35 protein-coding genes and 1 pseudogene are annotated in these 49,205 nt (G+C 72.9%); 20 read left to right on the plus strand and 16 right to left on the minus strand.

Annotation, left to right across the window (positions count from 1 at the left end):
* Positions 1–115 precede the first annotated feature (115 nt).
* The 3 genes from ABZV06_RS17300 (at position 116) to ABZV06_RS17310 (ending at position 2,338) form a co-directional block, all read left to right on the plus strand.
* The gene (locus ABZV06_RS17300; protein ID WP_355240091.1) at positions 116–631 is read left to right on the plus strand and encodes a hypothetical protein; all 516 of its coding nucleotides are present in this window, start codon (positions 116–118) and stop codon (positions 629–631) included.
* A gap of 111 nt (positions 632–742) precedes the next feature.
* Positions 743–1,996 carry a DUF222 domain-containing protein gene (locus tag ABZV06_RS17305; RefSeq protein ID WP_355622486.1) on the plus strand — a complete coding sequence of 418 codons (1,254 nt, stop codon included), beginning with the start codon at positions 743–745 and terminating at the stop codon, positions 1,994–1,996.
* 3 nt (positions 1,997–1,999) lie between these two features.
* Positions 2,000–2,338 carry a GNAT family N-acetyltransferase gene (locus tag ABZV06_RS17310; protein ID WP_355622489.1) on the plus strand — a complete coding sequence of 113 codons (339 nt, stop codon included), beginning with the start codon at positions 2,000–2,002 and terminating at the stop codon, positions 2,336–2,338.
* Positions 2,339–2,352: 14 nt separating this feature from the next.
* Here the strand turns inward: ABZV06_RS17310 and ABZV06_RS17315 are convergent.
* Both ABZV06_RS17315 and ABZV06_RS17320 read right to left on the minus strand, forming a co-directional pair.
* Positions 2,353–3,052: pseudogene (locus ABZV06_RS17315) on the minus strand (IS5 family transposase).
* A gap of 39 nt (positions 3,053–3,091) precedes the next feature.
* The gene (locus tag ABZV06_RS17320; RefSeq protein ID WP_355622492.1) at positions 3,092–3,610 is read right to left on the minus strand and encodes a pyridoxamine 5'-phosphate oxidase family protein; all 519 of its coding nucleotides are present in this window, start codon (positions 3,608–3,610) and stop codon (positions 3,092–3,094) included.
* A 171-nt stretch (positions 3,611–3,781) separates the two neighbouring features.
* On the opposite strand from ABZV06_RS17320, the gene ABZV06_RS17325 reads away from it, so the two are divergent.
* Positions 3,782–5,686 carry an ABC transporter ATP-binding protein gene (locus tag ABZV06_RS17325; protein ID WP_355240298.1) on the plus strand — a complete coding sequence of 635 codons (1,905 nt, stop codon included), beginning with the start codon at positions 3,782–3,784 and terminating at the stop codon, positions 5,684–5,686.
* Between the two features lie 81 nt (positions 5,687–5,767).
* Here the strand turns inward: ABZV06_RS17325 and ABZV06_RS17330 are convergent, their stop codons facing one another.
* A complete protein-coding gene (locus ABZV06_RS17330; RefSeq protein WP_355240103.1) occupies positions 5,768–6,268 on the minus strand; it encodes a PepSY domain-containing protein in 501 nt (166 codons plus the stop codon).
* A gap of 97 nt (positions 6,269–6,365) precedes the next feature.
* Positions 6,366–6,845 (minus strand): GNAT family N-acetyltransferase, encoded by a 480-nt coding sequence (locus ABZV06_RS17335; protein ID WP_355622495.1) that lies wholly within the window; start codon positions 6,843–6,845, stop codon positions 6,366–6,368.
* Between the two features lie 70 nt (positions 6,846–6,915).
* On the opposite strand from ABZV06_RS17335, the gene ABZV06_RS17340 reads away from it, so the two are divergent.
* Positions 6,916–7,824, plus strand: coding sequence for a LysR substrate-binding domain-containing protein (locus tag ABZV06_RS17340; protein WP_355240109.1), 909 nt, complete (start codon positions 6,916–6,918; stop codon positions 7,822–7,824).
* On the opposite strand, the gene ABZV06_RS17345 is transcribed toward ABZV06_RS17340, so the two are convergent.
* Genes ABZV06_RS17345 through ABZV06_RS17355 form a run of 3 tightly spaced genes read right to left on the minus strand, consistent with a single transcriptional unit; the run spans position 7,808 to position 10,369 of the window.
* Positions 7,808–8,362, minus strand: coding sequence for a DUF5872 domain-containing protein (locus tag ABZV06_RS17345; protein ID WP_355240112.1), 555 nt, complete (start codon positions 8,360–8,362; stop codon positions 7,808–7,810). The genes ABZV06_RS17340 and ABZV06_RS17345 overlap by 17 nt on opposite strands.
* A 28-nt stretch (positions 8,363–8,390) precedes the next feature.
* On the minus strand, positions 8,391–9,677 hold the full coding sequence (locus ABZV06_RS17350) for a HAMP domain-containing sensor histidine kinase (RefSeq protein WP_355622498.1): 1,287 nt from the start codon (positions 9,675–9,677) through the stop codon (positions 8,391–8,393).
* On the minus strand, positions 9,674–10,369 hold the full coding sequence (locus tag ABZV06_RS17355; protein WP_355240117.1) for a response regulator transcription factor: 696 nt from the start codon (positions 10,367–10,369) through the stop codon (positions 9,674–9,676). The genes ABZV06_RS17350 and ABZV06_RS17355 overlap by 4 nt, the downstream gene beginning before the upstream one ends.
* A gap of 103 nt (positions 10,370–10,472) precedes the next feature.
* On the opposite strand from ABZV06_RS17355, the gene ABZV06_RS17360 reads away from it, so the two are divergent.
* The gene (locus ABZV06_RS17360; RefSeq protein WP_355622500.1) at positions 10,473–10,937 is read left to right on the plus strand and encodes a septum formation initiator; all 465 of its coding nucleotides are present in this window, start codon (positions 10,473–10,475) and stop codon (positions 10,935–10,937) included.
* A gap of 40 nt (positions 10,938–10,977) precedes the next feature.
* Entirely contained in the window at positions 10,978–11,394 is a 417-nt protein-coding gene (locus ABZV06_RS17365) for a hypothetical protein (RefSeq protein WP_355240123.1), read from the plus strand.
* Between the two features lie 49 nt (positions 11,395–11,443).
* On the opposite strand, the gene ABZV06_RS17370 is transcribed toward ABZV06_RS17365, so the two are convergent.
* Entirely contained in the window at positions 11,444–15,379 is a 3,936-nt protein-coding gene (locus ABZV06_RS17370) for a ThuA domain-containing protein (protein WP_355622503.1), read from the minus strand.
* 150 nt (positions 15,380–15,529) lie between these two features.
* Positions 15,530–16,123, minus strand: coding sequence for a hypothetical protein (locus ABZV06_RS17375; protein ID WP_355622506.1), 594 nt, complete (start codon positions 16,121–16,123; stop codon positions 15,530–15,532).
* Between the two features lie 124 nt (positions 16,124–16,247).
* Between ABZV06_RS17375 and ABZV06_RS17380 the strand changes: the two genes are divergently transcribed.
* The 12 genes from ABZV06_RS17380 to ABZV06_RS17435 all read left to right on the plus strand — a co-directional run bounded on the left by ABZV06_RS17380 (position 16,248) and on the right by ABZV06_RS17435 (position 33,973).
* Positions 16,248–16,853, plus strand: a complete 606-nt coding sequence (locus ABZV06_RS17380) for a class I SAM-dependent methyltransferase (RefSeq protein ID WP_355240131.1) — start codon at positions 16,248–16,250, stop codon at positions 16,851–16,853.
* A gap of 89 nt (positions 16,854–16,942) precedes the next feature.
* Positions 16,943–17,758, plus strand: coding sequence for an alpha/beta fold hydrolase (locus ABZV06_RS17385; protein ID WP_355240134.1), 816 nt, complete (start codon positions 16,943–16,945; stop codon positions 17,756–17,758).
* Positions 17,755–24,378: a condensation domain-containing protein gene (locus tag ABZV06_RS17390; protein WP_355622509.1), complete on the plus strand. Its 6,624-nt coding sequence runs from the start codon at positions 17,755–17,757 to the stop codon at positions 24,376–24,378. Before ABZV06_RS17385 ends, ABZV06_RS17390 begins: the two co-directional genes overlap by 4 nt.
* Positions 24,379–24,389: 11 nt before the next feature.
* Positions 24,390–25,778 carry an MFS transporter gene (locus ABZV06_RS17395; RefSeq protein WP_355240139.1) on the plus strand — a complete coding sequence of 463 codons (1,389 nt, stop codon included), beginning with the start codon at positions 24,390–24,392 and terminating at the stop codon, positions 25,776–25,778.
* Positions 25,775–26,005 carry an acyl carrier protein gene (locus ABZV06_RS17400; protein ID WP_355622512.1) on the plus strand — a complete coding sequence of 77 codons (231 nt, stop codon included), beginning with the start codon at positions 25,775–25,777 and terminating at the stop codon, positions 26,003–26,005. Before ABZV06_RS17395 ends, ABZV06_RS17400 begins: the two co-directional genes overlap by 4 nt.
* Positions 26,002–27,654 (plus strand): hypothetical protein, encoded by a 1,653-nt coding sequence (locus tag ABZV06_RS17405; protein WP_355622515.1) that lies wholly within the window; start codon positions 26,002–26,004, stop codon positions 27,652–27,654. Before ABZV06_RS17400 ends, ABZV06_RS17405 begins: the two co-directional genes overlap by 4 nt.
* Positions 27,651–28,679 (plus strand): 3-oxoacyl-[acyl-carrier-protein] synthase III C-terminal domain-containing protein, encoded by a 1,029-nt coding sequence (locus tag ABZV06_RS17410; RefSeq protein ID WP_355622518.1) that lies wholly within the window; start codon positions 27,651–27,653, stop codon positions 28,677–28,679. Before ABZV06_RS17405 ends, ABZV06_RS17410 begins: the two co-directional genes overlap by 4 nt.
* 36 nt (positions 28,680–28,715) lie before the next feature.
* Positions 28,716–30,596, plus strand: a complete 1,881-nt coding sequence (locus ABZV06_RS17415; RefSeq protein ID WP_355622521.1) for an HAD-IIIC family phosphatase — start codon at positions 28,716–28,718, stop codon at positions 30,594–30,596.
* Complete coding sequence (locus ABZV06_RS17420) at positions 30,589–30,837, plus strand: acyl carrier protein (protein WP_355240153.1); 249 nt, start codon at positions 30,589–30,591, stop codon at positions 30,835–30,837. The genes ABZV06_RS17415 and ABZV06_RS17420 overlap by 8 nt, the downstream gene beginning before the upstream one ends.
* A complete protein-coding gene (locus ABZV06_RS17425) occupies positions 30,834–31,772 on the plus strand; it encodes a thiamine pyrophosphate-dependent dehydrogenase E1 component subunit alpha (protein WP_355622524.1) in 939 nt (312 codons plus the stop codon). The genes ABZV06_RS17420 and ABZV06_RS17425 overlap by 4 nt, the downstream gene beginning before the upstream one ends.
* Entirely contained in the window at positions 31,765–32,778 is a 1,014-nt protein-coding gene (locus ABZV06_RS17430; protein ID WP_355240159.1) for a transketolase C-terminal domain-containing protein, read from the plus strand. Before ABZV06_RS17425 ends, ABZV06_RS17430 begins: the two co-directional genes overlap by 8 nt.
* Complete coding sequence (locus ABZV06_RS17435) at positions 32,768–33,973, plus strand: 2-oxo acid dehydrogenase subunit E2 (protein ID WP_355622527.1); 1,206 nt, start codon at positions 32,768–32,770, stop codon at positions 33,971–33,973. Before ABZV06_RS17430 ends, ABZV06_RS17435 begins: the two co-directional genes overlap by 11 nt.
* Before the next feature lie 20 nt (positions 33,974–33,993).
* Here the strand turns inward: ABZV06_RS17435 and ABZV06_RS17440 are convergent, their stop codons facing one another.
* From ABZV06_RS17440 to ABZV06_RS17465, 6 genes are all read right to left on the minus strand, one after another.
* Positions 33,994–35,220 (minus strand): MFS transporter, encoded by a 1,227-nt coding sequence (locus ABZV06_RS17440; RefSeq protein WP_355622530.1) that lies wholly within the window; start codon positions 35,218–35,220, stop codon positions 33,994–33,996.
* 75 nt (positions 35,221–35,295) lie between these two features.
* A complete protein-coding gene (locus ABZV06_RS17445; protein WP_355622533.1) occupies positions 35,296–35,775 on the minus strand; it encodes a hypothetical protein in 480 nt (159 codons plus the stop codon).
* 130 nt (positions 35,776–35,905) lie between these two features.
* Positions 35,906–36,097: an MbtH family NRPS accessory protein gene (locus tag ABZV06_RS17450; RefSeq protein ID WP_355622536.1), complete on the minus strand. Its 192-nt coding sequence runs from the start codon at positions 36,095–36,097 to the stop codon at positions 35,906–35,908.
* Positions 36,090–39,164 carry a type I polyketide synthase gene (locus tag ABZV06_RS17455; RefSeq protein WP_355622539.1) on the minus strand — a complete coding sequence of 1,025 codons (3,075 nt, stop codon included), beginning with the start codon at positions 39,162–39,164 and terminating at the stop codon, positions 36,090–36,092. The genes ABZV06_RS17450 and ABZV06_RS17455 overlap by 8 nt, the downstream gene beginning before the upstream one ends.
* Positions 39,161–42,448, minus strand: coding sequence for an amino acid adenylation domain-containing protein (locus tag ABZV06_RS17460; RefSeq protein ID WP_355622542.1), 3,288 nt, complete (start codon positions 42,446–42,448; stop codon positions 39,161–39,163). The genes ABZV06_RS17455 and ABZV06_RS17460 overlap by 4 nt, the downstream gene beginning before the upstream one ends.
* On the minus strand, positions 42,445–44,937 hold the full coding sequence (locus tag ABZV06_RS17465; RefSeq protein ID WP_355622545.1) for an amino acid adenylation domain-containing protein: 2,493 nt from the start codon (positions 44,935–44,937) through the stop codon (positions 42,445–42,447). Before ABZV06_RS17465 ends, ABZV06_RS17460 begins: the two co-directional genes overlap by 4 nt.
* Positions 44,938–45,235: 298 nt before the next feature.
* On the opposite strand from ABZV06_RS17465, the gene ABZV06_RS17470 reads away from it, so the two are divergent.
* A complete protein-coding gene (locus ABZV06_RS17470) occupies positions 45,236–47,545 on the plus strand; it encodes a BTAD domain-containing putative transcriptional regulator (RefSeq protein WP_355622548.1) in 2,310 nt (769 codons plus the stop codon).
* Between the two features lie 282 nt (positions 47,546–47,827).
* Here the strand turns inward: ABZV06_RS17470 and ABZV06_RS17475 are convergent, their stop codons facing one another.
* Positions 47,828–48,901, minus strand: a complete 1,074-nt coding sequence (locus ABZV06_RS17475) for a glycerophosphodiester phosphodiesterase family protein (protein ID WP_355240185.1) — start codon at positions 48,899–48,901, stop codon at positions 47,828–47,830.
* Between the last annotated feature and the right edge of the window lie 304 nt (positions 48,902–49,205).

Below are 49,205 nucleotides of genomic sequence, written 5' to 3' on the forward strand. Positions count from 1 at the left end.
GGCTGCCCCGATCGGGCATGCGGGTGGCGGCGCGGTCACCGTCGGCGTCGTCCGACGTTGACGATGACCGGCACATCGGTCGGCGTTCGTTGACGTCGTCGGTACGCTACGGCCTGTGTGGGGTGTCGTGGACGCGGTGGGGTCAGCGGCTGGCGCGCTGCTCGCGGCGATAGCGGGGTTCGTCGCATACCGGCTCTACAAGATCGAGTCCGAGCGTGATCGTCGTACCGAGATGCAGTGGGCGAGGCAGCAGGCAGCGTCGATCGGCGTGTGGATCCGCGACGACGTCGAGCCGCTCGACCTCGACGAGGATGAGCCGGAGCCCATATCGGAGCCCGAGCTGACCTTTGTGGTGACGAACATGTCGGCGCTTCCGATCTACCGACTCTCGGTGCACTTCGATCTGGGACAGGACATGGCGCTGCGCGTCGTCACGCAGCGAGACGTCCTGCTGCCGGGCGAGCGTTTCGAGACTCAGGTGCCCTCCGAGATCGAGGGTGCACGCCGCCGTCCGGTGTTGACCTTCAGGGACAACGCGGGCGCAGAGTGGTGGCGCGACTCGACGGGCCATCTCGGCCGAACAGGTCACGAGCGTCCCCTGGACGAGGACGAGGACGCCGACGACGAGTGAGGTGAGCTGGGCTCCACCGCCCCCCACCGCGATGTGGCAACCCGTGTCCGTCTGGATCGCCTATCGATCATGATGACCGAAAGTGTCGTACACCTGTCCTAGTGTCAGGTCATGGTCGAGGAGCTGGCGCAGGCGGACGACGCGGTCGCGGCCTGCGTCGACGCGGCGGCCTGGACCCTTGCGGAGCACGATCTGATCGCCGCGCTCGACGCCGCGCACCGCCTCACGCAACGCCTCGCCGCGATCGAGCTGACCCTCGTCCGCGAGCTCGACGGCCGGGGCACGGCCCGCGCCCAGGGCGCGTCCTGCACGACGGTCTGGTTGCGCGAGCGCCTGCGCCTCACCGTTCCCACCGCTCGTCGGCTCGTCGATCTCGCCGCCGCCCTCGACAACGGCCACAACGGCGGAGTCCGGCAGGCGTTGGCCGACGGGAACATCACCGCCGAGCAGGCCCGCGTCATCACCGACACCGTCACCACGGTGCACGACTCCGCCGGCACCGCAGCCGCCGACAAGGCCGTCGGCGTCCTCGTCGAATGGGCGGGGCAGTTCGACCCCACCCTGCTGCGCAAGGTGAGCAGCCGCATCCTCGACCACGTCGCCCCCGACGTCGCCGAGGCCGCCGCGAAGGCCGCGCTCGACGCCGACGCCCGCCGAGCCGACCGCGACCGGCATCTCACCCTGTCTGCGCAGACCGACGGCCGACTACGTCTCACCGGCATCCTCGACGCCGAAACCGCCGGCGTGCTGCGTGCCGCCATCGACCCACTCAGCGCACCCAGCGGCCCCGACGACCAACGCTTTCCAGGCCAACGCCGCCATGACGCCCTCGCCGACCTCTGCCGACTCACCCTGCGCACCGGCGATCTGCCCGAGCACGGTGGTGACCCCGCCCAGATCGTCATCACCACCAGCTACGACGCCCTCGCACGGGGACTGAGCGCCGGCACCCTCGACGCCGGCTTCACCGTGACCCCGCAGACGGTTCGCCGGCTGGCCTGCGACGCGGCCATCCTTCCCGCCGTCCTCGGCGGCACCAGCCAGACCCTCGACGTCGGTCGGCAACGGCGGCTCATCACCGGCCCCCTACGACGTGCGCTGGTCCTGCGCGACCGCGGCTGCGCCTTCCCCGGCTGCGACCGGCCACCCCGCTGGTGTGACGCCCACCACATCCGCCACTGGACCGACGGTGGCCCCACCAGCCTTGCCAATGCCGTGCTGCTCTGCGCCCATCACCACCGACACGTCCACCACAGCGAATGGACCGTCCACCTCGGAAACGACGGCCACCCCGAATTCACCCCACCGGCCTGGCTCGATCCCGACCAGATCCCCCGCCGGAACCACTACCACCGACGTAACTAGGCCATGGCGGCCGACGAGGCCGGGCGGGATGGCGTCCTCGTCACTGAGGGGCATGACGGCCAGGTAGTCGGAATGATCGAAGTGCTGCGGCATTCCGATCCGCCGGACCATCAGATCCTGCGTCCTAAACCGTCGGCCCAGGTCCACACGGTTGTACTGCCCGCTGCCAGAGGGCTCGGGGTGGGATCAGCGTTGCTCACGGCGGCCGAACAGTGGGCAAGCGACCGGGGGATCACGTGCCTGTCGGCTGGCATCCACCACCGCAACGCCGATGCAGTGCGCTTCTACAGCCGGCACGGCTACACCGACACCGGCCTGTCCCTAGGTAAGAGCGTGAAGTAGCGGCCGCAGTGCCGTCATCGGAGCCAGATGATGGCGGCGATGAGGACCAGGCTTGATCGGTAGAGGGATGCATGCCCGTTTGGCGTAGCGGGTGGCCAGGTCACGCCACTGCTTGAATCGGTTGAAGAAGCGTTCCACGACGTTGCGTATGCGGTGGACCTGCTTGACGAAGGCCGGCGGCCTGCCGCCGGGGCTGCCCTTGGCGTTGCGGCGGGCGACCTGGTCGGATCGCTCCGGGATGACGTGGCGGATCCCGCGCGGTCGCGGGGCTCGACGGGTGGAGTCGTGGGCGTAGCCCTTGTCCGCGATCAGCACCTCGGGACGTTTGCGGGGCCGCCCCGGTCCGGGCTCGTTGACCCGGATCGAGTCCAGCAGCGCCAAAGCTGCGGGTTTTCGCCGCCTGACCCGGGGTGAGCTGGATCGACAGCGGCCGGCCGCCTCCGTCGACCGCGAGGTGAATCTTCGTGCTCAACCCGCCGCGGGACCGGCCGATGGCCTCGCCATCTTGCGCGTGAGGGTGTCGCCGGACCTGTCGTGGAGCCCTTTTTTCGCAAGCGCCAGCGGCATGCTGGTGCGCCCGCACGATCGTCCCGTTGATGACCTGGCGGTGATCCCGCCACCGTCCCGCGCACCACCCGGCTCCGGCAGCAGCGGCGCGATCACCGCCCACGCCTCATCGGTCAACTCACCACCGGCACATCGTGAAACGACCAACAAGATCGACACGACACGCCCAAGGAAGTGTCCGGCCGATCATGTGACGAGCGGGCGCCAGACTTGGCGGGGTGCGAACCCTTCACGTCGCATCCAGTGCTCGGTATAGACGATCCGCTCCGGCGCGACGACCACAAGGGTGTCTTGGGGCGGCTCGGACAGCGACCGCCCCCGCTCGGCATGCTCGTTCTCCCATCGGAACGCCTCCCAGTAGTGCGCTCGGTCCGGATGCGCCGGGTCGAGCACCCGGGCAGTACCGAACAACTGAGCCCCACGGCTGCTGGCCAGCCCGACCAGCGGCGCGAAGATCCCGACGGACACGCGTCGATCGGCAGCGATGTTGCGCATCTTCGGCGAACGTGGCGCGGCCGTGAACAGCACCGTGAAGCCGAGCGGGTAGTACCGCACCGGGGTGGCCAGCGGGCCGTCCGGCCCCGTGGTCGCGAGCACGCACATGTTCTGCGACGACAGCAGGTTGAGGATGCGCTCTTCGAGCCGTTCACGATCGAGTCGCCCAGCCGGTGTGGGCCCGGCCAGCCACGGATTCGTCAACGGCATGCGGCGTCCCCGATCATGACGAGCACCCTACTCACACTGTCGTGCGGAGCAGTTCGGCCCCGCCCAACCACACCCACGACTTGACCTAAAGCTCGGGTGAGGTCCTAGCCTCCGGTATCGGAGGTACGCATGAGCATGGAAGTTACCGCGTGGACGTCACTGCGCCACGCGATGAACGCACGGGACGAGCGTCCGCTGTCCCGCGCCACCCTGAAGCGGATCGCGCGGTTCGCACGGCCGCACCGCGCACTGATCATCAGATTTCTCGTGTTGAGCGTCGTGACGGCCGTTCTCACGGTCGCGTCGCCGATTCTCGCCGGTCGGGTGGTCGACGCGATCGTGGACGGCGCCGACGGCGGTGTCGTGGTCCGGTTGGCCGTACTGATCGCGGTGATCGCCCTCGCCGAGGCCGGCCTCGGTCTGGTGACGCGATTCCTCTCCGCCAGCATCGGTGAGGGGCTGATCGTCCAACTGCGAACGGCTGTCTTCGACCACGTCCAACAGATGCCGGTGGCGTTCTTCACGCGGACCCGCACAGGTGCGCTGGTCAGCCGGCTGAACAACGACGTGATCGGCGCGCAGCGGGCCTTCAGCGACACCCTGTCGAGTGTGGTCGGTAACGCCGTCACGCTGGTGCTGACGTTGGCCGTGATGCTCAGCTTCTCGTGGCAGATCACGCTGCTGGCGCTCGTCCTGTTGCCGATCTTCGTCCTACCGGCCCGGCGCATCGGTTCGCGGCTGGCCCGGTTGCAGCGTGAGGCGGCCGAGCACAACGCGGCCATGAGCACACGCATGACGGAACGGTTCTCCGCACCGGGCGCCACCCTGGTGAAGTTGTACGGGCGGCCGGCCGAGGAGTCCGCCGAGTTCGCCGCGCGGGCACGGCGGGTACGGGACATCGGGGTCCGCACCGCCATGCTCCAGTGGGTCTTCATCACCGCCCTCACCGTGGTCGGCTCGCTGGCGCTGGCCCTGGTCTACGGGCTGGGTGGCCTGTACGCCCTGCGGGGCAGCCTCGACGCCGGAACAGTGGTCGCCCTCGCGCTGCTCCTGTCACGCCTCTACGCGCCGTTGACATCGCTGGCCAGCGCCCGGGTCGAGGTGATGAGCGCACTGGTGAGCTTCGAGCGGGTCTTCGAGGTCCTCGACCTCACACCGCTGATCCTCGACAAACCCGACGCACGGCCCCTTCCCGACGGGCCGGTCGCGGTCGAGTTCAACGGGGTGCGCTTCGGCTATCCGTCGGCGGACCGGGTGTCCCTCGCGTCCCTCGAGGACGTGGTCAAGCTCGATACGCGTGGCGGCGAGGAGGTGCTGCACGAGGTGTCGTTCCGCGCCGAGGCGGGGCAGATGGTCGCGCTCGTGGGTTCCTCCGGAGCGGGTAAGTCGACGATCGCACAGCTGGTGCCGCGCCTGTACGACGTCGACGACGGCGCCGTGAGACTCGGCGACGTCGACGTACGCGACCTGTCCGCCGAGTCGATCCGGACGGCGTTGGGTGTGGTGACCCAGGACGGGCACCTCTTCCACGAGAGCATTCGCGCCAACCTGGCGTTCGCCCGGCCGGGCGCCACCGAGGACGAGATGTGGGACGTGCTGCGGCGGGCCCGACTCGCCGACCTGATCCGCTCGCTTCCCGACGGGCTCGACACCGTCGTCGGAGAGCGGGGATACCGCCTGTCCGGTGGGGAACGGCAACGGCTCACCATCGCGCGACTGCTGCTGGCTCGGCCGCGCGTGGTCATCCTCGACGAGGCCACCGCGCACCTCGACTCCACCTCGGAGGCGGCGGTGCAGGACGCCCTGGCCGAGGCACTCACCGGTCGTACGAGCGTGGTCATCGCGCACCGGCTCTCCACCATCCGGGCAGCCGACCAGATCCTCGTCGTGGAGGACGGACGGATCGTCGAACGCGGACGACACGGCGACCTGCTCGCGGCCGGTGGCCGCTACCACGAGCTGTACCGCACGCAGTTCGCCCAGGACCAACCGACGGCCCAGGAGCAGCCGACGGTCCAGGAGCAGCCGACGGCCCAGGAGCAGCCGACGGTCCAGGAACAACGCGTGCCGATCTAGACCACCGTGCCGGGGCACCTGCTCCACGACGGCGCCGCCCGCCTCGGGTCGATCCCCGGGGCGGGCGGCGAGAGCCGACGGTCAGTCGTCGTCGTCCTTGTCGTCGGCGTCGTCGTCGGCGTCGACCGGCTCCTGCTCGGCCTTGACCACCGAGCCGTTCGCACGGTCGACGTCCACCTCGTGCTCGGTGTCGCCGGCGACGATCTCCACGCTCCAGACCGGGCGGCCGTGCTCCTGCTCGGCTTCGACCTCGACGATCTGGCCACCGCCAGCCTTGGTGAGCGCGATCTCTCCGGCTCGCTTCTCGTCGACGGCAGCGCCGGCCGGCGCGCCGCCCGGGGACGGGGTGTCGCCGGTCGACGGGGCACCGCTCGTCGGCGTACCCGATGGTGCGCCGGTCGACGACGGATCGCTGGTCGCCGGCGCGGCGGTAGTGCTGTCGGCCGTCGGCGCGACGGTCGCGGCGGCGAGCGTCGTGTCGGTGCGCGAGTCCTTCGCGGCGGTGACGCCGAACGCGGCCCCGGCCACCGCCAGCACCGCCGCCCCGCCGACCGACGCCAGGAGCAAATTGGTCCGCTTCATCGTGGTGTCCACCTTTCCTCGGTTGTCGACTACGAGGATCGGCTGAACCGGGATAGCAGCGCGCTGTGCGAACGCTAAGGCCGGGTTAAGCCTGCGGTCAGAGCGCCATGCGCATGAAGACGTCGGCGCGGGCGTACGGCGGCAGCGGGATCTGTTCGGCATCGACGTGCTGGAAGCCGGCCGTCTCGTAGAGGTGCACGGCGTTCGGGAGCTTGGTACTGCTGCCGAGGAACAGGGTGGTCGCGCCGAGCTGGCGGGCCCGCTCGATCGCCGCCTCGATGAGCTGGCGGCCGAGGCCCCTTCCGCGCGCCGCCGGGGCAACCGCCATCTTCGACAACTCGAAGACGTCCTCCGAGCTGCGCACCAGGGCGACACAGCCGATGACCTCCCCGCCGTCGCGGAGGACGAGCACGTCGCCGCCCGGTTCGACGATGGCAGCGAACGGGTCGCCGAGCGTCTTGCGGTCCGACTCCTCGATGGTGAAGGTGTGCGAGATCCACTGTTCGTTCAGCGTCCGGAAGGCCTCGGCCTCCTCGGCGATGGTCATCGACGTGACGGTCAGCGTGCTCGGGTTCATGACCCGATTCTCCGGTCGCCGCTATTCGAACGTCCAATATCTTGTTCGGACTGATTCGTATCCTCGACGTATGGATCCCGAGCTGCGCCACCTGCGGTACTTCGTCGCGGTCGCCGAGGAGCTGCACTTCGGCCGGGCCGCGGTACGGCTACGGATGGCCCAGCCGCCGCTGTCGCAGCAGATCCGCCAACTCGAGGCGATGATCGGTACGCCGCTGTTCGTCCGCACCTCCCGGTCGGTGGCGCTGACGCCGGCCGGCGAGGCGTACCTCGTCCGATGCCGGCGGGTGCTGGCCTCGGTAGCCGACGACGTGCACGAGGCGAGCCGCATCGGGCGCGGGGAACAGGGACGCTTCGACATCGGCTTCGTCAGTTCGGCGATCCAGCTCGGACTGGCCGGGCCGATCCGTCGTTTCCGTGAGCGTCATCCGGCCGTCCACCTACGCCTGCACGAGGCGTACACGGCGCTCATCGTCGACCGGCTGTTGAACGGCGAGGTCGATCTCGGCGTGGTTCGGGACGCGGACGACCACGAGGACCTGGTCGGCGTCACGTACGCCACCGAGTCCTTCGTCGCCGTCCTGCCGGCCGACCACCCGCACGCGGGAGACCGCGCGATCGACGCCGCGGTGCTGCGGGACGACGCGTTCGTCTTCATCCCACGGGTGGCCGGCGAGCGGGCCTACCAGCGCAATCTTCGGCCGTGCCTGGACTCCGGCTACACGCCGCGCATCGTCCAGGAAGCCGGTAGTTGGACCACGGTCGTGCACCTGGTCGCGGCCGGCCTCGGAGTGACCATCGCACCGGCGAGCATCACCGCCGTGGCACCTCCTCCGGTGGCGGTGCTGCCGTTGACCGGCACCGAGGCCGCCACCGAGGTGCGCATCCTGCGCCGCCGGGATGACGACCGGGTCACCTCGACGGGCTTCGGGACCGCAGACAGTTCTTTCGACCTGCGCACGGCTAGCCGCGCCGGTTGAGTTCCGCCTCGAGCCGCTGGACGAGGGTCTTGCGGTCCTTGCCGGCGTGCTCGTTGCGCAGCGCCGTCCTGAGCTGTCGCGTGTCGAGCCCACGGACGAGCTTGCTGGCTTCGGCGACCGACATCTCCGACATCCGGCCGGCCGTGGTGGCGTCGCGCCGCGCCTTCTTCGCCGGGCCGGTGTTGGAGACGTACTGCCGGCCGGTCCGGGACGCCTCCCGCTTCTTGGTGTCGGTCGCGCGCTTCTGGCTCTCGGACATCTCGTCCCAGGCCTTCTTGGGCAGGTAGCGGCTCGTCGTGCCGTCCTTGCGGGCCCGGGCGTCGCCCTCCTTCGTCTGCCACTTCTCGTTGCCCCAACGCTGCAACGCCTTCTGTCGATCGTCCTTTTCGCCCAGAAATCCGCCGCCGCGCCGCTTGTACTCCTGTGTCACCAGTTGTGACTTACGCGCCGACCACTGCCCCGGTTTGCCGCCCTTGTCGGAGGCCTTGATTTCTTCCTTGATCTGCTCTCTGAGCTCGGGTTTCGTATACCGCGCCATAGGTGGCAGCTACCCGGCAGCGCAGCGGCTATGCCTGACGCTGTGGTGGCGGCCCGAGTCGCAGCAGCACCTGCGCCCCACCACGCGGACCGGACCGCAGCTCCAACCGCCCGCCGCCGGCCTGGGCGGCACGGCGGGCGATGTCCAGGCCGAGTCCGGTCGAGCCGACCGCGCTGGCACCTCGCCGGACAGCGCCAGCGGGCATCCCCGGGCCCTCGTCCGCGACGGCGAGCAGCACCTCCCCGTCGTCCCGCGCGAGCCGCACGGTGAACGGCGTGCCGTCGGGAGTGTGCGCGAAGACGTTGCCGAGCAGGGCGTCCACGGCGGCCGTCAGATCGTCGGCGGCCACCCCGACGGTCAGTGGGCCGGGGGCCAGGTCGAGGTGGACGGCCCGGCCGGTGTCCTCGGCGAGCACCGACCAGAACGCGACCCGGTCGGCGACGATCGCCGCGGCGTCGGACGCGACGGTTCCCGGCGCCGGCGCGCGACGCCAGCGGGCCTGCTGGATCAGCCCGGTGACCGCGCGTTCGAGCCCGTCGGCGGCAGCCGCGATCCGGGCCGCGTCGTCCGGGTCGCGCAGTGACTCCGCCTCCAGCCGCAGCGCCGTCAGCGGTGTCCGCAGCCGGTGGGACAGGTCGGCTACCTGTTCCCGCTCCTGGAGCAGGAGGACCTGTATCCGGGCGGCCAGGTGGTTGAGCGCGCCGGCGACCTCGCGCAGCTCGGGCGGACCGGCGGGTACGACCCGGGCGTCCAACTCGGCGTTCGCCAGGCGGTGCGACACGGCCGACAGGTCGCTGATCGGCCGGACCAGCGTGCGCGCCAGCCGGTCGGCGACCGCCAACCCGATCAGCACCAACACCACGCCGAGCAGTGCCAGCACCAGCCAGGCCCGGGTCACGCCGGCGGTCAGCTCCTGCCGGGGCACCACGATCCGGATGACGCCGGTGCCGTCCGGTCGGCCCTGCACGGCGATGACCACCTCCCGGCCGGCCGCGGACTCCCCGGTGAGGCTCTGCCCCCGCGCGGCCAGGGCCACCGCGGGAGTACGGGGTGCCTGCGCGCCGAGCACGGTGCCGTCGGGGAGGAAGACGCTCACCGGTCGGCCGGACTCCGCGGCGAGCTGCTCGACGGTGAGCCGGATGGTCGGCGCGTCGGCGGTGCCGACCACCGGCACGAGGCTCTGCGCGTCGGCGGTGGCCCGTACGGTGGCCCGGTCCTGGGCGACGGTGCGTACGAGCAGGGCCAGCGGCGCCAGGAACGCGACGAGCGTGAGCACGCTGACCGCGGCGACCAGCAGCGCCAGGCGGGCCCTCACGGCTGGGCCGCGGGCGCGTCGAGGCGTACGCCGACGCCGCGCACGGTGTGCAGGTAGCGGGGCTGCTGTGCGGTCTCCCCCAGCTTGCGGCGCAGCCAGGACAGGTGCACGTCGACGGTCTTGTCGGCCCCGCCGTACGGGATCTGCCAGACCTCGGTGAGCAGCTCGCGTTTGGTCACCACCTGGCCGGGCCGTCCGGCCAGGTGGTGCAGCAGGTCGAATTCGCGCGGCGTCAGCTCCACCAGCGTGCCGTCCAGGGTGACCTGTCGGGACCGGGGATCGACGCGCAGACCACCCACGACGAGGGACACCTCCTGCGCGTCGGGGCCGGCGGGACCTCGCCGCAGCACCGCGCGGGCACGGGCGTCGAGCTGCGCGGCGGTGAACGGCTTGACCACGTAGTCGTCGGCGCCCGCGTCGAGGACCCGGACGATCTCGGTCTCGTCGTCGCGTGCGGTGGCCACGATGACCGGCACCGAGCTGACCGCGCGCAGCATCCGCAGCAGCTCGCGTCCGTCCAGGTCGGGCAGGCCCAGGTCGAGCACCACCAGGTCGGGTCGGTCGTCCAGCGCGTCACGCAGGCCGGCCATCGCGGTCGAGGCCGCGGCGACCGCGTGGCCGCGCTCCCGCAGGGCACGGATCAGCGGGGTACGGATCGTCAGGTCGTCCTCGATGAGCAGCAGGCGGGCCACAGCAGGCAGGCTAGCCGCTGTCGCTTCCGGCGCGGCGCACGTTAACCATGCCTTAGCCTCCGGATGTGCCTGGGACAACCATGGGTCGGGGATAGTCGGTGGCATGAGCCGTCGTTCGATCCTCGTCGCCGCCGGGTGGGTGGCCACCGTCGCCGCGGCGACCCTGATCGGGTTGGGCGCGATCCGGCTGGTGGGCGAGAGCATCACCGGCACGCCGGGCGGGGTGCGCAGCGAGGCGGACATCGAGCGGGCGCTCGCCTCGCCCGAGCCGGGGCCGAATGGCACCGTGGGTGCCGCGCCGGGTGGGCCTTCCACGGCGACCCCGGCTCCGAGCGCCAGCGCCGGGGTCCGCCGCAGTTTCGCCACCGACGGCGGCACGGCCGTGGCCGAGTGCGGCGCCGACGGGGTACGCCTGGTGTCGTGGGCGCCCGCGCAGGGTTACCGGGTGCACGAGGTGGACCGGGGCCCGGACGACGACGTCGAGGTCACGTTCGAGGGTTCGGCCGGACGGCACGAGTTGAAGGTCCGCTGCATCGGCACCGAACCGGTGGCCGTCGCCGAGGACTAACCCGCTCGTGGTGCTGCGGCAAGATCGCTAGTCTGCTGCGGTGATCCGTACCCTCGTCGTTGCCTCTCTCCTGCTGGCAGGCTGCTCGCCTGCTGCGACGCCCGCGCCCGCCACCAGCCCCACCGCACCCTCGGACGGGTACGCCACCTCTGCGTGTGCCCGCCTGATCGGCGCCATGGCCAGGAAGGAGCCCTCCCCTCCCGATGACATGGGCACTGCCACGCGAGCGGTGTCGGCGACCGACCCTGGCATCAAGGAAGCCGGTAAGCAGCTCGCAGCGGCCGCCAAGGAAGCCGGCGACCTCTGGGTGCAGAACGATCCCTCCGTCGACAAGGGGCCTGCCTACCGCCGCCTGGCCGACGCCCAGCAAGGGCTCCTCGCGGCGTGCACCAACGTCTTCGGTGAGCCCCCGTGGGCGTTCGTCAAGCAGCAGCCGACGCCGACGCCCAGCCGCTGACGGACGTGGCCGGCACGAAGGCTCGTGCCGGCCACGTCGTGGTGGTGGTTCAGCTCGTGTACGCCTCCACCTCCCAGAGGGAATGGCCGTAGCCGGTCCCCCGGGCCGTGCCGTAGATGCGCAGGTAGCGGCCGTTCGCGCCGAGGCCGCTGTGCTCGTCCACGCCACCGTCGGCGCCGGTCACCGTCTTCACGGTGGTCCAGGTGGTGCCGTCGTTGGAGGTCTGGATCTGGTACGCGCTGCTGTACGCCGCCTCCCAGGCGAGCTTGACCCGCCCGATCGCGGTCGGGCTGCCCAGGTCGACGCGGATCCACTGCGGGTCGGAGAACGTGCTCGACCAGCGGGTGGTGAGGTTGCCGTCGACGGCTTGCGCGCCGGAGACGTCGGCACCCTCGGTGCTGGACGTCGTCGTCGGCTTGTTCAGCAGCAGGTTGCCGCCGGTCGGGGTGCCGGTACCTCCGTACACCTCGAACTCGTAGAGCGAGTAGCCCCAGGCCGTGCCGCGGGCGGTGCCGAGGAGCCGGACGTACCGGCCGGAGCCGGTGAGCCCGGTCAGGTCGTCCACCCCGCCGTCGCCGCCGGTCACCGTCCGGATCGTGGTGAAGGTGACGCCGTCCGTCGAGGTCTGGATCTGGTACGCGCTGCCGTACGCCGCCTCCCAGGTCAGCTTGACCCGACTGAGGGCGTACGTGGCGCCCAGGTCCACGTCAATCCACTGTGGATCGCCGAAGCTGCTGCCCCAGCGGGTGCCGGCCACCCCGTCGAACGCGTTGGCGGCGACGAACGCGCCCTCGTAGCTGGATGCCCGCGCCGGCTTGCCCTTGGCCAGGTTGGTGCCCGTCCCGGGATCCGGGTCCGGGTCCGGGCCGGGCCCGCCGGGGCTGGTGGAGAGGGTGAACTCGTCGATGTCGAACCACGGCCCGGTGCCCTTGAAGACCAGGTACAACGTCCGGGTGCCGGTCGGGGCGGTGACCCCGCCGGTGACCGTGGCGAAGGTGGCGTACCCGCCGGTGGAGGTGACGGTCGCCGAGCCGACCAACTGTCCGGTGGGTGAGTCGACGCGCAGTTCCAGCGTCCCGCCGCCGCCGGCCGGCGCGCCGACGCGGGCGCTGAACGACTGGATGCCGGTCAGGTTGTAGGGCCGGAACGAGATCCAGTCGTTGTTGTCGATGTAGCCGACCGCTGCCCCGCCGTGCCCGGCCGCCCCGGCGACGATCTGGACGCCTGACGAGTCACCGAAGTGCTCGGCCTGGCGGACCCGCGGTTGCAGCACCGCCTGGGTGTGCGTGGTCAGCGCCGGCTGGCCGCCCCCGCCCAGGTCGGTGTACTCGGCGTCGATGATGCCGAAGATGTTGGCCGCCGTGTCGTGCTCGCCGTCGGCCGAGGTCTGGATGACCCCGGTGCAGCCCTGCGCGCTGCCGAGCTGGTGGCCGTGGGAGTCGTGGCCGAGCACGTAGTTCACCTTGACCCGGGCACAGTTGACCGTGCCGTCCTGGGCGTCGGTGACCGTGACCGAGAACGGGATCGCGTCCCCGAAGGTGAAGGTCTGCCCATTCAACGGGGTGTTCACGGTGACCACCGGGGCGCTGTTGCCGACCGTGACGACCACGCTCGCGGTGGCGGTCTTGCCGGTGGTGTCCCGCACGGTCAGCGTCGGGCTGCGGGTGCCGTTGGTGGTGTACGTGAAGCTCGGGTTCGCGGCGGTCGAGTCGGTGGTGCCGTTGTTGTCGAAGTCCCACGCGTAGGTGAACGGGTCACCGTCCGGGTCGAGGGTGCCGGCCGAGGAGAAGGTCACGGTCAGCGGCGCGGTTCCGCTGGTGGGGGTGGCGGTGACCTTCGGGACGGGCGCCCTGCCCCCACGGGCGTACTCGATGCGGTAGAGCGCGGAGTTGGCGTCGCCGTTGAACCAGCCGGTGCCGTAGTCGAGCACGTAGAGCGCGCCGTCGGGGCCGAACTCCATGTCCATGACCTGGGTGCCGGTCCACGGGAACGGGTTGATCTTCAACGGCTGGCCGGTGGAGTCGAGCTTGACGTTCTTGATCCAGCGGCGGCCGAACTCGCCCGCGAAGAAGGTGCCGTCGTAGTACTGCGGGAACGCCACGGGCGAGGTGTTGTTCGGGTCGTACCGGTAGACCGGGCCGGCCATCGGCGACAGGCCGCCACCGGTGAACTCGGGCGGCGAGCCGGAGCCGCCGTACGGCAGCCAGGCCGGGATCGCCGGCGGGAGCTGGGTGATGCCGGTGTTGTTCGGCGAGTTGTTGACGGGTCCGCCGGCGCAGTTGAACTTCGCCCCGGACGGCCCGGACGGGAACGTGTAGTCGTTGTACGCGTCGTTGCGGGCCGTGCAGTACGGCCAGCCGTAGAAGCCCGGCCGGTCGACGCGCGCGAACTCGACGTTGCCCGCCGGCCCACGGTTCGGGTCGGCGGTGCCCGCGTCGGGGCCGTAGTCACCGAGGTAGACGACGCCGGTGGCCTTGTCTACGCTCATCCGGAACGGGTTGCGGAACCCCATCGCATAGATCTCCGGACGCATGCGCGCCGTGCCGGGGGCGAACATGTTGCCCGCCGGGATCGTGTAGCCGCCGGCCGCGCTCGGCTTGATGCGCAGCACCTTGCCGCGCAGGTCGTTGCTGTTGCCCGCGGTGCGCTGCGCGTCGAAGGCCGGGTTGCGTCCGGCCCGCTCGTCGATCGGCGTGAAGCCGGCCGAGTCGAACGGGTTGGTGTCGTCACCGGTGGACAGGTAGAGGTTGCCGGCCGCGTCGAAGTCCATGTCGCCGCCGACGTGGCAGCACATGCCCCGGCTGGTCGGCACGTTGAGGATCAGCGTCTCGCTGGCCAGGTTGATGGTGCTGTCGGCGTTCACGGTGAAGCGGGACAACCTGTTGACCCCGTCCCAGACGGCGAACTGGGCCGGGGTGCCCTCGGCCGGCGCGCCACCGCCCGGTGTGCTCAACGGAGGCGCGTAGTACGCGTACACCCAGCGGTTGGTGGCGAAGTTGGGGTCGACCTTGATGCCCTGGAGCCCCTCCTCGTCGCCGGTGTAGACGGCCAGGGTGCCGGCGATCTTGGTGTTGCCGGCGGCGTCGGTGTGCCGGATGACGCCGTCGCGGGAGGTGTGCAGCACACCCCTGTCGGGCAGGACGGTGAGGCTCATCGGCTCGCCGGTCTCGGCGGCACCCTTTGCCAGCGCCACCTGCTGGAAGTTCGTGGTGACCGTCGGGCCGCAGTCGGCGGTGACCGCCCCGGCGGCGGTCTGGATGCCACCGAGCAGGTGCTGACGGAAGGCGGTGTCGGTGTACGAGGCGTCGGTGTGGCCGAGGCCGGTGTACCAGGCCCGGCCGCCGGAGTAGTTCTGGCACCAGGAGATCGGGTGGTCGTACCCCATACTGCCGCCGGTGTACGTGCTCTCGTCGAGGGTGGCCAGCACGTGCACGGTGCCCCGGGGGTTGGTGCGGTAGTTGTACAGCTCGTCGAAGCGGCTCCACCGCTGCGGCAGGCCCTTGGTGGACGGGTGCACCTGGTCGGCGACCGTGACGGTGGCGGTCTGCTCGGCCGGGTGCGAGGCGAAGTACGCGCCGACGAGTCCGCCGTACCAGGGCCAGTCGTACTCGGTGTCGGAGGCGGAGTGCACGCCCACGTACCCGCCGCCGGCGGTGATGTAGCGCTCGAACGCCGTCTGCTGGGCGGCGTTGAGCACGTCGCCGGTGGTGGACAGCCAGATCACCGCCGCGAACCGGGCGAGGTTGGCGTCGGTGAACTGGCCGGCGTCCTCGGTGGCCTCGACGGTGAAGCCGTTGGCCGCGCCGAGCTGCTGGATCGCCGTGATGCCCGGGGTGATGGACCCGTGCCGGAATCCGGCGGTCTTGCTGAAGACCAGGACGGTGAACGGGGCGGCGCTGGCCGCGGGTGGTGTGGCGACGACGCCGCCCAGCACGAGGATCGCGCTCAACACAGCGCCGAGCCACGCTCTCAGGGATCTGCGCACGGGTAGGTCCTTTCGGGGGACGACGTGCGCCGATCACGCCGGTGGTGGTGTGCATGCATCGTTACGGGTCGATTACCACCTCGTCAAGGACTTCAGCACTATCCGAGAGAGCGTTATCTCGGCAGGTCAGGTCGACTGCGGCAGGTGAGATCAGATTACGGTTTCCGCGTGGGTCCGCGTGGCGTGTCGGCTCAGGGCGGGCAGCGCCGGAACGAGCGCCACGAGCATGCACAGACCGCCGAGCGGCAGCAGATCGAGCGTGACGGCCGGCAGGACGATCCCGACGAGCAGCAGGGCGACGCTCCACCACGGCAGTCGCCGGTGAGCCGCGAGCATGCCCGCGAGGACGAGCAGACCGAGGAAGAACAGCTGCGGTACGACGTCGTAGAACACCACCTCGACGCCGGGCACGTCCTTGAAGTCCGCGCCGAGCGCCGACATCTCCGCCCGGTCGGCGGCCAGCAGACCCTCGACGATGTCCGCGCCGAACTGCACCATCGTTGCGGCCAGGCCGATCAGCGTGACGGCCACGACCGACGTACGCCACCGGCCGGGGCGCAGCAGGCCGGCCAGCGCCAGCACCACCGGCACGAACAACACCATGCCCGCGAGGCCGACCAGGTGCGCGGCCTGCCAGTCGAACCCGGGGCCGTACGTCCCGTCGGACCTGCCCCACAGGCGTACGAGCCCGTAACCCACGATGCAGGCCGGCCCGGCGATCACGAAGAATGCGGCGCGTCTCATGCCCAACATCATCTGGCCGCCCACAGCGGTATGACCTCCGGGCGCAGCCCCGGTACGGCCCCGGTTTCCGCCTCAGGTCTTCCACCGAGCAACCCTGATCCCCGTGGTCTCCTATAGTCGCGCGGTGAGCACGGATCAGGTACGGCAGGCGTACGGCGCGGTCGCGGATCGGTACATCGAACTGTTCGGCACCCGTGAGCAGGTGCACCCCGACGACGTCGCCTTCGTCGGGCGGCACCTGACGGGTCGCCCCGGGCCGGTGCTCGACCTGGGTTGCGGCCCCGGCCACCTCACCGACCATCTGCGGTCGCTGGGCGTCGACGCCACGGGCATCGACGTGGTGCCCGAGTTCATCGCCCACGCGCGGGCGACGCACCCGGGCGGCGACTACCGCCTCGGGTCGTTGGACGACCTCGACGTGGCCGACCACTCCGTCGCCGGCATCCTGGCCTGGTACTCGCTGATCCACCTGCCCCCGGAGCGCCTCGACGGTGTACTGACGACATTCCGACGTGCCCTGACCCCGTCCGGAGCGTTGGTGCTGGGTCTCTTCTCCGGCGACGAGATCGACGCCTTCGACCACAAGGTCACGACCGCCTACCGCTGGCCCGTCGACGAGATCTCGGAGCGGCTGACGAGGGCCGGCTTCACCGAGGTCGAGCGCCTGGAGCGCCCCGACGGCGGCCCGCACCGGCCGCACTACGCCATCGCCGCCACTGCGACGGGGTGAGTCGAGCCGCCCGCGCGCAGCGGACACCACGAGGATCGCTCAGCCGACGCTAAGACCGCTCTCACGGCCCGTTCCTAACGTGTGCGGGCATGGCGACACCACCCGTATCCCCGCCGACGACCGCCGCCCGCTCGGACGCCCGCACCGCCTGGCTGACCTGCGTCGCGCCTCGTCCAGCCGCCCGGCTGCGGCTCGTGTGCCTCCCGTACGCCGGTGCCGGCGGCGGCGCGTACCGGCCGTGGGCCGCCCTGCTGGGCGACGACGTGGAGGTGTGGGCCGCGCAGTTGCCCGGCCGTGAGCGTCGGCTGGCCGACCCGCCTCTGAGCACGATGGACGACCTCGTGCCGCCACTCGTCGACGCGATCGTCGCGCGGGTGCCGGCCCCGTTCGCGATCTTCGGGCACAGCATGGGCGGCCTGATCGGGTACGAGGTGGCGGCCCGCCTGGTCGCCCGGGGCGGTCCGGTACCGCAGCGGCTGGTGGTCTCGGCGGCCCGTCCGCCGCGCGACGCCGCGCCGCTCGGTACGGCGCACCGCCTCGACGACGCGGCGCTGACCCGCTGGCTGCACGACCTCGGCGGCATTCCCGACGAGGTGCTCGCCGACCCCGGTCTGCTGGAACTGATCCTGCCGACCGTGCGGGCCGACCTGAGCGTGGTCGCGTCCTACCGCCCGACGACCGTGCCGCCGCTGCCGCTGCCGGTGGACGCGGTGGCGGCCGCCGACGATCCCCTGGTCAGCCCGGACGAGGTGGCCGGCTGGGCGGCCTGCACCACGGCCGCCTTCTCGCTGACCGTCGTCCCCGGAGGTCACCTCTACCTGCACGACACGCCTCCCCCGCTGTCCCGCCTGCTCGGCGGTGGACCGGCCGCCGACCGCGCGTACGTCGAAGGGGCCACCCGATGACCCAGGACCTGCACCCGGACCTCGCCGACCTCACCCCCGAGCAGCGGGAGCTGCTGGCCCTGCGGCTGCGCCAGAGCCGCGCCGGCCTGGGCCGAGCCAGCGAGAGCCGCGCCAGCCACTACCCGCTCTCCTTCACCCAGGAGCAGCTCTGGTTCCTCGACCGGTTGGAGCCCGGTACGCCGGTCTACAACGTGCCCTTCGCCGAGCGGATCACCGGTCCCCTCGACGTCGCGGCGCTGCACCGGGCGGTCCACGCGGTGGTGGCCCGGCACGACGCGCTGCGGATCGTGTTCACCACCGTCGACGGCGTCGTCACCCAGCGGGTGTCGGGCGCCCTGGACGTGCCGCTGCCACTGCTGGACCTGACGGCGCTGCCGGAGTCGGAGCGGCAGGCCGCCGCCGAGCGGGAGATCGCGGCGCACGCGGCGGTCCGCTTCGACCTGACCAGCGGGCCACTGCTCGCGGTACGGCTGGTCGCCCTCGCCGCCGACGAACACCTGCTGCTGGTGACCGCGCACCACATCGTCTTCGACGCCTGGTCGGCGGGTGTGTTCGTGGAGGAGCTGGTGCGCTGGTACGGCGAGTTCGCCGCCGACGTGCCCGCCGGGCTGCCCGCGCTGCCCACCCGGTTCGTCGCGCACGTCGCGGCCCGCCGCCAGCCGGAGGCCGAACGGGAGCTGGCCGGTCACCTGGCGCACTGGCGGGAACGGCTCGCCTCGGCCCCGGCCCGGTCCACGCTGCCACCGGACCGCCCCCGGCCGCCGGTGCAGACGCACCGTGGCCGGAGCCTGCCGTTCACCGTCGACGCCGAGGTGACCGACGCCCTCGCCGGACTGGCCCGGCGCGCCGGCGCCACCGTCAACGCGGTGGTCCTCGCCGGGCTGACCGCCCTGCTGCGTCAGGCCACCGGCCAGGAGGACCTGCTGCTCGGCATGCCGGCCGCCGGCCGGGCGAGCACCGATCTGGAGCCGCTGATCGGCTGCTTCGCCACCATGCTGGTGCTGCGGGTGGACACCGCCGGCGACCCGAGCGTCCGTGACCTCGTCCGTCGGGTGCACCGCACGGTCAGCGAGGCGTACGCCCACCAGGAGGCCCCGTACGCGCGGGTGGTGGAGGAGGTCCGTCCGGTCCGGGACCCCAGCGTGAACCCGCTCTTCCAGGTGCTGGCGACCATGACCGACGGCGGCGTACGGCAGCGGCGGGCGGCTGGGGTGACGTTCCGTGCGGTGCCGGCGGAGAGCGGCCTCACCGACTTCGACCTGTTCGTCAGCCTGACCGTCGACGGTGACCGGATCGAGGGCGCGGTCGACTTCAACGCCGACCTGTATCTCGACGAGACGATCGCCGCGACCGTGGGGCGGCTGCCGGAGCTGCTGCGCGCCATGGTGGACGATCCGGACCGGCCGTTGTCGCAGGTGCCCGGGCTGCGCCGGCACCGCGTCGCCCTGGCGGCCACGTTCACCGTGGACCCGCTGCGCGATCCGGTGGACTTCTGGCTGCGCTTTCTGCGCGTACCGGCGGCGGTGGAGCTGGTCGGGTACGGCCAGTTGGTGGCCCACCTGCTGGCCGGGCCGACGGCCGACGCCACGGTCTGCCTGCTGCGGTTCGAGGACTGGCTGCGCCGCCAGGACCACACGGCCGGGGACGCGGCCCTCGACGCGGCGATGGACGACCTCGACGCGGCGGTGGCGGCGTACCGGCGACGGACCGACGCCCCGCTGCTGCTGGTGGTCTGCCCCGCGTCGCCGCGCGCCGCCGCCCGACGTGACGGCCAGGACGGCCGGCAGGACCGGGATGGCCGGCTCGACGACCGGCTGGCCGCGTTGGCGGCTCGTACCCCGGGGGTCCACGCGGTCTGGGCCGCCGACCATGCCGGCGCCTACCCGGTCAGCGAGGTGGGCGACGAGCGCGCGGACGAGCTGGGCCACGTGCCGTACACGGGCGAGTACTTCGCGGCGCTCGGCACGATCGTCCTGCGCGAGCTGCGCCGGCTCGCCGGCCAGCCGCGCCGACTCGTGCTCGTCGACGGCGAGCGGTTGCCGCTCGACCGGCTCGCCGACGCGCTGCCCGGTCACGAGGTGCGGGCGTACTCGACGGAAGCGCTCGCCGCCGCCGACCCGGCCACCACTGTGGTGCTCGACACCGACCCGCAGGCCGTCGCGGCGCTGCGCGAGGCGCACCCGGGCGTGCTGGCGCTGGCCGTCCCCGCCGGGTGGGACGAGCTGCGCCGGCTGCTCACCCACGTCTGGGCGCTGGACCCACCCGCGCCGGTGACGAGCGCCGGCCCGAGTGAGCTGTGCACGTCGATCGGGTCGGAGCGGGCCGCGTACGTCGTCGAGGAGCTGAGCACCGCCGCCGCGGTAGCCGAACGGAGCCGGCCGACCCCCGTACGCGCCGCAGCCGACGGCGAGGTCGTCGCGCCCCGCACCGCCACCGAGGAGCGGCTCGCCGGTCTCTGGGCCGCCGCGCTCGGCGTCGAACAGGTCGGGGTGACGAGCGACTTCTTCGGTCTCGGTGGACACTCGCTGCTCGCCACCGGCCTGCTGTCGCAGGTGCAGGCCGAGTTCGGCCGGGAGGTGTCGCTCTACACCCTGTTCACCAACCCGACCGTGGCCGGGCTCGCCGCCGTGCTGGACGCCGACGAGGACGCCACCGCGCTCGCCCCGCTCATCCCCGCCCCGGCGGGTACGCCGGCGGTGGCGTCCTCGGCACAGGTGCGACTCTGGGCGCTCGACCAGCTCGGCGACGACGTGGTCCGACACAACACCACGGCCGCCGTCGAGCTGCGCGGCGACCTCGACACGACGTCGCTGCGCCGGGCGTTCGACGACGTGCTGGCCCGGCACGAGGTGTTGCGGACCACCTTCCGGGGACGCGACGGCGAACCCGAACCCGTCGTACACCCACACGTCGACCCGTGGTTGGAGACGCTGGACCTGACCGGGTTGCCGGCGACCAAGCACGCGCGGGCCCTGCGCCGGGCGGCCGCCGAGCTGGCCGCGCACCGGTACGACCTGGCGACCGGGCCGCTGGTGCGGGCCCGCCTGGTGCGGCTACCCGAGCAGCGCTGGCACCTGCTGCTCGGCATGCACCACATCGTCTGCGACAACACGTCGTGGAGCATCCTGCTCGACGAGCTCGCCGACCGGTACGCCCACCACGCCACCGGCGTCGACCGGCCGCTGCCGGCGCTGCCGGTGCAGTTCACCGACTACGCCCGGCACCAGCGCGACTGGCTGGCGTCCACCGCCGTCGAGCCGCACCTGGCGTACTGGCGGGAGCGGCTGGCCGACGCGCCGTTGCTGCTGGACCTGCCCACCGACCACCCCCGCCCAAAGGAGCGCTCGGACGTCGCCGGCTACCAGGCGCAGCGGCTCGGCGCGGGGCTCGGCGCGGCCGTGCGGGAGCTGGCCCGGGCGGAGGGGGTCACCCCGTTCGCCGTCCTGCTGGCCGGCTTCGCCGCCCTGCTGCACGCCGAGAGCGGTCAGCGGGACCTGGTGCTCGGCACACCCACCGCCGGCCGGGAACGCGCCGAACTCGCCCCGCTGATCGGGTGCTTCGCCGACCTGCTGCCGCTGCGCGTGGACGTGGCCGGACGGCCCACCTTCCGGCAGCTCGTGACCCGGGCCCATCGCACGGCACGGGAGGCGTACCGGCACCAGGGGCTGCCGTTCGCGACCATCGTGGAGGCGCTGCGTCTGCCCCGGCAGGCCGCGTACCACCCGCTGTTCCAGTGCGTGCTCAACGTCCTCGACGGCGCCGACGAGCTGCCGGAGTTCCCCGGGCTGGCCGCCACGCCCGTCGACGTGCCGAGCGTCGGCGTCGACTTCGACCTCTTCCTCAGCGTCACCTGGCAGGGCGACGACCTGCACGCCGACCTGGCGTACCGGGCCGACCTGTTCGTCCCGGAGCGGATGGTCCGGCTGCTGAGCGGGCTGGCGACGGTGCTCGACGACGGGGTGCGTCGACCGGACGCCCCGATCGGTGCGGGTCGGCGTACGCGCCCGTCCCGTCGGCCCGCGCCACCCGCGCCCCGACTGGTGGTCGGCGGCACCGTCGAGGTTCCGCGGCTCGCGGACACCGTCCGCTTCTGGACCGGACTGCTCGGCCTGCCGCACACCCTCGACCAGCTCGCGCCCGGCGCGCTGCTGCGGCTGCTGCGCGACCCGGCCGCCGGACTGGCGACGGGCCGGCGCGACCGCAACGCGCTGGTCCTGCGCTGGGAGGACCGGTTGACACCCGGTCCGCTCGGCGCGGGCATCGTCGGGCTACGCGACTTCTGCACCGAGCTGCTGGCGGCGCTGGACGTGCACCGGTCGCACAGCGCGGCGGCGCTGACGATCGCGGTCTGTCCGCCGTCGCCGCCGTACCGCACGTCACCGTGGAACGCCGTCTTCGCCGAGCTGACCGCCCGGCTGGCCGAGGCCCGACCGGACGTCGACGTCGTGACGGTCGAGGCGTGGGCGCGGCGCTACCGGGTGCCGGAGCCGCCCGACGACGCCTGGTCACCGGAGCTGGCGGCGGTCACTGCGACACTACTGGTGCGGCGGGCGGTACGACACCCGGCCCTGCGCCGGCTGGTCGTACCGGCCGGGCCGGCGCACCGCCAGGCGGAGCTGGCGCGGCTGCTCGCGGCCCAGGCCCGCGCCGGGCGCGAGGTGCTGCTCACCACGACGCCGCAGAGCGCGGAGCTGTCCGCGCTGGTCACCGCCGAGATCATCGGGTACGCCCCGACGCCTCCCACCGACGCGGCCACGCTGCTCCTGCACCCAGCCTCCGAGCCCGCGCCGCCCGACGCCCTGGCGCTGCCCGTCGACGATCGGGTCGGGCCGGTGGAGATGCTGCGGGGTCTCTGGTCGCTCGACGCCGGCACCACCGTGGACGGCGACGCGCCCGTCGACCGGATTCCCGCCGGTCTGCTCGCCGAGGTGGCCACCGAGCTGGGCGACGCGACGGTGCTGCGCGGCGCGGTCAGCGACGGGTACCGGCGTTCGGCCGACCGGAAGGCCGCCGCCCCGCGCACGGACCGGGAACGTCAGCTCGTGGCGATCTGGTCGGAGCTGCTGCGCACCAACCAGCTCGGCGTCACCGACGACTTCTTCGCCTCCGGCGGTGACTCGCTGCTCGCGATGCAACTCGTCGCCCGTTGTGCGGCAGCCGACATCCACATCACCCCGCGCCAGCTCGTACGCCACCCCACGGTCGCCGAGCTGGCCGCCAGCCTCGGGGAGGCGACGGCGACACCGCGGGCCGAGCAGGGCGAGGTGCACGGCGACGCCCCGCTGACCGGCGCGCAGCGCTGGTTCACCGACGTCATCGCCCCCACCATGGGCCGGCCCGCCCTGTTCAACCACCCCTACTACCTCGAGCTGGCCCGGCCGCTCCCGACCGACCTGGTACGCGAGGCGGTACGTCGACTGGTGGCCCAGCACGACGCGCTGCGGCTGCGCCTGGGCAGGCAGGCGGACGGGAGCTGGCGCCAGCACCACGCCGACCCGGCCGATGCCGTGCCGTTCGTCAGCCACGACCTGACCGGGCTCCCCACCGACGAGCGGGAGGCGGCCGTCGAGGCCCACTGCGCCGAGGCACAGACCGGTCTGGACCTCACGGCAGGCCCGCTGGCCCGGGTGGCGCACTTCCGGCTCGGCCCGGAGCTGCCCGACCGCCTGCTGCTCGTCAACCACCACCTCGTCGTCGACGCGGTCTCCCGGGGCGTGCTGCTGGCCGACCTGGAGATGCTCTGTGACCAGCTCGAACGTGGTGTCGAGCCGACGCTGCCGGCCAAGACCACCTCGTACCGCGACTGGGCACGGCGACTGGCCGCGTACGCGGGCTCGCCGGAACTGCGCGGGCAGGTGCCGTTCTGGCTGGCGCAGGCCGACGAGGGCATGCTGGGCCGGCTGGCCGACGAGCCGACCGCCGCGCCGTTCCGCCTCGGTGACCTGGGCCTGGCCACCGTGACCCTGGACGAGGCCGCGACCCGGGGCCTGCACACCGTCGCCCGCAAGCTGCGCGCCAGCGTGCGCGACCTGCTGGTGTGGGCGGTGGTGGACACCCTCGCGGGGCGTACCGGCGGGGCGGTCACCGTCGCCACGACCGGCCACGGGCGGGAAGCGCTCTTCGACGACGTCGACGTCAGCCGCACGACGGGCTGGTTCCAGGTGCTCTATCCGCTGCGCCTGGAACTGCCCGCCACCACCGACGCGACCCGCTCGGTCCGCTCGGTGATCCGCCAGCTCGGCCGCGTCCCGGACAACGGCATCGGGTACGCGCTGCTGCGCCACCTCTGCCCCGACGACGAGGTCCGCGCCCGACTCACCGCGACGCCGTCGCCGACGGTCGCGGTCAACTACATGGGCGGGTACGGCTTCGACGACGTCGCCCCGGCCAACCAGCTCCTCGACGTCTGCGCGGCGCCGTTCGGCCCGACCGAGGACCCCGACGGGCACTGGCCCTTCGCCTTCGACGTGACGGGGTCGCTCACCGGCGCCGCGCTCCGCGTCGATCTGAGCTATGCCACTCCGGCCTTCCGGCCGGAGACCGCTGAGAACCTGCTCGACGGCATCCGCCGAGGCCTGCTGCGCCTCGCCGGTAGCCCCGGGCACCCGCCACGGCAGTAGGAGGAGACCCCATGGCGTTCCGACGCCCGTCCCGGTTCGCCGGGTTCACCACGATCTGGTTCGGCCAGCTGCTGTCGGCGCTCGGCACCCGGATGACGAACTTCGCCCTGAGCATCTGGGTGTGGGACGCCACCGGCCGGGCCTTCGACCTGACCATGCTGATGGCGTTCGCCTTCGGCGCGACAGTGATCTTCAGCCCGATCGCCGGCGCGCTCGTCGACAGGTGGGGACGGCGACTGACGATCGTGCTCAGCGACGTCGGTTCGGCCCTCACCACCGCCGTCGTGCTGCTGCTGTTCCTCAGCGGCTCGGTCGAGGTCTGGCACTTATACCTGGTCAACCTGGTCACCGGTGCGTTCCTCGCGTTCCAGCTCCCGGCGTACCAGGCGACCATCACCGTGATGATGGAGAAGGGCCAGTACCCGAGGGCCAACGCGATGATGTTCGCGGTCCGGACCATCCCGGTGATCTTCGCCCCCGGCTTCGCCGCCGCCCTGCTGGGCTTCATGGACATCAAGGTCATCCTGTTCGTCGACGCGCTGTCGTACGTGGTGGCGATCGGGGCGGTGCTGCTGGTGCAGCTCCCACCCAGGCCCCGCTCGACCCAGCCGGACGAGGGTGGCTTCTGGTACGACACGTTCTACGGCTTCCGCTACATCCTGGCCAGCCGGGCGTTCACCGGGCTGGAAGCGATCATGTTCGCCATCAACGTGCTCGCCGCGGTCGGCTTCGCCCTGCTGGTGCCGCAGATCCTGGCCCGCACCGACAGCAGCACCAACGCGGTCGGCCTGGTGCAGACCATCGGCGCGGTGGGCGGTGTGGCCGGCGCGCTCCTGCTCGGACTGCTGCCCAACACCCGCCACAAGATCCGCCGGATGCTCATCGCCATCCTGGTCTTCAGCGTCCTCGGCCGGATCATCTACGGCGTCGGGGACAGCATCATCGTCTGGTCGGTCGCCCTGCTCTTCCTGCACCTGTCCATCCCCTTCATCGACGGGTACGCCCAGTCGGTGTGGCAGGAGAAGGTCGAGCCGTCACACCAGGGCCGGGTCTTCGCCGCCCGCCAGTTCATCGAGGACCTGGCGTACCCGGGCGGCACCGCCCTGGCCGGCATCGCCGCGGACCGCTGGTTCGAGCCGATGATGCGCGAGGGCGGCCCGGGCGTGCCGTACTTCGGGTGGCTGGTCGGCAGTGGACCGGGCGCCGGGATGGGCCTCATCTTCGTGATCGTCGGCCTGTTCGGCATCGGCGTGGCGGCCGCCGGATTCGCCTCGCCGAGCATCCGCCGGATGGAGGTCGACCTTCCCGACTACGACGAGCCGACCGACCCGCCGGCCCCGCTGCCGTCGCCCTCGGGCACCGAGGAGCTGACCGACGACCGCGCGGTGGTGGCGAAGTGACGCTCACCGAGGTGGTGGCCGGGGTGCTGGACGTCGACCCGGCCGAGGTCACCGACGAGTCCGGACCGGAGACCATCGGCACCTGGACCAGCCTGCGTCACCTGCAACTGGTGGTGACCCTGGAGGAGGTCTACGGGCTCTCCTTCGCCTTCGACGAGATCCGCGACGTGCGCAGCGTCGGCGAGCTGCGGACCGTGCTGCGGGCCAAGGGCACGGAGACCCGATGAGCGCCGTCCTGTTCAGCCGACGCACCCGCTGGCAGGCGCTCACCCGCCAGCGGCCGGCCCCGGCGCTGCGCGTCGCGCTGCTGGCCAGCTACACGGTGGACCCGCTGGTGCCGTACCTGGGTCTGGACCTGCACGAGCGCGGTCTGCCCGCCACGCTCACCGTCGGCCCGTTCCAGCAGGTGGTGCAGCAGTGCCTGGCAACCGACGGGTTCCTCGCCGACGTCCGACCGGACGTGCTGGTCGTGGCGCAGCGCCTGGAGGAGGCCGGCGACCCCGGCGCGGCCGGCGACGCGTGGGCGGCGGAGCTGCTGGCCGGGGCCGAGGCGGCCGTCACCGCCGCGCGGCGGCACGGCGCCCTGCTGGTCTACGTCCTGCCGGCCGTTCCCGCCGCCCGCCCGAGCGGGCCGGCCGACGCCATGCGGGCCGACGGGGTGGCCGCCAGCGCCACCGTCGTACGGCAACGCCTGCGCGACCGGTTGGCCGGCGACCCGTGGGTGCTGCTCGTCGACGCCGACGAGGCGGTACGCGCCGTCGGCGACGAGCGGGCGTACCACCCGGTGCTGTTCCGCCTCGCGAAGGTGCCGTACACCGAGGAGGTCTTCGCGCGGCTCGGCGCGACCGCCGCCACGCTGGTGGCCCTCTGGTTCGGCGCGGCCTGCCGGGCGCTTGTCGTCGACGGTGACGGGTTGACCGGCGCGGCGCACCTGCTGCCGGCGCTGCGCGAGCTGCGCGCCGCCGGTGTACGCGTGGCGCTGCGCGCCACCGGCGACGGGTGCTGGTCGGACGGCGACGCCGTCGACCTGTTGAGCGTGCTGGACGGCTGGGTCACCGACGCGCGCCCGATCGACGAGCAGCTCGCGGAGATCGCCGCCGAACTGGGCGTCGTCCCGGCCCAGGTCGTCCTGGCCGGCGTCGGCGCGGCCCAGCTCGGCCCGGCCGGCGACGGGCCGGCGGCCGAGGGGCCCGCCTTCGGGGGGCCGGCGCGACGCGTACCGCTCGGGGCCGACCCGGGGGCCTGGTCGGACGAGCTGCGGGCGGCCGGGCTGACCGACCGGCTGCCGGAGCAGCGGTGGAGCGGCGGCCCGGCCCGGTCGGCCGACGCTCCGCATGCCGAACTGTCCCTGGACGATTTCGTGGCCGGCCTGGACGTCCAGGTCGACTACCTCCCGGTGGTCGCGGACGACGTCGCCGAGGTCGCCGAAGTGGTCGCCCGGGCGCACGACTTCGCGCTGACGTCGGCCCCACCGGCCGCCGCGTTGGCCGAGCGGGCCGCCGACCTGCTGGCGATCCGGGTCCGCGACCGGCTGGGCGACTACGGCACGTCGGGTCTCGTGGCGCTGGACCGTACCGCCGACCGCTGGACCGTCGACGTCTTCTCGCTCTCGTGCCCCGTGCTGGGCAAGGGCGTCGAGGCGGCCGTACTGCGGGAGGTGACCCGGCGGGCCGGGGAGGCTGGCGCGGGTGAGGTGGTCGTCGCCTGGACCGACACGGGCCGCAACGGCACGGCCCGGCGGTTCCTGTCCGAGGTGGACGGTGTCCTGCCCGCTGATGTCCGGGTCCGGTTGCATGCCACCCGCACCGACGCGGGCGACGAGCCGCCGCGCACCGCCGCCGCGCCGGCGGAGCACACGGCGGGGGTACGGCGGTGAGCGCGCCGCCGGTCGACGTCGGGGTGGCCGCCCTGGCCCACGTCCTCGGCGAGCCCGTCGACGTGGCGGCGGCCGCGGCCGCGTACACGAAGGATCTGGACCGTCTGCGGTCCTGGGAGTACCGGACGTTCCACCGGGCCGGCCCCGGCGTCGGGGTGACCGACCTGGCGGTGGTGGCCGGCGGCACGGCGCTGGACCGGGCCGGGTTGAGCGCCGCCGACGTGGACCTCGTGGTGCTGGCCATCCCCGATGTGGCCGAATACCTCTACTGGGACCCGGCCGCACACACCCAGGCCCGCCTCGGTGCCCATCGGGCCGAGGCGGTGCTCCTCAACCAGGCGTGCGGCGGCGGGGTCGCCGCCTTCGACACGGTGGCCGGGCGGTTCGCCACGCACCCCGGGTACCGGACCGCGCTGGTGATCGGCGCGAACCGGGTGTGCGAGCCGTACTGGAACCGCATGGAGGTCAACACCAGCGTCTTCTCCGACGGCGCTGCGGCGGCGGTGCTGGTACGCGACCACGACCGGTGCCGCTGGCTGACCACCGAGACGATCACCGACGGCCGGTACGCGGGCTTCATGCGGATGCCCGCCGGTGGCGCGGCCCAGCCGTTCACGCCGGACAGCGGCACACCCCGCGTCGGTGACCCGGCGGACCGGCTCAACGAGTTCTTCGCCGGGGACGTCCGGCGGATGTTCCGGTTCGTCGCGACCATCCGGGAGCGCAACCGGCAGGTGGTGGAGACGGCCTGCGGGCGGGCCGGCGTCACGCTGGCCGACGTCCGCCGGTTCGTGCACTTCCACGACAACGCCCGACAGTTCGCCGAGCTGGCCAAGGACCTCGGCGTGGAGCTGGAACGGACGAACGTCGAGCTGGCCCTCGCACACGGCCACGTCGGTTGCGCGGACCAGCTCATCGCTCTGGAGCACCACCTCGACACCGGCGAGCTGACCGCCGGGGACCTGGTCGCCCTGACCAGCACCGGCAGCGGCATGCACTGGGTCTGCACCCTGCTGCGGGTCTGACCGACCGCACCCCAACCACGGGAAGGAACACCGACCATGAGAGTCGAGGAGGTCCTGCTCCGGATTCGCCGGCTGCGCCGAGGAGACGCGGCCGCCGACCCGGAGCTGGCGCCCGGCCTGGTCCACCTGGACGACGCGGCGGTCACCACCGTCGCGTCCGCCGGCCGACTGCTCGCCGACGTACCCGTCGACAAGCTGGCCAGCCCCGACTTCCCACTCCGTCCGCTGCGGGTCGCGGTCACCGGCACGTTCACGCCGGGCACGCTGGAACCGCTGCTGCGGGTGGCGCTCCTGCGGATCGGCATCGCCGCCGAGATCCACGTCTCCGGCTTCGACCAGCTCGTGCTCGACCTCAGCGACCCGGCCTCGACGGTGGCCGAGTTCCGGCCGGACGTCACGCTGTGCCTGCTGCACGACGGCTGGTTCCTGCCCGCCGAGTGGGACCCCGGCGACCTCGCCGGCCTCGCCGACGTTCTGCGCGAGCGGACCGGCGTGCTCACCGCCGCGCTACGCGGATACGCCGCGCGCGGCGACGGCGCGGTGCTGCTGCACACCGTGCCGCTGTCCCCGCTGGAGCACCGCGGCCTGGTCAGCTTCCGGGGTCGGGCCGAGCTGGGCCGCGTCTGGCGGGAGCTGAACGCCCAGCTCCTGGAGCTGGGCGAGCGGGACACGACGTACACCCTGGACCTGGAGACGCTGCTGGTCGACCACGACGGCCCGGTGCGCGACGAGCGCCTGTACCGGTTCGCCAGCATGGCGTGGACGCCGTCGGTGGAGCGCCGGTACGCCCACGAGGCGGCCTCGTTCTGCCGCGCGGTCCTCGGCCGGACGGCGAAGGTGCTCGCGCTGGACCTGGACAACACCCTCTGGGCGGGCGTGCTCGGCGACGACGGGCTCACCGGCATCCGGCTCGGCACCGACTACCCGGGCAACTGCCACCGGGACGTGCAACGTCGCGCCCTGGCGCTGCGCCGGCAGGGCGTCCTGCTCGCGGTGTGCAGCAAGAACGACCCCGACCTGGTGAGCGAGGCGTTCGCGCAGCACCCGGACCTGCTGCTACGCGCCGACGACTTCGTCGCGCAGGCGGTGAACTGGGGACGCAAGGACGAGAACCTGCGCCAGCTCTCCACCGGCCTCAACCTGGGTCTGGACGCCGTCGTGTTCGCCGACGACAGCCCGTTCGAGTGCGAGCTGGTACGCCGCGAGCTGCCGAGCGTACGGGTGGTGGAGCTGGCCGGCGACCCGGCGGGCTTCTCCACCAGGCTGCTCACCGAGGGGCACTTCACCGTGCTGGCCACCGGCGTCACCGACCGGGAACGCACCGAGCTGTACCGGGCCCGCGCCGGGCGGGAACGCTTCGCCGCCACGTTCGACACCGCTGCCGACTACCTGCACGAGCTGAAGTTGCGCGTCAGCGTCCGGGACGTCGACGCGCACAGCCTGCCCCGGGTCGCGCAGCTCGGGCTGCGGACCAACCAGTTCACGATGGCCGAACGGGCGCACACCGAGGCGCAGACGCGAGCGCGCGCGGACTCCCCCGACCACCTGGTGCTCACCGTCGAGGTGGCCGACCGGTTCGGCGCCGAAGGGCTGGTGGGCGGCCTGTGGCTGGACCGGACCGACCCGGACGCCTGGGTGATCGAGAACTTCGTGCTGAGCTGCCGGGTCTTCTCCCGGGGCGTCGAGCAGGCCGCGCTGCACCGGGTGGCCGAGCTGGCCCACTCCGCCGGAGCGTCCCGCCTGGAGGCGCTGTTCCGGCCCACCGCCCGCAACAAGCCCGGCGGCGCCGTGTGGCCGTCCGCCGGTTTCACCGTGGCGTCCGTCGAGGACGGCACCACCCGGCACGTGCTGCCGCTGCATCCCCCGCCCCGGCTCCTGCCGGCGTGGATCGCCCTGGAGGGAGACATCCGTGCCTGACCTGTTCACCACCGTCGCGGGCCTCATCGAGCAGGTCGCGGACGTACCGGCCGAGGAGATCGCGCCCGACGTCCGGTTCGCGTCGCTGTCCAACTGGACCAGCCTGGAGGCGCTGCGCCTGCTCTCCGCGCTGGAGGACGACCTCGGCGTACGGCTGGACCTGCGGGCGTACCTGGCGGTGACCGCCGTCGGCGAGCTGGTCGACCTGGTCGCCGCCGAACGGGACGGGGCGACACGGTGACCGCCACCCGCACCGAGGCGGCACCGATCGCGCCGACCCGGCTCACCGACGCCGACCTGGACCTGCTGCTGCTGATCCGGCACTTCGAGCTGGCGTTGCTGGACATGTTCGGTCGGGGCGAACTGCACGGCACCACGCACACCTGCCTGGGGCAGGAGTACGTGCCGGTGGCCTTGCGCCCGCTGCTCGACGACGGCGACTTCGTGTTCAGTAACCACCGGGGTCACGGCCACTACCTGGCCCGGTTCGACGACCCGCACGGCCTGCTCGCCGAGGTGATGGGCCGCGAGGGCGCGGTGTGCCACGGCGTCGGCGGCAGCCAGCACATCCTGCGGGACCGCTACCTGTCGACCGGGGTGCAGGGCGAGAGCGTGCCGGTGGCCGCCGGGGTGGCGCTGCACCTCAAACGCACCGAGCCGGGCCGGTTGGCGCTGGTCTACCTGGGCGACGGCACGTGGGGCGAGGGCGCCGTCTACGAGGCGCTGAACATGGCCGCGCTGTGGGGTCTGCCGCTGGTGCTGGTGGTGGAGAACAACGGCATCGCCCAGTCCACGCCGACCACCGCGCAGCTCGCCGGCAGCATCGGCGGCCGGGCCCGCGCCTTCGGGGTGGACCACCTGCGGATCACCTCCACCGACACCGAGGTCGTCCGGGCCGCGCTGACGCCGGCGCTGGGCCGGGTCCGCGAGCGGTCCACGCCCCACGTGGTGGAACTGCTCACCCACCGGGTCGGGCCGCACAGCAAGGGCGACGACAGTCGCCGCCCCGAGGAGATCGCGCACGCGCGGGCGCACGACTGGTACGCCCGCTACGCGCAGGCGTACCCGGAGCAGTTCGAGGCGCACGACGAGCGGCAACGGGCGTACGTGGCGCAGGTGGTCGCCGACGTCGCCGGCCGACCGGCGAGCCGTTGGACGGAGGAGAACCGTGGCTGAGCGGGTGGTGGAGAACCTCAACCAGGCGCTGCACGCGCTGCTGACCGACGATCCCGCGCTGACCGTGCTCGGGGAGGACCTCGTCGACCCGTACGGCGGGGCGTTCAAGGTGACCCGGGGGCTGTCCGAGCGCTGGCCCGAGCGGGTGCTGTCCACCCCGCTGAGCGAGGGCGGGATCGTCGGCGTGGCCGGCGGGCTGGCGTTGGCCGGGCAGAGCGCGATCGTCGAGATCATGTTCAGTGACTTCGTGGCGCTGGCGTTCGACCAGATCCTCAACTTCGCCAGCAAGTCCACCGCCATGTACGGCCGCCGGGTGCCGATGCGGCTCGTGGTGCGCTGCCCCAGCGGCGGCAACCGGGGGTACGGCCCGACGCACAGCCAGAGCCCGCTGAAGCACTTCATCGGCATCCCCGGCCTGAGCGTGCACGAGGTGTCGCCGTTCCACGACAACCGGACGGTCCTCGCCGGCATGCTCGCCACCGGCCGACCGGGACTGCTCTTCGAGGACAAGGTCCTCTACACCACCCGGATGTACGCCGACGGTGTGGTGGACGAACTGTTCCGCTACGACCTGATCGGCCCCGACGCCGACGTCGCCCGGGTCCGGGTGGACGAGGAGGAACAGGCCGACTGCGTGCTCGTCGTACCCGGTGGGCTGGCCGCCCGGGCCGTGTCGGTGGCCCGGGAGCTGCTGCTGCGCGACGACATCGTCTGCCAGGTGCTGGTGCCGTCGCGGCTCTGGCCGCTGGACGTGGACACCCTGCTGCCGCCGATCGCGCGGGCCGGACGGGTGGTGGTGGCCGAGGAGAGCACCGCCGGTGGCACCTGGGGCGCGGAGCTGGCGCAGGCCGTGCACCGGCGGCTCTGGGGATCGCTGCGCGCGCCCGTACGCCTCGTGCACTCCGCGGACAGCGTCATCCCGACCGCCGCGCATCTCGAACGCACCGTGCTGGTGCAGGACACCGACATCCACCAGGCCGTGAAGGAGGTCGTCCGTGGTGACTGACCTGGTCGTCCCCAAGCTCAACAACAACGACACGACGTACGTCCTGCTCGACTGGCTGGCCGAGGACGGCGAGCAGGTACGCGCCGGGGAACCGATCGCCGAGGTGGAGACCTCCAAGGCGGCCGAGGAACTGCTCAGCGACGGCGACGGCGTGCTGCACCGGCTCGTCGAGGTCAACCAGGAGTGCGCTCCCGGTGACGTCATCGGTCGCGTCTTCGAGAACGAGCAGGCCCGGCAGCGGTTCCTCGCCGAGGCGGTCACGCTGGCCGCCTCGACGCCCGACGTGCGGCCCGGGGGGCCTGTCCTCACCGACTCGGCCCGGGAACTGGCGGCGGCGCACGGCCTCGGCGACGACGAGTTGCGGGGGCTCGGCAAGTCGGTCGTGCGACGTACCGATGTGGAACGCCTGCTGGCCGACCGGTCGGCGGCGCCCACGGCCGCGACCGAGCCGGTGGTGGTGGCCGCGGCCGCCGCGCTGGCCGCCGGCGACGGCCCGGAGCCCGACGACCCGCGCCCGGTGCACGCGCTCTCCCGCGCCCAGCGCGCGGTGGCCGCCGTGGTCACCGAGTCGCACCGGGAGGTGCCGGCGGCGCTCGCCGTCGTCAAGGTCCGGGCCGACGCCGCCCTCGCGGTGGCCCGGCAGCTCACCCGCGCCACCCGCACCCTTGTCGGTCTGCCGGAGCTGCTGGTCAAGGTCATCGGCGGGTCGCGCGAGGCCCACCCGTTGCTCTTCGCCGCACCCGGCGACGGCAGCAGCGTACGTCTGGCCGAGGCGGCGCACGTCGGCGTCACCATCGACGTCGGCACGGGCCTGTTCATCCCGGTGGTCCGCGACGTGGAGGAGCTGACCTGCGCGGAGATCGCCGAGACGCTGATGGATTTCCGCACCCGGGCCGGCGGCGAGGGCTTCCGGGCCGCCGAGCTGGCCGGCGGGACCATCGTCGTGTCCCTGCACACCGACCCCGACGTGGTGCTCGCCGGGCCGATCGTCTTTCCCGGGCAGACCTGCGTGGTGGCGATCGGCGGCACCCAGGACGAGCTGGCGCTGGACGCGGACGGTCAGGTGGTGAGCCGGCGGTTCGTCAACCTCAGCGCCGTCTACGACCACCGGATCGTCAACGGGCGGGAGGCGGTCGCCTTCCTACAGGCCGTGAAGGCCGCGCTGGAGTCCCCCGACCACCTCGCCGAGGAGTGACGCATCGGTCGGACCGAGCCTCAACCGCTCACGGACCGCTGTCTGCTGTGATCGTTGGCGGCTGAGCAGCGGTGTGGCCGGTGTGTCGTGTTGCTGAGCCGCCAAGGATCACGAGCGAAGGCGGTCGCGGCGATCGCGCAGAGGGCGGCGGCGGCGAGCAGGGGTGGGCGACCGCCCAGGCGCACGGCGGCGGAGCCGAGAGGGATCGCCACGACGAGCGGGCCGAACATGGCGGTGTTGGCCGTCGCGGCGACCCGGCCGAGCAGCGCCGCCGGGGTGTGTGTCTGCACGGCGGTGACCGCCGCGACCAGGGTCCACGGCAGCCCGACGCCGGCGACGACCGCACCCGCAATCGTGCCCTGCCACCAGGGCAGACACCGTGCGAGGCAACCCGCGGCGAACAGCAGCGTTCCGGCGACGCCCACGGCGACGGGCCCCCGTCGGGTGAGCAGCCGGCCGACGACGAGTCCACCCAGGATGGAGCCGGCACCCTGGGCGCTGGCCAGCACTCCCAGGAAGGTCGTCGGCAGGCGCAGGTCCGTGACCACGATCGCGTAGACGGCGGCGGTCACGAACCCGGACATGGCGATCGACACTCCGGCCAGCAGGACCGGCACGCGGATGGTCCGCTGTCCGGCCAGGACCGCCACTCCGGTACGGAGCCCGTGGTCCGGCCTCGCCGGGCGCTCGGTTGGCGTCCTGTTCAGGCGGACCGCCAGGTAGAGGACGGCGACGAGAATCGGCATCGCCGCGCTCAGCACGGCGACCGCGTGGCCGCCGTGCCAGGCGTAGAGGCCCGCGCCGGCCAGCGGCGCGACGAGTTTCATGCCCTCCTGGGCGCTGGAACGCCACCCGTTGACGGTGCCGAGTTCCGCCGCCGACAGCGCCGACGGCAGCAGCGCGGTCTCCCCCGCGTCGATGAGCACGTAGCTGACACCGTAGGCGCACGAGACGGCGAAGACGAGCCAGGTCTGCCCCGGCCCACGGACGGCGAAAAGTGTCAGCAGCGCGGCGGCCAGGGCGAGGTTGACGGCGAGCACCAGTGGCCGCCGAGGCGCCCGGTCGAGTAGGGCGCCGAGCCACGGGCCCGCCAGCACCGGGGCGTACACGCAGAGCCCGGTGAGCGCCGCGACGCCGGTCGAGCCGGTGAGGTCGAGGACCCAGAGGCCGGCGACCAACGCCATGGTGCCGCTCCCGAAACCGGACAGCAGCGAGATCGCCACGAACAGACAGGCGTTGCGCCGCATGGACCCTCCAGGTTGAGCCGAGTCGACTCACATCCTGTTGGTTTAGCCGCAGTCAGGCAATGCCGTCAGCGGATGTCAATGCTGCGTTGACAACGCGGTCTCCATCGTCGCCGCCACCGCCCGCACCGGCGGCGGCAGCCGGTCGCCCGCATCGTCGAGGTCGGTACGCAGGTGCAGGGCCAGCGCGTAGAGCGAACCCGGGTCGGCGTCCAGAGCCGCGTCGACAGTGCTCCGCACGAGTGTCGCCCGACGGAATCGGGAGTCCCACCGCCGGTCCGTCGCGATCCAACGCCCCAACTCAACCACCGCGGCTCGTAGCGCCGCGATCTGCGGGTCGTAACCCCGGTCCAGGTCCTGCCGCCGTGCACGTCGCGCCACGGCCAGGCGTTGCCGGCGCTGCTCGGCGGCCTGCCGGGTGCCGAGGCCGAGCGCCGTCGCGATCTGCGCCCAGGTCGCCCCGTCGTGGCGCGCCCGGTCGATCAGCTCGGCCTCCCGCTCGTCCAGGTGCTGGCGAGCGGCACGCACCTCGGCCAAGCCGACCAACGGCGTCGTCATCGTGTCAACATTACATTGACAGCTAGCCGCTACGCGCGTCGACCGGCTTCCCGAGGTCGCGGGAGGGTGCGGTGGGCCACACCGTCCTGCCGGACCACCGACCTCTCCCGGCAGGACGGTGACCGGCCGTTCAGCCGGCCGCGAGGTGGTCGCGGACGCTGCGGGGGCGCATGTCGGTCCAGGTGCGCGTCACGAAGTCCAGGCACTCCTCGCGGCTGCCGGCGCAGCCGGCGTCCCGCCAGCCGTCCGGCACCTCCTTGTGCCGGGGCCACAGGGCGTACTGCTCCTCGTCGTTGACCACCACGCGGTGCTCGTCAGCCATCTGTCTGTCCTTCCTCGTGTCGGGCCAGGTGCAGCTCGCGGGCGAGACTCTCCGGGGACATCGCCCGGATCTCCGCGAGCAGGTCGGTGAGGTCGTCGTCCGGTGCGGGCGCGGCGGGTCGGACCAGCGCCGCGACGGTCCGCGCCAGGGCGGCGGGGGTGGGTGACTCGAAGATCGCGCCGGGTGGCAGGTCGACGCCGAACGTGTCGCGCAGTCGCGCCACCACCCGGGTGCCGAGCAGCGAGTGGCCGCCCAGCTCGAAGAAGTCGTCGTCGGGGCCGATCTCGTCCACCCCGAGCAGGTCCACCCAGATCCGCCGCACCACCTCGTACGGCTCGTCGGTCGGCGCGGTGACGACGTCCGGTGCGGTGGGTGGCGGCGCGGCGGTGTCCGGCGCGGTCGCGTCCACGACGACCCGATCCGGCCGGTACGCGTCGACCCAGTGCCGCTCGCCGGCGAACGGGTACGTGGGCAGGGGCACCCGCCGTCGCCCGGCGGGCCAGTCGACGGGCGCCCCGGCGAGCCAGAGCCGGCCGACGGCCAGCGCGACCGCGTCGTCCTCTCCCGACGGGGTGCGGTCGACGGGCAGGCTGGTCACCACGGGCGCCTTACGGGCCGCCTCGTGCTGGCGGACGAGGGTGGCCAGGGTGCGTCCCGGACCGGCCTCCAGCAGCGCGTACCGCTCGCCGAGCAGCAGGTCGGCGGCCGCGGTGAAGTTCACCGGGCGACGGAGCTGCCGCACCCAGTAGTCGGGATCGGTGGCCTCGTCGTCGGTCAGCCAGCGTCCGGTCACATTGGACACGACCGGGATGCTGGGCGGGCGCAGTGGGATCTCACGCAGGTGCGCGGCGAAGCCGGCCAGGGCGGGCTCCATCATGGCCGAGTGGAACGCGTGCGAGGTGCGGACCTCCCGACAGGCCACCCCGCGCCCGCGCAGGTCGGCGGCGAACGCGACGACGGCGGCCGTCGCCCCGGAGACAGTGGTGAGGCGCGGCGCGTTGAGTGCGGCCACCTCCACGCCGTCGGGCAGCAGCGCCGTAACCTCGTCGACGCCGAGGGCCACCGAGAGCATCGAGCCGGGGGCCTGCGTTTGCATGAGCCGGCCGCGTACGGCCACGGTGGCGAGCGCGTCCGGCAGCGTGAGGACGCCGGCCAGGCAGGCGGCGACGTACTCGCCGAGGCTGTGCCCCGCCAGCGCGGCCGGACGTACGCCACGGTGGCGCAGCAGCTCGGCCAGGGCGTACTCGACGGCGAACAGGGCCGGCTGGGTGAGCCGGGTCTCGTCCAGCTCGGGTGCGGCGGGGACCGCCTCGCCGGGCGGGCAGAGCAGCGTCCGCAGGTCCACGTCGAGGTGGGGGCGCAGCAGGTCGGCGCACCTGTCGAAGGCAGCCCGGTAGACCGGTTCGGTGCGGTACAAGGTGCGACCCATCCCCGCGTACTGTGCGCCCTGGCCGGGGAAGAGCAGCGCCACCCCGGCCGGCGTACCGGTGGCGACGCCCGTGCGGACCAGCGACGAGTCGCGGTCGGCGAGCCGGGCGGCGGCGGTGCGGGCGTCGGGTGCGACGGCGACCAGGCGGTGGCCGAACGCCCGTCGCGTGCGGGCCAGGGTGTACGCGACGTCGGCCAGCGGCACGTCCGGGTTCGCGTCCAGGTGGGTGGCGAGCTGGGCGCGGGCGCGGTCGAGCGCGTCGGCGTCGCGGGCGGAGAGCACCAGCACGTGCGCGGACCGCTCGTCGTCCGGGGCACGATCCTCCGGTTCGACCGCCTGGAGCACGACGTGGGCGTTGGTGCCCCCGATGCCGAAGGAGCTGACCGCCGCGCGCGGCGGCGCGCCCAGATCCGGCCAGGGCTGCGGCGTGGTGGGTACCCGGAACGGTCCGCCGGCCAGCTCGGGGTGCGGCTCGGTGCAGTACGGGCTGGGTGGCACCATCCGGTGGTGCAGCGCCAGCGTGGCCTTGATCAGCCCGGTCACGCCGGCGGCGACGTCGAGGTGACCGACTATCGACTTGACCGAGCCGAGCGCACACCGGCCCCCGTCGGCGCCCCGGCCCCCGTCGGCGCTGTGGAACGCCTCGGTCAGGGCGCGCAGCTCGATCTGGTCGCCCAGCTCGGTGCCGGTGCCGTGCGCCTCGACGTACCCGATGGTGGTGGGGTCGACCTCGGCCACCTCCTGGGCGGCGCGGATCGCGGCCACCTGACCGTCCACGCCGGGCGCGGTGAAGCCGACCTTCACCCGGCCGTCGTTGTTGATGGCGGAACCGCGGATGACCGCGTACACCGTGTCTCCGTCGTCGCGGGCGTCCGCCAGCCGGCGCAGGACGACCGCGGCGGCGCCGTCGCCTCCCACGGTGCCGGTGGCGCGGACGTCGAACGGCCGGCAGTGCCCGTCGCGGGACATGATGCCGCCGGCCTCGTGGCGGTAGCCGGTACCGGCGGGCAACAGGACGTGCGCCGCGCCGGCGAGCGCGACGTCACACTCGCGGGAGAGCAACGCCTGTGCGGCGAGGTGTACGGCGACCAGCGACGACGAGCACGCCGTCTGCACCGCGACGGCGGGCCCACGCAGGTCCAGGTGGTACGCGACCCGGGTGGGTAGCGAGTCCTTGTCGTTGGCGAGCAGCAGCTCGTATTCGGAGACCGAGTCGAGTCGCGGGTTGCGGAACAGGTGGTGCAGCAGGTAGCCGCTGGCCGCCGCGGCGGCGTACACGCCGACCAGTCGGCCGGGGTCCCCGGCGAGGTGACCGGCGCGTTCCAGGGCGGTCCACGCCATGTGGAGGAAGAGCCGCTGCTGCGGGTCGAGCAGCCGCGCGTCGCGGGGCGAGTAGCCGAAGAAGCCGGCGTCGAAGCGGTCGACCTCCGGTAGCGCCCCGTGCGCCGGCACGTGGTCGGGGTGCCTCCGCTCCTGCACGCTCAGCCCGGCGGCGGCCAGTTCGGCGTCGGTGAACCGGGTGATGGTCTCCTGTCCGGCGAGGACCCGCCGCCACAGTTCGTCGACGTCGGCCGCGCCGGGAAAGCGACCGGCCATCCCGACGATGGCGATCTCGAGTCCGGTCTCCTGGTCGGTCACGCTCGTCCCTCCCCCGCCGGCACCGGGCGGGCCCGGCGGGCCCGGTCGGCAAGTGCCTGCTTGCGTTCGTCTCGTCGGCGACCGCCACCCGTCGCCGCCGTCGGCGCGGCCGCGCCGTCGAGAAAGCGGGCCAGCAGCGCGACGGTCGGGTAGCGGAACAGCTCCACCGCTGGCACCGGTCGACCCAGTCGGTCGGCGAGTCGGGTCTGCACCCTCGCCAGCAGCAGTGACGTGCCGCCGAGGTCGAAGAAGTTGTCGTCCGCCCCAATGTCGTCGAGCCCGAGAACCTGTCGCCAGGTGTCGGCGATGGCCCGTTCGGTGGCACCGTCGGGTGCCACGTACGCGGCGCCGAGGTCGGCGCGGGCCACGGTGGGGGCGGGCAGGCGGGACGGGTCGAGTTTGCCGCTGGACGTGACCGGCAGGTCGGGCACCACCACGAAGGCGCTCGGCACGAGATAGCGGGGCAGACGCCGCAGCAGGCTCTGGCGCAGCTCGTCCACCGCCAAGCTGTCGCCGACGAGGTAGCCGACCAGCCGCCGACCGCCGGGCGAGTCGGTTCGCACCACGGCGGCGGCCCGGCGCACACCCGGGCACTGCCGCAGGTGGGCCTCCACCTCGCCCAGCTCGATCCGGTAACCGTTGATCTTGACCTGGTTGTCCGCCCGGCCGAGGAAGACCAGTTGCCCGTCGGCACGCCAGCGGACCAGGTCACCCGTGGCGTACATCCGCGCTCCCGGCGTCGGCGCGTACGGGTCCGGGACGAAGCGCCCGGCGGTGAGCGCCGGGTCCCCGTGGTAGCCGCGGGCCACTCCGACGCCGCCGAGGTGCAGCTCGCCGGGGACCCCGGGGGGCACCGGCCGCAACTCGGTGTCGAGGACGTAGGCGCGTACCCCGGTCAGCGGCCGGCCGATCGGCAACTCGCTCTCCACGGGTGCGCAGTGGGCGGCGGTGGCGGTGACGGTGGCCTCGGTCGGGCCGTACCCGTTGATCAGGAGCCGGCCGCGCGACCAGGCGGCGGCGACGTCCGGCGCGCACGGTTCCCCACCGACGGTGAGGATCCGCAGGTCGGGCACGGCCGTGGGGTCCAGCGCGTCGAGGACCACCGGCGGCAGGTCGGCGACCGTGACGCGGTGCCGGGTGAGCGCGGTGGCCAGGTCGGGGCCGGGCGTGCGCTCGTCCGGGCCGAGCAGGCGCAGGGTGGCCCCCGCGGTGAGCGCGGTGACCACATCGGACAGCGCCACGTCGAAGCTGATCGAGTGGAACTGCAGGACCCGGTCGCCGGCCTGGACGCCGACCAGCCGGGCCTGCGCCTCGGCGAGGTTGGCCAGCCCGCGGTGGGTGCCGACGACGCCCTTGGGCAGCCCGGTCGAACCGGACGTGTAGATCAGGTAGGCGGCGGAGTCCGGATGAACGGGCACCGAGGGCGGGGCCTCGTCGTGCGGCGCGGCGTCGTCGAGGTGCAGCAGCGGCACGGCGGTGGCGGGGAGCGCGAGCTGCGCGTCGGCCGTGGTGACCACCAGCGCGGCGGCGGAGTCCGCGAGCAGGTGCGCCAACCGGGCCGCCGGTAGCTGCGGGTCCAGGGGCAGATAGACCCCACCCGCCCGGAGTACGGCGAGGAAGGTGATCACCCAGTCCGGGCCGGCCGGCAGGCAGACGCCGACTGTCGTCTCGGCCCGCACGCCCCGGGCGGCCAGGACTCGGGCCAGTGCGTCGGCCCGCGCGTCCAGGTCCCGGTAGGTCACGGCCTGATCGCGGTACGCCAGGGCGACGGCGTCCGGGGCCACCGCGGCCTGGCGGGCGACCAACTCATCCAGGGTCGGCTGGTCGGGTGGCGCGGACGCGGTGGCGGCCCAGCGGTCCACCAGGTCCCGGCCCGCGTCCCGGTCCAGCAGCGGCAGTCGGTCCACCGGGGTGTCCGGGTTGGCGAGCGCGGCCATGAGCAGGGTGTCGAGCTGGTCGGCGAGCGCGCGGGCGGTGGACTCGTCGAAGAGCCTCATCCGGTACTCGATCCGCCCGTCGATGCGTCCCTCGTGGGCGATGACTGTCAGCGTGAGGTCGAACATGGACGTGCCGGTGTGCGTCTCGCCGCTGGTCAGCACGGTCACTCCGGGCAGCGTCAGCCGCTGTTCCCAGCCGTCCTCGACGGCGAACATGACCTGGGCGAGGGGGTGCCGTCCGGGGTCGCGGACCGGGCGCAGATCCTGCACGAGGGCGTCGAACGGCACCGGGTCGGTCAGCGCGGTCAGCGCCGAGTCCCGCAGCCGGTCCAGCAGGGCGGCGAAGGTCAGTCCGCCGTCGACCCGACTGCGCAGCACCAGCGTGTTGACGAAGAAGCCGACGGCGGTCTCGCTGTCGAGGGTCTGCCGGTTCGCCACCGGGGTGGCGATGAGCAGGTCCGGCTGTTGGCTGCGACGGTGCAGCAACGCCGCCCAGGCCGCCGCGAAGATCATGTACGGGGTGGCGCCGGTACGCCGTTGCGCCTCGGCGACCCGCTCGGCCAGCTCCGGCGGCCAGGAGAACTCGATCTCGTGTCCGGCGTCCTCCAGCTCCGCCGGGCGGGGCCGGTCGGTGGGCAGGTCGAGGCCGGGCGGCGCGCCGGTCAGCGCGTCGCGCCACCAGTCCAGTCGCCGGGCCAGCTCGGCCGGGCCGAGCAGCCGGTCCTGGGCCAGCGCGGCCGGCACGTCCCGGGGCACCGCCGGCAACGCCACCGGACGTCCCTCGTGCAGGGCCGCGTACGCCGTCGACAGCTCCTCGAAGAGCAGGCCCATGCTCCAGCCGTCGCAGACGACGTGGTGCAGGCTGAGCAGCAGCGAGAAGTCGGTCGGGCCGGTGCGGCACAGGGTGGCCCGCACCAGTGGCCCCCGGGCGAGATCGAACGGGCGTACCGCCTCGGCGGCGGCGTACTCGTCGATCCGGTCCCGCGCGACGTCCTCGACGGTCAGCGGCAGGCCGGTCGGCGGCAGGACCATCTGGTACGACTGACCGTCCAGCGGCACGAACACCGTTCGCAGCGCCTCGTGCCGCGCCACGATCTCGTCGAGCGCGCCACGCAACGCGGCCACGTCCAGCTCGCCGCGCAGGTCCACCCGGTACGGCACGTGGTAGGCGGGGCTGTCCGGGCGGAGCTGGGCCAGCAGCAGCATCCACTCCTGGGCGGCGGTGAGGGGGTGGATGCCGTACCGGTCGCCGTCGGCGCGGATCGCGGCGAGGAACGCCCGCCTCCGCTCGGGTGGCAGGGCGTCCACGCGCTGGCGCACCTGCTCGGGGATGCGGACGCCGCTCATCGGGCGATGCCCTGTTCGAGCTGGTCGAGCAGGCCCGCGAGGTCGGCTGCGGGTGGCCCGTCCAGCACGACCGGTTCGGCCGGCTCCACGGGCTCGACCGGCGCGCCACCGATCTCGTCCAGCGCGGCGGCCAGCCCGGCCACGCTCGGGTGGTCGAAGATCAGTCGCAAGGGCACCTCCGCGCCGAGCGCGGCGGTGAGCCGGGAGCGGACCCGGGTCGCCTTGAGGGACCGCCCACCGAGGTCGAAGAAGTCGTCGGCGCGGCGACGCACCGGTACACCGAGGACGTCCTGCCAGATCTCGGCCACCACCCGTTCGGTGGCCGTACGCGGGCCGTCGTCGTCGCCCGTCTCGGCGGCTTCGGGGGCCGGCAGGGCCGCCACGTCCACCTTGCCGTTGCGATTGAGCGGCAGCCGGGGCAGCACCACGAACACGGCCGGCACGAGATGGTCGGGTAGCTGCTCGCGGGCCCGTTCCCGGACCTCCTCGACGCGTACGCCCTCGTCGGGCACGACGTACGCGACGAGTCGGGCGTCCCCGGCGGCGTCGCGGTCGGCGCGCACGATCGCGTCGCGCAGCAGCCCGCCACCGCGCAGCGCCTCGGTCACCTCGCCCGGCTCGACGCGGTAGCCACGGATCTTGACCTGGTGGTCGGATCGGCCGACGAACTCGACCAACCCGTCGGGGCGCTGCCGGACCACGTCTCCGGTGCGGTAGAGCCGGCCCCCGGTGCGGGGTCCGAACGGGTCGGGCACGAACGTCTCGGCTGTCGCGTCGGGGCGGCCGAGGTAGCCGCGGGCCACCCCGTCCCCGCCGACGAACAGCTCACCGAGCACGCCGGGTGGCACCGGTTGCAGGAGTGTGTCCAGCACGTACACCCGGGTGTTGGCGACCGGGCCGCCGATCGGCACGATCGGGTCCGCGGCGGTGAGTCGGGCGCAGTCGTACGTCGTGCTGTAGGTGGTGGCCTCGGTCGGGCCGTACCCGTTGACGAGCGTCGTGTCCGGGCAGGCCGCGCGGAGCCGGTCCACGGCGACCCGGTCGGCCTGTTCGCCGCCGAAGGTCAGGTAGCGCAGCGCGGCCAGGGCGTCCGGCGCCTCGGTCGCCACCTGCCGCGCGACGGAGGTGGCGAGGAACATCATGGTGACGCCGGTGTCGCGCAGCCGGGCGCGGAGCCGGTCCGGCACGATCACGTCGTTGATGTCCAGGTCCACGAGGCAGGCGCCGTTGAGCAGCGCGCCCCACACCTCCAGGGTGGCCGCGTCGAACGACATCGTCGCGGCCTGCCCCATCACGTCGTCGGGGCGTACGTCGATGAAACTGGTGTCGCGGACCAGCCGGACGATGTTGCGATGGCTGACGCCGGTGCCCTTGGGACGGCCGGTGGAGCCCGACGTGTACATGACGTACGCGAGCTGGTCGGGGTGGACCGGCACCGCCGGAGGCGCCGCCGGGCCGTCCTCGACGGGCAGCCGGTCCACGGCGATGCGGGGCGTGCCGTCGTCCGGCAGCCGATCGGCCAGCGCGGCGGCGTGCAGGACGACGCCGGGCTCGGCGTCCTGGCACATGAGCGCCAGCCGCTCGGGCGGGTAACCGGGGTCCAGCGGCAGGTAGGCGGCCCCGACCTTGAGCGTCGCCAGGGCGGCGATCACCCAGGCGGTGGTGTCGGCGAGGCAGATCCCGACGAGCGTCTCCGCGCCGATCCCGAGCCGGAGCAGACGCCCGGCGAGGTGGTTGGCGCGCCGGTCCACCTCGGCGTAGTCGAGCGTCTGGTCGCCGTCGCGCAGCGCCGGCGCGTCCGGGGTGCGACGGGTCCACTCGGCGAACAGGTCGGTCACCGACGAGTCGCGTGGATAGTGGGTGTCGGTGGCGTTCCAGTCGCGCACCACCCGCCGTTCGGTGGCCGGGTCGAGCAACGGCAGGTCGGACAGGCGCGCCGTGGGTCGTTCCCGCGCCCGGTCGAGCAGGACGGCGAGCGCCGCCGCGACCGACGGCGCGTGCGGATGCGCACCCACCGTTGCCGTCGACCGTTCGCCGCTGTGGTCGACCAGCAGCCGCAGGACGCCCCGATTACCGGACGGCATCCGATCGGGTCCAATCGACACCACCGGCCGATAGTCGGGAACCGTTTCGGGCAATTCCCCGTCGTGCTCGCGGGCCTCGCGCAGCGCCGTTCGGACCAGGTCCCGCAGCTCGATCCAGGTGGGATCCTCGGGCAACCGGACACGGATCGGCAGCCAGCGCGCGGTGCCGGTGGGCGCGGCGGGCGTCTCGGCGAGCAGATCCCGGCCGCCGGTCCAGCGGCGCAGCAGCGCGAACAGCCCCGTCAACGCGCTGACCTGCGGCTCGACGTCGTCACCCAGGTCGGTGTGGGCGTGGGCGGCCGGGTCGGTCGTCGGGGTGAAGGGCAGGTCCGGCGGCTCCGGGAGGGCGGTGAGCTGCCGTTCCCAGAAGGTGGAAAGGGCAGGAAGAATTGTCTGTTCGGTCATCGGATCTCAGCTCCGATCGGCGGGTGACACGCAATGACGGGAAGTCTGGCCACCATCCGTGCTGGTTGCTTGTGCGGGCCGTTCGGGTGCCGTTGCGGCGGTCTGAGGGAAACCTGAGCGCGGCTTTATGCCGATAGCGCATTGCAGTCAGTAAGTACACCGACTCTTTTGGTTATGGCGATGCCGCTCGATGAAGGCAATGATCGTGCCGGGGGGAAGCCACGCCGGGCGACGACTCGTAGGGCCCGGCTGTCTCTTCGCTCGCCTGAGCCTCCACGAGAGAACACAGGAGCGGTGAATGTCCGGAGACCTTGTCAACCATGCCTGGCGCGCGTCGACGCCGGCTCGCGGAGAAGGCGGGGGTGACGCGTCGACAGCGGAGCGACAACCTACGATCGGTGATCCGGGACGGGCGCTGCGTCACCTCGCCGCCGCCGGTGACCGCACAGCGGCGCACCTGTGGCTCGCCACCCAACCCGACCTGCTCGCCGCGACACCCGCCGAGGCCGACGCCCCGATCGCCAAGATCTGGCGCGCGGCGTTGCGGCACCACCTCGCCGGGGAACCACACCTGGCGACAGCCCTCCTGGCGACCGCGCCCATCGGCGCGACCGGGCCGCACGCCGTGCAGACGTACTGCCACGCGGCGGTGCACCACCTGCTCGACGACGACATCGAGCGGGCCAGCGCGGACGTCGAGGAGGCGGCGCGTGCCGCTCACGCCTGCGGCGTCCCGACGGCCCACCAGGCGTACTCCCGGGTGGTCGTCCTGCTCGCCGCCGCCACCGGCGACGCGGCGACGACCCTCGCACGGGCGGAGTCGACCGAAGGGCTGCGCCGCGCCGACGCGGACCTGTTCCGGCTGATGGTCCACCTCGATCTGGCCAGCCACCTGCTGCGGGCAGGCGACGCCGCCGACGCGTTGCGGCACGCCGAGGCGGCCGTACGACTGACCGAGGTGGCCGGCGAAACCAGCTACGAGCCGTACGCGCTGACCGTGGCCGCCGTGGCGAAGTGCCAGCTCGGCCGATTGGAGGAGGCGTTGGCCGACGGTGCCGCCGGGCAACGGCTGCGGGAGCTGGCGGGGATCGCCGCCGACGAGGCGTTCTCGCTGGCCGCCCTCGGAATGGTGCACCGCCGCCGGCGGGAGCCGCGCCAGGCCCGGCAGGCGTTGGAGGGTGCCCTGGCCGCACTGGGCAACGGTCAGTCGCGCCCCGCCTCACCGGCCTGGGTGCTCGCCGAACTGGCGCGCATCCGAGCCGCCGACGACCTGGCCGTCGCGCAGGATCTCGCGGACCGGGCGGTCACCACGGCGCGCGAGTCCGAACGGCCGTACGCGCTGCTGGCGCGCGGCTGGGTGGCGCTGCTGCGCGGTGACACCGCAGCCGCCCACTTCGACGCCGCCGAGGCCCGCACCGGCGCGACAGTCGGGCGACGACGCGCCACCCTCGTCGAGGCGCTCCAGCTCACCGTGCTCGCCGCCGACGACCCGCGCGCGTCCGCCGGGCTGCTCGACGACGCCGCCGTGCTCTGCCGGGAATTGGGCGACCCGGCCGACCAGGCCACCGTCCGGCTGATCGCCGCCCGGTTGCAGGGACGCCAGGCCCGTCGCGGCGCCGAGGGCGCCGAGCAGAAGCTGCGCAGGTGCGGTGTACGCCTCGACCCGGGCGTCGCCGACGGGCTCACCGCGATCACACTGCGCGTACCGGCGGTGGTCATCCACACCCTGGGCGACTTCCGGGTGTTCCGGGCCGGCGCCGTCGTCCCGTACGGCGAGTGGCAGTCCAAGAAGGCCCGGGACCTGTTGAAGATCCTCGTCGCGCACCGGGGCCGCGCCGTGCCCCGGGCCCGACTGATGGAGTTGCTCTGGCCGGACGAGTCGCCGACGCGCACCGCTAACCGGCTGTCGGTGCTGCTGTCCACGTTGCGCCGGGTGCTCGGCTCCGGACACCGCACCAGCGGCCGGGGGGCGGTGCTGGCCGACCGGGGTTCGGTGGCGATCGACCTCGACGTGATCGACGTGGACGTCGAGACGTTCCTCACCGCAGCCGAGGAGGCGCAGGCCACCCTGCGGGCCGGGCACCCCGACACGGCCCGCGCGCTGGTCCGCGCCGACGAGCTGTACGGCGGGGACTTCCTCGCCGACGACCCGTACGAGGACTGGGCCCAGCCACTGCGGGAGGAGGCGCAGGTCGCCCACACCAGCGTGCTGCGGGCCCTGGCTCAGCACACCTCGGACACCGACCAGAAGCTGGTCTACCTAATGCGCCTGGTGCACCGCGACCCGTACGACGAGGACGCCCACCTGGAGTTGGTGCAGGTGCTGCGCACCGCCGGGCGACACGGGGAGGCGCAGCGGCGCTACCGCACGTACGTCGAGCGGATGCGGGAGTTGGGCATCGCGCCGGCTGACGGCCCGAGCACCGGCGTCGACACCGGTTCCACCGGCCAGGGCGCGGACCCGTCGGCCGGGCCGGGCACGCGGGTGACCCGGTGGAGAACCCCGGCCCCCCAACCCCCGTGGACGGCGGAGGTGGACTCGGCCCACCGTCCGACGGGTGTGCCGGCGCAGCGGCCGCCGAGGAGGCTCATCGAGCACCCGGCCTGACCCGTCTGGGTCCGGGCTCATGCCCTCCCCAACGACTCCCGTACGTGCCTGCGGGCGTGGTGGAGCACGAGCGCCGTCACCAGCTCCGGCCGGTGCGCCTCCAGCTCCCCAGCGCGGGCGTTCTATCCCCTGGTACCTCTCCCCGTTGCCGGAGCCTTCGGCCTTGCGCCACCGCCGGGTCTCGCTCTGCCTGTCGAGGCGGCGGACGGTGGCCTCCGATGCCCCGATCCCGGTGGGCGCGCCTGGGCAGCCCACCGGGTCGGTCCCGGTCGAGGGTGCGGATCAGTGGCGGGGCTGGTAGCTCTTCGGCAGGCGCATGCCGCGCTCGGCCATGATCGCCCGTACCCGGTTGGGGTAGTTGGTGATGATCCCGTCGACACCCATGTCCATCAGCGCCGACACGGTGGCCGGATCGTCGCAGGTCCAGGGGATGACCTTCAGGCCCCGGGCGTGCGCCTCGGAGATCATGGTCGCGTCGGGGTAGAAGCGGAAGTTCGGGTCGCCGATGGTCCCGTTCTGCGGGAACCCGTAGTTGGGCGACAGGGCGGTGACGCCGGGGATGGCGGCGGCCGCCTTGACGAAGTCACCGTCGTAGTCGTCGACGTCGATCCCACCCAGCCAGGGAGATGCTCCGGGCTTGCCGACCTGGAGGAAGTCGTAGTTCGTCAACGCCACCAGCGGCCACGTCGGCGCGAGCCGGTGCATCTGGCTCAGCGCGCCCCAGTCGAAGGACTGGATGCTGACCTGCTTCTCGATGCCGGAGGCGCGGATCTCCTCGAAGACCCGCCGTACGAACAGCTCCCGGGGCGCGGTCTGCTCGGGCGCTCCCGCCTCGACCTTCGTCTCGATGTTGAGGGTGATCTGCTTGGCCTTGTAGCTCTTGACGAGGCCGAGGACGTCCTTCAACTCGACCATGCGGAAGCCCTTGACCTGCTCCTGCTCGGGAAAGCCAGGGAGCTGCTGGTAGCCGCAGTCCATGGTCTTGACCTGGGCGAGGGTGAGGTCCTTGAGGTACTTGCCGACGTACGGGTACATCGGGTCGCCGACGGTGACCGGCGCGGTGTCCGCGCACTTCTGCGCGCTGACCTGGCGGTCGTGGTTGACGACGACCTTCCGGTCCTTGGTGATCTGGGTGTCCAGCTCCAGCGTGGTGACGCCGAGGCGCATGGCCTTGGCGAAGCCCTCCAGCGACTCCTCGGTGGTCATGCCGATGCCACCGCGGTGCGCTTGGAGGTCGAAGTGGGTCTTCTGGGGATGCAGCGCGCTGGCGCTGTCGACGGTCGACGCGTGCGCGGCTACCGGAGCGGCGAGCGCGGGCAGAACGGCGAGGCCCGCCAGAACGTGACGCAGGGACATGGTGCAAAACCTCAGCTCTTCAGGTGCAGATGCCCTGGTGAGGCTAGGTGGGGAACGGTCGACCCCGATGACCTCGCCACGAGCGGAGCGTGAACGCTCGCCGAACCTCAGAGGCGCCGGGGGCCGCCGGGGTTCGCCGACGGCCCCCGCGTCCTGCGGTGGCCGTCGGCGTACGCCCTGGCTAACCGCCGAGGGTGACGTGCAGGATTTTTTCGTTGCTGTTGTTCGGGATGCTGTCCTTGTCACCGGTGGTCGTGGTCGTGAGCCACAGGCCGCCGTCGGGCGACGGCTCGACAGTGCGCAG

Origin of the sequence: Micromonospora sp. NPDC005172, from assembly GCF_040608555.1 — a bacterium.
Lineage (GTDB): Bacteria > Actinomycetota > Actinomycetes > Mycobacteriales > Micromonosporaceae > Micromonospora.

Excerpts from the sequence above, each read along its gene's own strand:
- ABZV06_RS17305 (WP_355622486.1), top strand. The coding sequence starts at position 743 with ATGGTCGAGGAGCTGGCGCAGGCGGACGACGCGGTCGCGGCCTGCGTC.
- ABZV06_RS17310 (WP_355622489.1), top strand. The coding sequence starts at position 2,000 with ATGGCGGCCGACGAGGCCGGGCGGGATGGCGTCCTCGTCACTGAGGGG.
- ABZV06_RS17320 (WP_355622492.1), bottom strand. The coding sequence starts at position 3,610 with ATGCCGTTGACGAATCCGTGGCTGGCCGGGCCCACACCGGCTGGGCGA.
- ABZV06_RS17325 (WP_355240298.1), top strand. The coding sequence starts at position 3,782 with ATGAACGCACGGGACGAGCGTCCGCTGTCCCGCGCCACCCTGAAGCGG.
- ABZV06_RS17330 (WP_355240103.1), bottom strand. The coding sequence starts at position 6,268 with ATGAAGCGGACCAATTTGCTCCTGGCGTCGGTCGGCGGGGCGGCGGTG.
- ABZV06_RS17335 (WP_355622495.1), bottom strand. The coding sequence starts at position 6,845 with ATGAACCCGAGCACGCTGACCGTCACGTCGATGACCATCGCCGAGGAG.
- ABZV06_RS17340 (WP_355240109.1), top strand. The coding sequence starts at position 6,916 with ATGGATCCCGAGCTGCGCCACCTGCGGTACTTCGTCGCGGTCGCCGAG.
- ABZV06_RS17345 (WP_355240112.1), bottom strand. The coding sequence starts at position 8,362 with ATGGCGCGGTATACGAAACCCGAGCTCAGAGAGCAGATCAAGGAAGAA.
- ABZV06_RS17360 (WP_355622500.1), top strand. The coding sequence starts at position 10,473 with ATGAGCCGTCGTTCGATCCTCGTCGCCGCCGGGTGGGTGGCCACCGTC.
- ABZV06_RS17375 (WP_355622506.1), bottom strand. The coding sequence starts at position 16,123 with ATGAGACGCGCCGCATTCTTCGTGATCGCCGGGCCGGCCTGCATCGTG.
- ABZV06_RS17385 (WP_355240134.1), top strand. The coding sequence starts at position 16,943 with ATGGCGACACCACCCGTATCCCCGCCGACGACCGCCGCCCGCTCGGAC.
- ABZV06_RS17390 (WP_355622509.1), top strand. The coding sequence starts at position 17,755 with ATGACCCAGGACCTGCACCCGGACCTCGCCGACCTCACCCCCGAGCAG.
- ABZV06_RS17395 (WP_355240139.1), top strand. The coding sequence starts at position 24,390 with ATGGCGTTCCGACGCCCGTCCCGGTTCGCCGGGTTCACCACGATCTGG.
- ABZV06_RS17405 (WP_355622515.1), top strand. The coding sequence starts at position 26,002 with ATGAGCGCCGTCCTGTTCAGCCGACGCACCCGCTGGCAGGCGCTCACC.
- ABZV06_RS17415 (WP_355622521.1), top strand. The coding sequence starts at position 28,716 with ATGAGAGTCGAGGAGGTCCTGCTCCGGATTCGCCGGCTGCGCCGAGGA.
- ABZV06_RS17440 (WP_355622530.1), bottom strand. The coding sequence starts at position 35,220 with ATGCGGCGCAACGCCTGTCTGTTCGTGGCGATCTCGCTGCTGTCCGGT.
- ABZV06_RS17445 (WP_355622533.1), bottom strand. The coding sequence starts at position 35,775 with ATGACGACGCCGTTGGTCGGCTTGGCCGAGGTGCGTGCCGCTCGCCAG.
- ABZV06_RS17450 (WP_355622536.1), bottom strand. The coding sequence starts at position 36,097 with ATGGCTGACGAGCACCGCGTGGTGGTCAACGACGAGGAGCAGTACGCC.
- ABZV06_RS17460 (WP_355622542.1), bottom strand. The coding sequence starts at position 42,448 with ATGAGCGGCGTCCGCATCCCCGAGCAGGTGCGCCAGCGCGTGGACGCC.
- ABZV06_RS17465 (WP_355622545.1), bottom strand. The coding sequence starts at position 44,937 with ATGACCGAACAGACAATTCTTCCTGCCCTTTCCACCTTCTGGGAACGG.
- ABZV06_RS17470 (WP_355622548.1), top strand. The coding sequence starts at position 45,236 with ATGTCCGGAGACCTTGTCAACCATGCCTGGCGCGCGTCGACGCCGGCT.
- ABZV06_RS17475 (WP_355240185.1), bottom strand. The coding sequence starts at position 48,901 with ATGTCCCTGCGTCACGTTCTGGCGGGCCTCGCCGTTCTGCCCGCGCTC.